Raw genomic sequence first — 57,671 nt, forward strand, 5'->3', positions numbered from 1 at the left:
GCCGGCCAGCAGCAGCGCCATGCGGGCCACGTCGCGGTTGTCCTCACCGGCCTGGTTCGCGCAGCCGAGCACGACGTCGTCGACGGCCTCCAGGTCCACGCCGGGGTTGCGCCCCGCCAGTTCGCGCAGCACGTGCGCGGCCAGGTCGTCGGGGCGCACGCTCGCCAGCGCCCCGCCGTAGCGGCCGATGGGGGTGCGGACGCCGTCCACCAGGTAGGCGGTGCCGGTCATGGGTCCTCCTTCTGCGGGGCGGCTCTGCGAGGGGCGGCGGGTCGCCCGGGCGGGGCGTCGGTGGGGCGGGACTTCAGCGCAGGGGATCGGCCGGGCGCAGCGGCACGGCCCTGCTGCGGCCGCGGAACTCCGCCACGACGCGGTCGCCGCACTCGACGCGGACGTCGTACAGGCCGCTGCGCCCGCGCAGCACGCGCTCCTCGGCGGTGGCGACCAGGGTGTCACCGGCCCGGGTGGGCTCGAGGAAGGCGATGTCGGCGCCGGCGGCGACGGTGGCGGTGCCTCGGCTGTTGCAGGCGTAGGCGAAGGCGGTGTCGGCCAGGAGGAAGAGGTACCCGCCGTGGGTGTTGCCGTACCCGTTGGTCATGCTCGCCCGCACGGTCAGGCCGACCTTCGCGGTGCCCTCGCCGACGCTGAGCAGCTCCAGCCCCAGGTCGGCCAGCACGGCGTCGGCGGCCTGCATGCCGGCGACGCCCGCCGCCGTGGGCGGCGTCGGCCCGGGTGGGACCTGCGCGGTCATGGCCGTCTCCTCGTCCTCGAGCACGTTGTCGACCGAACGTTCGGTTTACGGGGTCCGCCCGGAGCCTGTCAAGCGATCGGCTGCACCGGGGTCGTGTCGCGGGTGCACGGCGTCGTGGCGGTGCCGCGGTCCCGTCGGCGCGTGCGCGCAGCGTGCCATGCTCGCGTCCATGGCCGCTCCGCAGTCCGCCCGCCGGGTCCAGCGCTACGACACCGCCTCGCTGCTCCAGGTGGCCGTGCGCGTCTTCACCGAGCGCGGTTACGACGGCACCAGCATGGAGGACCTGGCGCGCGCCGCCGGGGTGACGAAGTCGTCGATCTACCACCACGTGGACGGCAAGGAGCACCTGCTGCGCCTGGCGCTCGAACGCGCCCTGAACCCCCTCTTCGCCGTCCTGGAGGAACCCGGCGCCACCAAGGGGACGGCGCTGGACCGCCTGGAGCACGTGCTGCGCCGCGAGGTGGAGGTCCTCGTGGCCGAACTGCCGCACGTCACGCTGCTGCTGCGCGTGCGGGGGAACACCGACACCGAGCGCTGGGCGCTGCAGCGCCGCCGGGAGTTCGACGCGCTCGTCGCGGCGCTCGCCGGGGAGGCCGTCCGCGAGGGGGCGCTGCGCGACGACCTGGATCCCGCGCTGATCACCCGGCTGGTCTTCGGGATGATCAACTCGGTCGTCGAGTGGTACCGCCCCGACGGTGCCCGCGACGGCGAGGACCGTCCCGACGGCGTGCGCCCCCCGGCCGCCCGGCTGGCCGACGCCGTCCTGGCGCTCTCGCTCGACGGGCTGCGCGCGCGCTGATCCCGCCGGGACCGCCCGCCCGTCGGTGCCCGGCCCGCCCGCCGGGGCGTTCCCCTTGACGCCGGCGGCGCGCTGCGCGAAGCTCAAACCGAACGTTCGGTCGGTTGCGAGGAGGATCCCGTGTCAGTGCAGACCGCGCGCCCCCCGTCCCAGCAGGGAGCGGTGGTGGCCGACGAGGCGATCGACGAGGCGGAGCTGCAGCGCCGCTTCGAGGCGACCATCGCCGCCGACGAGCGCGTCGAACCGCGCGACTGGATGCCCGAGGCCTACCGCAGGACGCTCGTGCGCCAGATCGCCCAGCACGCCCACTCGGAGATCATCGGCATGCAGCCGGAGGGCAACTGGATCACCCGCGCGCCCAGCCTGCGCCGCAAGATGATCCTGCTGGCCAAGGTCCAGGACGAGGCCGGTCACGGGCTGTACCTGTACAGCGCCGCGGAGACCCTGGGCGTGGACCGCGCCGAACTGCTCGACCTGCTGCACGCCGGCAAGCAGAAGTACTCCTCGATCTTCAACTACCCCACGCTGACCTGGGCCGACATGGGAGCCATCGGCTGGCTCGTCGACGGCGCCGCGATCGTCAACCAGGTGCCGATCACCCGCTGCTCCTACGGGCCCTACGCGCGGGCGATGGTGCGCATCTGCAAGGAGGAGTCCTTCCACCAGCGGCAGGGCTTCGAGATCCTCAACCACCTGTCCCACGGCACCCCCGAGCAGCACGCCATGGCCCAGGACGCCGTCGACCGGTGGTGGTGGCCCTCCATCATGATGTTCGGCCCGCCGGACGACGCCTCGCCCAACAGCGAGCGCTCCATGGCGTGGAAGATCAAGCGCTTCTCCAACGACGAGCTGCGCCAGCGCTTCATCGACATGGCCGTGCCGCAGGCCGAGGCCCTCGGGCTCACCCTGCCCGACCCCGAGCTGCGCCTGGACCCCGAGACGGGGCACTACCGCCACGGCCCGATCGACTGGGACGAGTTCAACGAGGTGATCCGCGGCAACGGGCCCTGCAACGCCCAGCGCCTGGAGCTGCGCGTGCAGGCCCACGAGCGCGGCGCCTGGGTCCGCGAGGCGGCCGACGCCTACGCCGCCAAGGTCGCGCAGCGCGAGGCGGAGGCGGTGGCGGCGTGAACGTGCCCGAGGAGCAGGACGCGTCGAACGCCCCGGCGGACGCCGTGACGGACCCCGCGGGCGCGGCACGCGCCGAGGGCGGGCACGGCGCGGTACCGGTCGCGGGCGTCCCCGCGGGATCGCCGGTGCCGACCCCGGCCTCGCGGCGGGACTGGCCGCTGTGGGAGGTGTTCGTCCGGGGCCGTCGCGGCCTCTCGCACACCCACGTCGGCAGCCTGCACGCCCCCGACGCCACCATGGCGCTGCGCAACGCCCGCGACCTGTACACCCGCCGGCAGGAGGGCGTCTCGCTGTGGGTCGTGCCCGCTGCGGCGATCACGGCCTCCAGCCCCGACGAGCGCGACCCGTTCTTCGCGCCGGCCGCGGACAAGGCGTACCGGCACCCGACCTTCTACGACGTGCCCGAGGGGGTGCAGCACCTGTGAGCACCCCGACCCCGGTCGCGAGCTCGGCCCCCGCCGCCCCGGCAGCAGGTGGCGAGTCGGCGGCCGACGCCGCCGTGGCGACCTACCTGCTGCGCCTGGCGGACGACGCCCTCGTCCTCGGCCAGCGCCTGGGGGCGCAGCTGACCCGCGCCCCGCAGCTCGAGGAGGACGTGGCGCTGGCCAACATCGCCCTGGACCTGCTGGGGCAGGCGCAGCCGCTGCTGGCGCGGGCCGGGCAGCTGGAGGGTCGCGGCCGCGACGAGGACGCCCTGGCGTTCACCCGCGACGAGCGCGAGTTCCTCAACTGCCAGCTCGTCGAGCAGCCCGACGGCGACTTCGCCGAGACCGTCGTGCGCCAGCTGTTCTTCTCCACCTACCAGCTGCTGCTGCTGCAGCGCCTGGTCGACAGCGCGGACGAGGTCCTCGCCGGGGTGGCGGCCAAGGGCGTCAAGGAGGTGGCCTACCACCGCGACCACGCCGTGCAGTGGGTCCTGCGCCTGGGCGACGGCACCGAGGAGAGCCACCGCCGCGTGCAGGCCGCCCTGCAGCGGTTGTGGCCGTTCGTGGGGGAGCTCTTCGAGACCGACGACCTCGTGCGCGACCTCGTCGAGCGCGGCGTGGCCACCGACCCGGCGCAGCTGCGCGCGGCGTGGGACGCCGACATCGACGCGGTGCTGACCGAGGCGACGCTGCAACGGCCGACGGCCCGGCGCACCGCGACGGGAGGTCGCCGCGGCGAGCACACCGAGTGCTTCGGGTACCTGCTGGCGGAGATGCAGCACCTGCACCGCTCGCACCCCGGGGCGACGTGGTGAACGGGCTGGTCGAGCACGCCCGGCAGCCTGAGCGCCCGGTTCCCCCCGTCGACGTCGAGCGGGCCCGAGCCGTCGCCTCGCAGGTGCCGGACCCGGAGGTGCCGGTCCTGACCGTCGCCGACCTGGGGATCCTGCGCGACGTGGCGGTGGACGGCGGCCGGGTGCGCGTGACCATCACCCCCACCTACTCCGGGTGCCCGGCGGTCGGGACGATCCGCGAGGACATCACCACCCGCCTCGCCGAGGCCGGCTACCGCGACGTCGAGGTCGTCACCACCCTCAGCCCGGCGTGGACGACGGACTGGATGAGCGAGGACGGCCGGCGCAAGCTCGCCGAGTACGGCATCGCCCCGCCGCAGCGGCGTCCCGGTGGCCCGGTGGCCCTGACGCTGTCGCTGCGCTGCCCGCACTGCGGGTCCCCGCGCACCCGCGAGCTGAACAGGTTCGGCTCCACCGCCTGCAAGTCCCTGTGGGTGTGCGGCGACTGCGCCGAGCCGTTCGACCACTTCAAGGACCACTGACACCGGGCCGTCGGGCCCCGAGCACGCACGAGGAGCGAGTCGATGACGACCGTGCAGGAGAACGCCGCGCAGACCGCGGCGCCGGGTCGCGCGAGGCGCCAGCAGTTGTCCTTCCACCCCCTGCGCGTCAGCGACGTGGAACGTCTGACCGACGAGGCCGTCGCGATCTCCTTCGAGGTCCCCGAGGACCTGCGCGCTCTCTACGAGTTCACCCCGGGTCAGCACCTGACCCTGCGCCGCACCATCGACGGCGAGGAGGCCCGGCGCAGCTACTCCATCTGCGCGCCCGCCGGCACCGGCCGCCTGCGGGTGGCCGTCAAGCGCATCGACGGCGGCGTCTTCAGCGAGTGGGCCACCTCGGAGCTGCGCGCCGGCGACGAGATCGACGTCATGGCCCCCGCCGGCCGCTTCGGCATCTCCTTCGAGCCCGGTCGCGCGCGGCACTACACCGCCATCGCCGCCGGCAGCGGCATCACCCCGGTCATCTCCCTGGTGGAGACGGCGCTGGCGGTGGAGGAGGGCAGCCGCTTCACCCTCGTCTACGGCAACCGCACCAGCGCCAGCGTGATGTTCCTGGAGGAGCTGGCGGACCTGAAGAACCGCTACCCGCAGCGCCTGCAGGTGGTCCACGTCCTCTCCCGCGAGGCGCAGGACGCACCGCTGCTGTCCGGGCGCATCGACGCCGAGAAGCTCACGCTGCTGCTGACGAGCGTCCTGGAGCCGGAGGACGTCGAGGAGTGGTTCCTCTGCGGGCCCGCGGAGATGGTCCAGGAGTGCCGCCGGGCCCTGGCCGAGGCCGGGGTTCCCGCGGCGGCCGTGCACCACGAGCTCTTCCACGTCGCCGGTGCGGGGCCCGCGCCGCGCCGGCGCAGCAGCAGCGACGACACCGGGCCGCGCAGCAGCGTCACCGTCCTGCTCGACGGGCGCAGCACCGCCATCGAGCTCGGCGCCGAGGACGAACCGGTCCTCGACGCCGTCCTGCGGGTGCGCGCCGACGCGCCCTTCGCGTGCAAGGGCGGGGTGTGCGGCACCTGCCGGGCCAAGGTCGTGGAGGGCAGCGTGCGCATGGACCACGACTACGCCCTGGAGGAGGCCGAGAAGGCCGCCGGGTACGTGCTGACCTGCCAGGCCCACCCCACCAGCGAGCGCGTGCTCGTGGACTTCGACGCGTGAGCGCCGTGCAGGAGGGGCGCGCGGGGACCTCGACCGCCCTGCTCGTGGACGAGCGCGAGGACCGGGTGGTCGCGCGCATCGACGGCCCGGCCACCCGCAACGCCATCGACGCCGCCCTCGTCGAGCAGCTGCACGAGTTGTGCGCCCGGCTGGAGGAGGAACCCAAGGTCCTCGTCCTCGCCGGTGGTGACGGGGTGTTCGCCTCCGGGGCGGACATCCGCCAGCTGCGCGAGCGCCGCCGCGAGGACGCCCTGCGCGGCATCAACTCCGGCGTCTTCGACCGCATCGCCAAACTGCCGCTGCCGAGCATCGCCGCCGTCGACGGGCACGCCCTGGGGGGAGGGGCGGAACTCGCCTACGCCTGCGACTTCCGCATCGCCACCGGGCGCACCCGCTTCGGCAACCCCGAGGCCGGGCTGGGCATCATGGCCGCCGCCGGGGCGACGTGGCGGTTGCGCGAGCTCGTCGGCGAACCGCTGGCCAAGGAGGTGCTGCTGGCCGGGCGCGTCCTGGACGCCGGCGAGTGCCTGGCCGCGCACCTGGTCACCGAGGTGGTCGAGGTGGACGACCTGCTGCCCGCCGCGCACCGCCTGGCCGACCGCGTCCTGCGCAACGGCGAACTCGCCCTGCGCCTGACCAAGCTGGCCCTGCGCGTGCCCGCCGGCGCGCACCCCGCCTTCGACGACGTCGCCCAGGCGGTCCTGTTCGAGACCGAGGAGAAGGAGCGGCGCATGACCGCCTTCCTGGAGCGCAAGCGCGCCCACCGCACGCCGGACGCCGGCGGTGCGAGCACGACCGGCACGGACGAGGGGGGCCGGCGGTGAGCGCGAGCACCGACACCGCGCCGCGGTCGCCCGCGCAGTCGTCCCTGCCCGAGGACGCCGGTGTCCTCGGCGGCGGGCGGATGGGATCCGGCATCGCCCACGCCCTGCTGCTGGCGGGCTGCCGCGTGCGCGTGGCCGAGTCCGGCGCCGAGCGCGTCGCGGCGGCCCGCGCGAACGTCGAGAAGGCCGTGCGGGCCAGCGCCGAGCGCGGCACCCTCGACCCCGCGGCGCTCGACGGCGTCCTGGCGCGCCTGGAGGTGGGGGAGGGCCCGCAGTTCCTGGCCCCCGCCGGCCTCGTGGTCGAGGCCGTGCCCGAGGACCCCGCCCTGAAGGCGCGAGTGCTGAGCGCGCTGGACGCCGTGCTCGCCCCGGACGCGGTGCTCGCCTCCAACACCTCCTCGATCAGCATCGCCGAACTGGGTGCGGCACTGCCGGAGCACCGGTCGCTGATCGGGTTGCACTTCTTCAACCCGGTGCCCGCCAGCACCCTGGTCGAGGTGGTCCTGCGCCCGGGAACTCCCGACGAGCTGGTGGACCGTGCCCGCGGCTGGGTGCAGCAGATGGGCAAGACCGCCGTCGTGGTGCGGGACTCGCCGGGTTTCGCCAGCAGCCGCCTGGGTGTCGCGCTCGGCCTGGAGGCGGTGCGCATGCTCGAGGAGGGCGTGGCCAGCGCCGAGGACATCGACGCGGCGATGGCGCTGGGCTACAAGCACCCCGTCGGCCCGCTGCGCCTGACGGACCTGGTGGGCCTGGACGTCCGCCTCGGCATCGCCGAGCACCTCGAACGCACCCTGGGCCCGCGCTTCGCGCCGCCGCAACTGCTGCGCGACAAGGTCGCGCGGGGGGAGCTGGGCCGCAAGAGCGGTCAGGGGTTCTACACCTGGTGAGGGGTGGCGCCGCGGTGCCCCGGTCTTGACGGTCCCCGGCGCACCTGCAAGAGTTCCCAACCGAACGTCCGGTCGGTTACGGCCGCAGCAACCCGTGGAAGGTCATCGATGACTGTCACTGCCATGCGCGACGTCGCCACCGTGGAGAGCTTCATCGCCGGTCGCTGGAGCGGGCCCACCGGCGAGACGACCACCCTGCTGGACGCCGCGACCTCCGAGCCCGTCGCCCGCATCGGCACCGGCGCACCGGACGCGGCGAGCGCGGCCGAGCACGCCCGCCGCGTGGGCGGGCCCGCGCTGCGGGCCATGACGTTCCACGAGCGGGCGCTGGTCCTCAAGCAGCTCGCCCAGCACCTGAACGGGTGCAGGGACGCCTTCTACGACCTCTCGGCCCGCACGGGTGCGACCCGGCGCGACTCGCTCGTCGACGTCGACGGTGGTATCGGCGTCCTGTTCACGTACGGCTCCAAGGGCCGCCGGGAACTGCCCGGCGGATCGGTGTACCTCGACGGCCCGACCGAGGCGCTCGGGCGTGGTGGGCAGTTCGTCGGCCAGCACGTCTACACCTCCCGCCACGGCGTCGCCGTGCAGATCAACGCCTTCAACTTCCCCGTCTGGGGCATGCTCGAGAAGTTCGCCCCCGCCTTCCTCGCCGGTGTGCCCACGATCGCCAAGCCGGCCAGCCAGACCGCCTACCTCACCGAGTTCGTCGTGCGCGAGGCGCTCGACAGCGGCCTGCTGCCCGAGGGCAGCCTGCAGCTCCTGGCGGGCAGCGCGCGCGGGGTGCTGGACGTCCTGGGCGACCAGGACCTCGTCGCGTTCACCGGATCCGCCTCCACCGCGAACTCGCTGCGCTCGCACCGCGCGGTGCTCGAGGGCGGGGTCCGGTTCACCTCCGAGGCGGACTCGCTGAACTTCTCGCTCCTCGGGCCCGACGCCGTGCCGGGGACGGCGGAGTTCGACCTGTTCGTGCGCCAGCTCGTCACTGAGATGACCGCCAAGGCGGGGCAGAAGTGCACCGCCATCCGCCGTGCCCTCGTCCCCGACGCGCTGCTCGGGGACGTCGCCGAGGCGGTGCGCGAGCGCATCGCGCAGAAGGTGACGGTGGGCCACCCGCAGGCCGAGGGCGTCACCATGGGCGCGCTCGTCAGCCTCGCCCAGCGCGAGGAGGTCCGCGCCCGCGTCGCCGAGCTGCAGCGCGGTGCGCGGATCGTCGCCGGTGACCCCGGGCACGTCGAGACGGTCGGTGCCGACGCCGAACGGGGCGCGTTCCTGTCCCCGCTGCTGCTGCTGGCCGAGGACGCCGGCCGCGCCGAGGTCCACGAGGTCGAGGCGTTCGGCCCCGTCAGCACCCTCATCGGCTACGGCAGCACCGCGCAGGCGGTGGAGCTGGCCGCGCGCGGGCGCGGCAGCCTCGTCGGCTCGGTCGTCTCCAACGACCCGGACGTGGTCCGCGACGTCGTGCTCGGGGTGGCTCCCTGGCACGGTCGCGTGCTCGTCCTCGACCGCGACTCCGCGAAGGAGTCCACCGGGCACGGTTCGCCCCTGCCGCACCTGACCCACGGCGGACCCGGCCGCGCCGGCGACGGCGAGGAGCTCGGCGGCATCCGCGGCGTGCTGCACTTCATGCAGCGCACCGCCCTGCAGGGCTCCCCGCGCGCGCTGTCCGCCGTCACCGGCACCTGGGTGCCCGGGGCGCCGCGCACCACGCCGGACACGCACCCGTTCCAGCGGTCGCTGGCGGAGCTGCGCGTCGGTGACAGCGTCGAGGCCGGGCCCCGAACGATCACGCTGGAGGACATCGACCACTTCGCCGAGTTCTCCGGCGACCGGTTCTACGCCCACACCGACGAGGAGGCCGCGGCCGCGAACCCGTTCTTCGAGGGCCGCGTCGCCCACGGCTACTTCCTGGTCTCCCTGGCCGCCGGTCTCTTCGTGCAGCCGGACCCGGGCCCGGTGCTGGCGAACTACGGCCTGGAGAACCTGCGCTTCACCGCCCCCGTGTACCCGGGCGACGAGGTCCGGGTGCAGCTGACGGCGAAGTCCATCGCCCCGCGCGTGGACGCCGACTACGGCGAGGTCCGCTGGGACGCGCGGCTGCTCAACCAGCGCGACGAGACGGTCGCCACCTACGACGTGCTGACGCTGGTCGCCAAGACGCGCTGACGCCGACCGTCCGCACCGCCGCTGACGCCTCCGGACCGTTCGGGGGCGTCAGCGGCGCTCGTCGCTCAGGTAGCACGTCATGCGCGCCGAGCACACCGCCCGGCCGGCGTCGTCGACGACGGCGACCTGGTAGGTCGCCATCGTGCGGCCGCGGTGCAGCGGTGTCGCGGTGGCGGTGATCGTGCCCTCCCGGGCGCTGCGGTGGTGGGTGACGTTCAGCTCGACGCCCACGGCCGTGCGTCCCGGGCCGGCGTGGATCACGGCCGCCCACGAACCGACCGCCTCCGCGAGCGCGGCCGAGGCCCCGCCGTGCAGCAGGCCGAACGACTGGGTGTTCGTCGCCACCGGCATCGTGGCGACCAGTTCGTCGGCCGATGCCTGCAGGACGCGGATCCCGAGCTTCTCGTCGAGTTCGCCCGGTCGCAGGTCCGCTCGCGCGTCGGTCAGCGGGTTCTCGCTCACCGGCGCAGCCTACCGCTGCGGCACGGACGGGGGACCGGAGCGCAGGGACGGCGCGGGGCCTCCGGGCACGAGTTCCGGAGTCGTGGAGCCCCGGAGTTCCGGGGGCAGCCGGTCGCGGGTGCGCTCGGGCGACCGCCGCGGTCCCGCGCCGCGGGCACCCCCGGCGCCGAGCCGGAACCGCTGGCAGGCCCACGGGCCGGTCGACTCCGCGTCCAGCTGCTGCGCACCCCGGTCGTCCCCGGGCACTGCACCTATCCTCGAGCCGCGGCCGCACGGGCCGCACCGACGGGGCGGAGGAACGTGCGGGGACCGGCGTGGGGCTTGATGACGGTGCGCCCGCACGACGCGGCCCACTGGGGTGCGCTGCGCGCGGCGGTGGGCCTGGCGGTGCCGGCGCTGCTGCTGCTGGCGACCGGGAACCTCGAGCACGCGCTGCCCGTGACGTTCGGCGCCTTCGCCGGCGTCTACGGCCGCCACGCCCCCTACCGCGCCCGGCTGCGCGTGCAGGCCGGAGCGGGCGCGCTGCTGGTGGCCTGCGTCGTCGCGGGGACATCCGCCGCCGCCCTGGGGGTTCCCGCGCTGGCCGTGCTCGTCCCGGCGCTGGCCAGCGGTGCCGGGTTCCTCGCCGCGCGCCGCGAGGGCTGGCTGCCGCCGGGTTCGCTGTTCGCCACCTTCGCCGCGGGTGCGTGCGCGGCGCACCCGCGGCCGTGGGCGGACGTCGGTACCGCGCTCGCGCTGAGCGCGGCGGCCGCGGCCTTCGCGGTGCTGCTGGGGCAGGCGGGGGCGCTGCTGCCCGCCGGGCGGCGGCGGCCGAAGCGGCAGGTGGCCGCCGGGCCGTCGGTGGGGGAGCAGGTGCGCGACCCCGTGGCGCGCGGCGACCTGCTCGCGCACGTCCTGGCGCCGCTGCTGGCAGGGACCCTGGCGACGGCCGCCGGGGGCGGGCACCCGTACTGGGCGATGGTCTCGGCCGTCGCGCCGCTGTCCGCGGCCGGTGCCCGCGACCGCCTCGCCCGCTCGGTGCACCGCGTCCTGGGCACGCTGGCCGGGGTGGTGCTGGCCCTCGCGCTGCTCTCCCTGGAGCCGTCCCCGCTGGCCACGATCGCCCTCGCCACGCTGTTCCAGGTGTGGGCGGAACTGCTCGTGACCCGGCACTACGCCCTGGCCGTCGTGGGCATCACCCCGCTGGCGCTGCTCATGGTCCACCTCGCCGTCCCCGTCGACCCCGTCAGCGTGGCGGCCGACCGGGCCGTGCAGACCGTCCTCGGTTCCGCGGTGGCGGTGGCGCTGGTCCTGCTCGCCTCCCGCCGAGCCGCGAGCGGCGAGCGCTGAGGTCCGGTCGCCGGGAGCGGGCCCGGTTCCGCCGGCGCCGAGGGCTCAAGGCGGACGGGGAGGACGTCGAAACCCCGGTGGAGCTGTCGTGCCGAACGCGGGGGAGGCTGGGGTGACGCCGGTCCTCGCGCTGGCGTTCGCCTGCTCCGCGCTGGTGTGCGTGCTGACCGCCGCCCTCGCCTGGCGGCGGCGGGCGAACACCCCCGCGGCGGGGAGCCTGGCGGCGGCGATGGCGGGCTTCGCCGTGTGGTCGGCCGCGGACGTCCCCCTGCACCTGCCCGTGGGCCTCCTCGTGCAGCGGGTCGGCGGCATGGTCGGCTTCGCGGGCATCCACCTGGCCGTCCTCGGCCTGTGGTGCCTGAGCCGGGCCGTGGTCGATCGCCACTGGCGGCTGCGGCGCGGCGTCGCGCTGCGCCTGGCGACGGCGTCCACCCTCCTGGTGGCGGCCGTGGTCACCAACCCCTGGCACCACCTGGTCTTCGCCAGCGTCGGTGCCACCGGACCGGACCAGCGCCTGGACGTCAGCCTGGGGCCGCTGTTCTGGGTGCACACGGGCTACTGCTACCTCCTGCTGGGCTGGGGCGTGCTGCGCCTGACCACCGCGTGGTGGCGCGCCAGGTCGGTCTTCCGCCGCCAGCTGTCCCACCTGCTCGCCGCGGCGTGCGTCCCGCTGATCGGCAACGCCGCGGTGCTGGTAGCGGCACGCGGTGAGCACCCGGTGGACTACACCCCCCTCTTCTTCGCGGTGACCGGGCTGATCGACGCGCGGGCGATCCTCCGGCACGACCTGCTGCACCTGGTGCCGGTGGCGCGCGCCCGCGTCGTCGACAGCATCGACGACGCCGTGGTGGTCGTCGACCACCGGGCGCGGGTCATCGACCTCAACCCGGCGGCGTCGGTGCTGCTGGCGCGGAACGCACCCGCCGGGCACAGCGACCTCGTCGGCCGCCCGGCGGCGCAGGTGCTGCCGCCGCAGCTGGGCGACCTCCTGCGGGGCACGGCGGTGCGCGAGCACGCCGAACTGGCGGCCGGTGTGCACGTCGATGCCCGCGCCAGCGTCCTGACCGACCCCCGCGGGCACCTGCTCGGGTGGGTGGTGGTCCTCCGCGACGTCAGCGAGCTGGTCGAGCAGCGCGAACTGGCGCAGCGCGCCAGCGCCCGTCTGCGCGAACAGCTCGCCGTCACCCGGGCGCTGCAGGAACGTCTCGCCGAGGAGGCCGTCCGCGACTCCCTGACGGGCCTGCACAACCGCCGCCACCTCGTGCAGGTGCTCGAGCGGGCGCTGGCGGGTGCGCGGGAGAGCGGGGAGCCGCTGAGCGTCGTGCTCGTCGACATCGACCGCTTCAAGGCGGTCAACGACACCCACGGACACCGCACCGGTGACGCGGTCCTGCGCGCGGTGGCCGAGGGCCTGCGGGCGGGGTGCCGCGCCGGCGACACCGTCGCCCGCTACGGCGGTGAGGAGTTCGTGCTCGTGCTGCCCTCGACCTCCCGCGAGGAGGCCTTCCAACGCACCGAGGAGCTGCGCCGCCGCTGCGCCGCGGCCACCGTCCGCCTGCCGGGTCCGGTGCCGCACCCGCGTGAGGCCGCCTGGATCGCGGTGACGTTCTCCGCCGGGATCGCGACCTGCGCCGAGCACGGCACCGACGCGGACGGCCTGCTCGCCGCCGCCGACCGGGCCCTCTACGCCGCCAAGGCCGCCGGGCGCGACCGGGTCGTCGCCGCGCCGTGACGCCGTCACCCGCCGGCGCGCGCCATCCGGCCGGCGAGGACGGAGCACACGGTGATCTGCAGCGGGTGGTAGAGGACGATCGGGAGGGCGACGAGCCCCACGACGTGCGGGTCGAACAGCACCGTCGCCATGGGCAGCCCCGTGGCCAGCGACTTGTTCGACCCGCAGAACAGCACCGTGACCCGGTCGGGGCGGGTGGCTCCCCACAGCCGCGGCGCCCACCACGCCGCGGCGAGCACCACCGCGAGCAGCACCGCAGCGCAGGCGAGCACGACGGCGACCTCGGCCGGGTGCACCTGCTGCCACACGCCCTGGCGCACGCCGCGGCTGAACGCCGCGTACACCACGGCGACGATCACGCACCGGTCCAGGAACGACAACGGCCGCCGGTGCCGGCGGACCCACCCGCCGACGAACCCGCCCGCGGCGAGGCCGGCGAGGAACGGCACGAGCAGGAGCAGGACGATCCTGCCGCCCCCGGCGGCGTCGGGTCCGGCGCCGGAGGACCCCATCAGCAGCGCGGCCAGCAGGGGGGTCAGGACGATCCCGGCGAGGTTGGAGACCGTGGCGCTGACGACCGCGCCGGGCACGTTCCCCCCGGCCACGGCGGTGAACACCACGCACGACTGCACGGTGGAGGGCAGCACCGCCAGGAACAGCACCCCGGCGACGAGCCCGTCGTCGAGGAACCACCCGGTCGCCAGCGCCAGCAGAACCCCCAGCAGGGGGAAGAGCACGTAGGTGGCGCCGGCGACCGCTCCCTGCAACCGCCAGTCGCGCAGGCCCCGCAGCGCCTCGGCCGGCTGCATGCGGGCGCCGTAGACGAAGAAGAGCAGCGCCACGCCGGCGTTCGTGCCCCACGACAGCCCGGTCGCGACGGCGCCGCCCGCCGGGAGCAGCGCGGCCGAGGCGATGGCGGCGAGGACGGCGAGGACGAAGGGCTCGATCGGCCACCGGGCCGGGAACGGGAACCGGCGCGGCACCTCCGGAGGCTAACAGCCCGCTCCGGAGGGCCGGTGCAGCTGCCCGGTGGCCCGTGACCACGTCGAGGACGCGTCGGGATCAACCCCGGCGGCGGGGGCGGGCGCGGCGGCTGGCACCGTGGGGCGGTGACGAGCACGACCTCCCGCGCCGGGAGCGCCGACGGCGCCGGTCGGCCCCGCCGTCCCCGGCGGCCCGCCCGAGCGTGGCGCACCCGCTTCAGCCCCCACCCGGCGCAGCTGACCGTCGCCGGCTTCGCCGTCGGCGTCCTGGCCGGCACCGTCCTGCTGCTGCTGCCGTTCTCGCACCGCGAGGGCCTGCGCACCACCGTCGTGGAAGCGCTGTTCACCGCCACCTCGGCGCTGTGCGTGACGGGCCTGGCGGTCGTGGACACCCCCACGCACTGGTCCACCGCCGGACAGGTCGTCATCCTGGTGCTCATCCAGGTCGGCGGCTTCGGCATCATGGCGCTGGCCTCCCTGCTGGGGGTGCTCATCACCCACCGCCTGGGCCTGCGCGGCCGGCTGGCCGCCGCCGCGGAGGCCAGGACCGTGCAGGCCGGGGACGTGCGCACCCTGCTCATCGGCATCGCCCGCCTCACCCTCGTCGTCGAGGCCGTCACCGCCGCCGTGCTGGCCGCCCGCTTCGCCCTCGGCTACGGCGAACCGCTGCCGCGCGCGCTGTGGCTGGGCGTCTTCCACTCCGTCTCCGCCTTCAACAACGCCGGCTTCGCCCTCTACAGCGACAGCCTGGTCCGCTTCGCCACCGACCCGTGGATCTGCGTGCCGATCGCCGCCGCCGTCGTGCTCGGCGGCATCGGCTTCCCCGTGCTCTTCGAGCTGCGCCGGCACCTGCGCACCCCCGCCCGCTGGAGCCTGCACACCAAGGCCACCCTGCTCGGCACCGCCGTGCTGCTGCCGGCCGCCGCGGCCTTCTTCACGCTCGCCGAGTGGGGAAACCCCGGCACCCTGGGCCCGATGAGCGTGCCGGGCAAGCTGCTGGCGGGTGCCTTCCAGGGCGTCATGCCCCGCACGGCGGGGTTCAACAGCGTCGACGTCGCCCAGATGAACACCGGCACCTGGCTGGGCACCGACGTGCTGATGTTCATCGGCGGCGGCAGCGCCGGCACCGCCGGCGGCATCAAGATCACCACGTTCGCGGTGCTGCTGTTCGTCATCGTCTCCGAGGCGCGCGGCGACGACGACGTCCTCGCCTTCGGCCGCCGGCTGCCGCGCGGCGTGCAGCGCCAGGCCCTCAGCGTGGCGCTGCTGGGCGTGGCCGCCGTCGTCGTGCCCGCCGTCGCCTTCGCCCTGACGACGCCGTTCACCCTCGACCGCATCCTCTACGAGGTCGTCTCCGCCTTCGCCACCGTGGGGCTGTCCACCGGCATCACCGCCCAGCTGCCCGTGCCGCACCAGCTGGTCCTGGTGCTGCTGATGTTCCTGGGCCGCACCGGCACCATCACCCTGGCCACCGCCCTGGCCCTGCGGACCCGGCCCCGGCTGTACCGGCTGCCGCCCGAGCGCCCCATCGTCGGCTGACGCGCGCGGGGCTCGCCGGGAGGTCGGGGCGCCGCCTCACGGGCGCGAGCGCGCCACCGGCTGGTCGATGGAGACGTGCTCGTCCACCCCGCACACGTGCACCACCCCCGGCACGGTGCGCAGCAGCACCGCCGCGATGCGCCGCTGCCCCGGATCGTGCACCCCGTCCAGCGTCACCACCCCGTCCTCCACCTGCACCCGCCACGGCTGCCCCGGCAGGTCCTCCGCCAGCCGCGCCAGCGCCGCGGCCCGCACGTCCTCGTCCGGGTGCGCGATCGTGCGCAGCACGTCCCGGCGCGCCAGGATCCCCACCAGGCGGCGCCCGTCGCACACCGGCGCGGCGTGGATTCCGTGGTCCAGCAGCAGCGCCGCCGCCGTGGCCAGGTCCGTGCGCGGCTCCACCGTCAGCGGCCGCGTCGTCATCACCTCCGCGACCGTGCGCGGCGGCGCCGCGCCGTCACCGCTGTCCCCGTCGCGGTCCAGCTCGCGGCTGCGCGGGTCGGCGCCCAGGCGCTCGCGCAGCAGGTCGCTCTCGCTGAGCATCCCCACCAGGTGCCCGTCGGCGTCCAGCACCGGCACCGAGGAGACGCGGTGGTGCAGCAGCGTGCGCGCCGCGTGCGCCACCTCGTCGTCGTCCAGCACCGTCACCACCGGGACCGTCATCGCCTCGCGGACCAGCACCCCGACCACCTCCCGGCGCACCGCGACCCTCGCGGTGCTCCCGCCCTCGATGGTGGCCCCTGCGCGCGCCGACCGCCAGGGCCGTGAGGTCCCGGTGCTGCCCGGGCGGCGGCGGCAGCGGCTAGCCTCGGGCCCCACCCGCGCGTCCCACGACGCACCACAGCCCCCGGGAGCGAGCGCACCGTGCACGAGCAGTCCATCGCGCTCTACTACGACGACTTCGCCCCCCACTACGTGCCGGGGTGGCGCTCCCTGGAGCACTACGGCCCCCTCGTCGCCGACTTCCTGCTGCGCGCCGTGACCCCCGAGTGCCGGGTGCTCGACGTCGGGTGCGGGCCGGGGCAGCTGACCCGGGACCTCGCCCCGGACGTCGACGTCACCGGGATCGACCTGTCACCGCGGATGCTCGCGGTCGCTGGCGCCGCCCGGCCCGCGGGCCGGTACGAGCGGCACGACTTCCACGACCCGCTGCCGCGCGAGTGGGGCCGCTTCGACGTCGTCGTCGCCGTCGGCTGCCTGGAGTTCTGCCGCGACCTCACCGCCACGCTGCGCCACCTCGCCGACGCCTGCGCCCCCGGGGCGCGACTGCTGGTGGGGGTCGTCGAGGACCGCACCGCGCGCCGGCCCGGCGCCTCCCGGCGCCCGTTCTCCGAGGACGGCCTGCCGGGGGTCGACATGCACGCCTACGACGCCACCGCGCAGCTGGCGGCGGTCACGGCCGCGGGGCTGTCCCCCTGGTCGTACCGGTACGTGCCCGCCTGGCGGCACGAGGAGTACTCCTACGTCGTGCGGTACGGGCTGTGGGAGCTGCGCGAGGACGCACCGGGCGCGTGAGCGCCGGGCGCCCGGCCGCTCCCCACCCCGTCAGCCCGCCGCGGGGGAGGCGCCGCCGGCCCCGTGCGGGGTGCTGGGCGGGGTGCGCGGCGGGTCCGTGCGCATCACCAGCGCCAGCGCCGCCGCCGCGCGGGAGGTGTCCGGGCGCTCGCCGGCGATGAGGTCGGCGTACGTGAAAGACTCCGCCACCCGCACCAGCAGGTACGCCAGGTCGTGCGCCGGCAGCGGGAGCGCCAGCCGCCCGGCCGCCTCCTCCTGCACCAGCAGCGACTCCACCGTCGCGGTGAAGCGCCGCTGCGCCTCGCTCGCGGCCGTCGTCAGCAGCTTCAGCGCCCGCACCGGTTCGCGGTGCAGGAACGCGCGGAAGTACGCGGCGCTGATCAGCGCGTCGGTGAAGCGCGTGAGCACCTGCACCACGCGCTCGGCGCCGCCCGCGCCCACCCGCTCGTCGATGCGGTCCAGCGTCGGCTCGGCCAGCGACCACAGCAGCTCCGACAGCAGCGCGTCGCGGTTGCCCACCCACCGGAACAGCGAAGTGCGGTCCACGCCCAGCTGAGCGGCCAGCGCACCGACGTCCAGGCGCTCGCCGGCGATGAAGGTCCGGCGCGCCAGGCGGAAGGCGTGCACGGTGTCGCCGCGCCCGGTCCCGGCGGCCAGGCGCCGCGACAGCTCCGTCGGCACCAGCACCGCACCGCGCCGGCCCAGCGGCAACGACAGGACGTCGCGGTCGTCCACCCCCGGTGCGTGCAACACCTTCAGGAGTGTTGCAGACTGCGGGGGGAGTGGCGCACCGGCGCGCCACCGGTACCGCGACGGAGAGCCCCGTGACCGACCTGCTCACCAGCGACTTCTACGCCTTCCAGGCCGACGCCCTCACGCCCCGCGAGCAGCGGTCCGTGCTCGCCCTGCGCGACTACCTCGAGCGCGAGGTGCGCCCGATCGCTGACGAGCACTGGGTGCGCGCCGAGTTCCCCACCCGGGTCGTCGCCCCGCTGGCCGAGCTCGGCTGCTACGGCGCCGCCTGGCCGGAGACGCGCCGCTTCGCCAACTCCGCCGTGCACCGCGGCTGGATCGCCCTGGAGCTGGCGCGCGTGGACGCCTCCATCGCCACCTTCGTCGGCGTCACCAACGGCCTGGCCATGGGCTCGATCGCGCAGACCGGCTCGCCCGAGCAGCGCGAGCGCTGGCTGCCGCCCATGGCCCGCGGCGAGCTCGTCGGCGCCTTCGCCCTGACCGAACCCGGCTCCGGCTCCGACGTCGCCGGGGGACTGACCACCACCGCCCGCCGAGAGGGCGACGAGTGGGTCCTGGACGGGGCCAAGCGCTGGATCGGCAACGCCACCTTCGCCGACGTCGTCGTCGTGTGGGCCCGCGACGTCGCCGACGGGCAGGTCAAGGGCTTCCTCGTCGCGAAGGGCACCCCCGGGTTCACCGCCACGAAGATCGAGGACAAGATCGCGCTGCGCACCGTGCAGAACGCCGACGTCGTGCTCGAGGGCGTGCGCGTGCCCGAGGAGGGCCGCCTGGCGGGCGCGAACTCCTTCAAGGACACCGCCGCCGTGCTGCGCCTGACGCGCGCCGAGGTCGCCTGGCAGGCCGTCGGCGTGGCCATGGGCGCCTACGAGGCCGCGCTGGCGTACGCGCAGCGGCGCGAGCAGTTCGGTCGGCCCCTGGCCGCCCACCAGCTCGTGCAGGACCTGCTCGTGCGCAGCCTGGGCGACATCACCGCCTCCCTGGCCCTGTGCGTGCAGGTCTCCCGGCTGCTCGACGCAGGCCGCCAGCACGACGCGCACTCCGCGCTCGCCAAGGCGTACACCACCACCCGGATGCGCGAGACCGTCGCCCGCTGCCGCGAGGTCCTCGGCGGCAACGGCATCGTGCCCGAGCACGGGGTGGCGCGGTACTTCGCCGACGCCGAGGCGATCTACTCCTACGAGGGCACCCGCGAGGTCAACACCCTCATCGTCGGGCGCGCGATCACCGGGCACGCCGCGTTCGCCTGAGCGCGCGGCCGGGCGCGGCCCGGGCGGTGCGGGTGCGTCCACCCCGGCGTTGCCGCTGGTGGAGGGGTGTCGCTAGGTTGCCGCGCACGCCCTGACCAGCTGCGCCGACCCGCCTGCTGACCAGCGGGCCAGCCCCAGCCGGACGACCCGAGGTGACACCGTGGCCCTGCCGCCCCTGACCGCCGAACAGCGCGCCGCCGCACTGGAGAAGGCGGCCGCCGCCCGTCGCGAGCGCGCGGAGGTGAAGAACCGGCTGAAGTACGCCGGCGGCTCCCTGGAGGAGGTCGTCAAGGAGGGCCAGGAGAACGAGGTCCTGGGCAAGATGAAGGTCTCCGCCCTGCTGGAGTCCCTGCCCAACGTCGGCAAGGTCCGCGCCCGGCAGATCATGGCCGAGATCGGCATCTCGGAGTCGCGGCGGGTGCGCGGGCTGGGCGCGCACCAGATCGCCGCCCTCGTGGAGCGCTTCGGGCAGCCGGCCGCACCGGCCGGCGGCGACGGCACCGCGGCGCCCGGCGCGGAGGCGGACGCCCGCGCCGCCGCGAACGGGAGCGCGGCACGACCGTGAACGACCCGCAGCACCGCCCCGCGCACCGCCTCCCGGTCGAGCACCACCCGCACGCCCCCGGCCCGTCGCGCCTGACCGTGCTGGCCGGTCCCACCGCCGTCGGCAAGGGCACCGTCTCCGCCGACCTGCGCGCCCGCTACCCGCAGGTGTGGATCTCGGTGTCGGCCACCACGCGCCCCCAGCGCCCCGGCGAGGTCGACGGGGTGCACTACCGCTTCGTGTCCGAGGAGACCTTCGACGGCTACGTCGAGCGCGGCGAGCTGCTGGAGTGGGCCCGCGTGCACGGCCGGCACCGCTACGGCACCCCCCGCGGCCCGGTGGAGCAGGTGCTGGCCTCCGGCCGCCCGGCGCTGCTGGAGATCGACCTGGCCGGCGCCCGGCAGGTGCGCGAGGCCATGCCCGAGGCCCGGTTCGTCTTCCTCGCCCCGCCGAGCTGGGAGGAGCTGGTGCGCCGCCTGGTCGGGCGCGGCACCGAGGACGCCGAGGAGCGCGAGCGGCGCCTGGCCACCGCGCGCGTGGAGCTGGCCGCCGAGCCGGAGTTCGACGTGACCATCTACAACGACGACGTGCGCCGCGCCACCGACGAGCTGGTCACCTGGATGGGCGTGCCCACCGCGTAGGCCGTGCCGCCCGCCGCCCGCCGCCACCGCCCGGCGTGGGCGCCGCCCTCGCAGGACCTCGTAGGATGGGTCCCGTCTGCCCGCCGCCCGGCGGGGACGTCCCGATCCGGAGGAGACCCACCGTGGCTGGAACCGTCGCGTCGCCCGAGGGCATCACCAACCCGCCCATCGACGACCTGCTGACGGCCGCCGACTCCAAGTACGCGCTGGTCATCTACGCGGCCAAGCGCGCCCGGCAGATCAACGCCTACTACTCCCAGCTGGGCGAGGGTCTGCTGGAGTACGTCGGCCCGCTGGTGGAGACCCACGTGCAGGAGAAGGCCCTGTCCGTGGCGATGCGCGAGATCAACGAGGGCATGCTGACCTCGGAGCCCGTCGAGCAGTGAGCCCCACCGCGCCCCCGGGCGGCCCGCGCCGGGTCGTCCTGGGGGTCGCCGGCGGCATCGCCGCCTACAAGGCGGCGCTGCTGCTGCGCGAGCTGACCGAGTCCGGGCACGAGGTCACCGTCGTGCCCACCGCGGCCGCCGAGCGCTTCGTCGGCCGCGCCACCTTCGAGGCCCTCTCCGGCCGCCGGGTCGCCTCCGACGTGTGGACCGGCGCCGAGGACGTCCCGCACGTGCGGCTGGGCCGGCACGCCGACCTCGTCGTCGTCGCCCCCGCCACCGCCGACCTGCTCGCGCGCGCCGCGCACGGCCTGGCCGACGACCTGCTGACCAACGTGCTGCTGACGGCCACCTGCCCGGTGCTGCTGGCGCCGGCCATGCACACCGAGATGTGGCTGAACCCCGCCGTTCAGGCCAACGTCGCCCTGCTGCGCTCGCGGGGGACGACGGTGCTGGAACCCGCCTCCGGGCGCCTGACCGGCGCCGACACCGGGCCGGGCCGGCTGCCCGAACCGGCCGAGATCGCCGCCGCCTGCCGCCGCCTGCTCGGCTCCGGCTCTCGCGGCCACGACCTGGCCGGCCGGCGCGTCGTCGTCTCCGCCGGCGGCACCCGCGAGCCCCTGGACCCGGTGCGCTACCTGGGCAACCGCTCCTCCGGGCGGCAGGGCGTGGCGCTGGCCGCGGCCGCGGCCGCCCGCGGCGCGCGCGTGACGCTGGTGGCCGCGCACCTGCAGGTGCCCGCGCCCTCGGCCGTGGAGGTGGTCCCCGTGGGCACCGCCCTGGAGCTGCGCGAGGCGGTCACGGCCGCCGCCGGCGGCGCCGACGCGGTCGTCATGGCCGCCGCCGTCGCCGACTTCCGGCCCGCCACCCGCGCCAGCACCAAGATCAAGAAGTCCGACGACCCCGCCCGCGACCCCGTGGTGGTCCTCGAGCGCAACCCCGACGTGCTGGCCGGGCTCGTCGCCGCCCGCGAGGCCGCCCGCGCCGGTGCGCGGGGAGGCGCCCGCGGCCCCGTCATCGCCGGCTTCGCCGCCGAGACCGGCGACGAGACGGGCAGCGTCCTGGAGCACGGGCGCGCCAAGCTGGCCCGCAAGGGCTGCGACCTGCTGGTGCTCAACGAGGTGGGCGAGGAGCGCGGCTTCGGCACCGCCACCAACGCCGTCGTGCTCCTGGGCGCCGACGGCACCGAGCGCACCGTGCCCGAGGCCAGCAAGGACGTCGTCGCCGACGCGGTGTGGGACGCGCTGGTGCCTATGCTGACCGCGATCACCCCCGCCACCGCACCTGCCACCGCGCCCGCCGCCCGGGCCACCGCCGAGAACCCCGAGACTGGAGCCCCGTGACCTCCCTGCGCCTGTTCACCTCCGAGTCGGTCACCGAGGGGCACCCGGACAAGATCTGCGACCAGATCTCCGACGGCGTCCTGGACGCCCTGCTGGCCCAGGACCCCCGCAGCCGCGTGGCCGTGGAGACCATGGTCACCACCGGTCTGGTGCACGTGGCCGGGGAGGTCACCACCTCCGCGTACGCCGACATCCCCACGATCGTGCGCCAGACGCTGCTGGGCATCGGCTACGACTCCTCCGCCAAGGGCTTCGACGGGCGCACCTGCGGGGTGGAGGTCTCCATCGGCTCGCAGTCCCCGGACATCGCCCAGGGCGTGGACGAGGCGTGGGAGAACCGCCAGGAGGGCTACGGCTCCGAGGCGGGGGTGGACCCGCTGGACCTGCAGGGCGCCGGCGACCAGGGCCTGATGTTCGGCTACGCCTGCGACGACACCCCCGAGCTGATGCCGCTGCCGATCCACCTGGCGCACCGCCTCTCGCAGCGCCTGAGCGAGGTGCGCAAGAAGGGCGAGGTGCCCTACCTGCGACCGGACGGCAAGACGCAGGTGACCATCGGCTACGACGGCGAGCGCCCCGTCACCCTGGACACCGTGGTGCTGTCCACCCAGCACGAGCCGGACGTGGACCTGGTGAAGACCCTCACCCCGGACGTGCGCCGGCACGTCATCGAGCCGGTGCTGGAGGGCCTGGAGCTGGACACCTCCGACATCCGGCTGCTGGTCAACCCCACCGGCCGCTTCGAGATCGGCGGCCCCATGGGCGACGCCGGCCTGACCGGCCGAAAGATCATCGTCGACACCTACGGCGGCATGGCCCGCCACGGCGGCGGCGCCTTCAGCGGCAAGGACCCCTCCAAGGTGGACCGCTCCGCCGCCTACGCGATGCGCTGGGTCGCCAAGAACGTCGTCGCCGCCGGCCTGGCCCGCCGCTGCGAGGTGCAGGTGGCGTACGCCATCGGCAAGGCGCACCCGGTGGGCCTGTACGTGGAGACCTTCGGCACCGAGCAGGTGGCGCTGGGCCGCATCCAGGCTGCCATCCGCGACGTCTTCGACCTGCGCCCGGCCGCCATCGTGCGCGACCTGGACCTGCTCAAGCCCGTCTACGCGCCGACCGCGGCGTACGGCCACTTCGGCCGGGAGCTGCCCGGGTTCACCTGGGAGCGCACCGACCGCGTCGAGGCCCTGCGCGCCGCAGCGGGCAGCTGAGCGGGCCGGCGGCCGGCCCGGCCCCCGGCACCGCCACCGGCCCCGACCCGGGGACCGTGCGGGAGGCCGTGGGGGAGACCGGGGGTGCGCCGCCGGCACCGTCCGCGCCCGCGGGCAGCGCCCGCCCCGCGAAGCGCGCGGCGGCCAAGCGCCGCGGCAAGGCGCTGGAGGGCGTGGCCGCCACCGACCCGGTGGCCAGCGTCCTGGTCCAGGTGCCGCTGCCGCACCTGGACCGCCCCTTCGACTACCTCGTGCCCGCCTCGATGGAGCACACCGCCGAACCCGGCCGCCTCGTGCGGGTGCCGTTCGCCGGCAGCGACGTCGAGGGCTGGGTCCTGGCCCGCCGCGACGCCAGCGAGCACCCCGGCAAGCTGGCGCGGCTGCGGCGCGTCGTCTCCGGCCTGCCGGTGCTCAGCCCACCCGTCCTCGACCTCGCCGAGCGCGTCGCCGCCCACTACGGCGGCACCCTGGCCGACGTGGTGCGCCTGGCCGTGCCCGGCCGCCACGCCGGCGCCGAGGACACCGTCCTGCGCGCCGAGCCGGTCCACCACGAGCCCGTCCCCGACCCCGTCGCCGGCGGCGAGGACCTGGCCGGCTGGGACCGGCACACCGCCGGGCGCGCGTTCCTGACCCACCTGGCCGGCGGCGGCGACCCCCGCGCCGTGGCCACCCTCGCCCCCGGCACCGACCCGCACGAGGCGCTGGCCGTGGCCGCGCGCGCCACCCTCGCCTCCGGGCGCACCGCCCTGCTCGTGGTCCCCGACCACCGCGACCTGGTGCGCCTGGACGCCGCCCTGACCCGCCGCCTGCCCGCCGGCGCGCACGTGCTGCTGGAGGCCGACGCCGGCCCCGCCGCCCGCTACGGCGCCTTCCTGCAGGCCCTGACCGGCCGCGCCCGCGTCGTCGCCGGCACCCGCGCCGCCGTCTTCGCGCCCCTGCCGAACCTCGGCCTGATCGCCGTCCTCGACGACGGCGACGACTCCCACGCCGAGCAGCGCGCCCCCTACCCGCACGCCCGCGACGTCGCCGTCCTGCGCGCCGGCGCCACCGGGTGCGCCGCCCTGTTCGCCGGACGCACCCGCACCGCCGAGACGCAGGTCCTGCTCGCCGGCGGCTGGGCGCGCGCGGTCACCGCCCCCCGCGAGCTCGTGCGCGCCACCGCCCCGCGCACCGTCGTGGCCGGCACCACCGGCCCCGACGCGCAGGACCCCCTGGCCGCCGCCGCCCGCCTGCCCAGCGACGGCTGGCGCGTCCTGCGCGACGCCGTGCGCCGCGGCCCCGTCCTGGTGCAGGTGCCCCGCACCGGCTACGTGCCCACCCTGGCCTGCCGCACCTGCCGTGAACCGGCCCGCTGCACCGCCTGCCACGGCCCGCTGGCCCTGACCGCCCCCGACGCCCCGGCGGCCTGCCGCTGGTGCGCCCGCCCCGCCGCCGACTGGACCTGCCCCACCTGCGGCGACACGCGCCTGCGCGCGGTCGTCACCGGCGCGCGCCGCACCGCCGAGGAGCTCGGCCGCGCCTTCCCCGGCGTGGAGGTGCGCACCTCCGGCGGCTCCCGAGTCCTGGACGACGTGCCCGCCGAGCCGTCCCTGGTCATCGCCACCCCCGGCGCCGAACCGCGCACGCCCGGCGGGTACGCCGCCGCCCTGCTCCTGGACGGCTGGGCCCTGCTGAACCGCCCGGACCTGCGCGCCCAGGAGGAGGCGCTGCGCCGCTGGTGCGAGGCCGCCGCCCTGGTGCGCCCCGTCACCGACGGCGGCGCCGTCGTCGTCGTCGCCGACCCGCAGGCCGCCGCCGTGCAGGCCCTGGTGCGCTGGGACCCCGCCGGCTTCGCCGAGCGCGAGCTCGCCCAGCGCGCCGAGCTGGACCTGCCGCCCGCCGCCCGCTTCGCCGGCCTCATCGGCGCCGCCGCCGACGTCGCCGAGACCGTCGGCGCCGTGCTGGCCGCCCTGCCGCCCGGCCCGGCCGCCGCCGCCCGCGTCCTCGGTCCCGTCCCGCTGCCCGAGCGCCCCGGCACCGCCCCGGCCGTGCGCACCGTCGTGCGCGTGCCGCGCACCGCCTCCGCCGAGCTGGCGCAGGCCGTCAAGACCGTCACCGCCGGGCGCAGCGTGCGCAAGCAGCCCGTGGTGCGGGTGCGGGTGGACCCGCCCGAGATCGGGTGAGCTGGCGGCCCTGTGTCGTTCTTCATCGTGGTCAGCGCTCGGGGTCGCGGTGAACACGAGAACAGCGCCCCAGCGGCACGTTGCGGCTTCCGCATCACCAGCCGTTCAAACGGCGCTAGTCTCCCTCCATGGCGACGTCTGATGAGGACTTCTCTCAGACCCCTTGGGTTCCCAAGATCGGCCTCGTCGTCCTCGCGGCCACTTCGAACGCTCTCCTCATGGGGTTGCTCGGAGTGGACGCCAAAGTGATCGCTGCCACGAGCGCTGTCGGAGGCATCGCCGCCGCCATCATCGCGATGCCGGACAAGGGGGCAGTGCTCAGAGGAAGGTCGAAGAGGTTCTACGTCGGCCTAGCGGCTGTTCTCGTGCTGCCTGCGCTGCTGGGGTGGATCGTCCACAGGGCGACAGCCGACACCCCTCTCGATGTTGCAGTCAAGTCCTTCTCGCCTTGCAGGGATGACGGGCGTCACTGCGAACTGGTCGGCAAGGTGGATGTCGGGAGCGGGACGGGGATAGTTTCGGTCTACGGCGTCAATCGGAGGATGGATGGGTCGGAGGCCTCGGACGGATCTGCGCTCCTGTTCCTGGACGCCGACGGCAAGATTCTGTGGAAGTCGGAGTTCCTGGCCGGGTACGGTCTGACGAGCCTCGAGACAGATGCTCTGCAGCACGTCTTCGCAACCTTCGCGGTCACCAATCACTCCGGGGTCCTGTGGGTCCTGGCGATCTCCCCGGAGGGTGTGCAGAACTTCGGGACCATTGGCGGGAACCTGAAGGTCGAGTCCAGCGACGGGGGCCTCGGAACAGGTGTTCGCGAGTTGTACGCCTACCGCGAAGGGTGGCCTGCAAACACCCAGAATACTCTGACGAGTCGGGATCTGTTCCGTTGGGATGGGGACAGCTACGTGTTCGTGGGCTGTGAGGTCGTGCGGAACCTAGCCCTCGACCCCAAGATGATCAGGTTCTTCGCAGAACGAGGCGAACTGGCCGCCCCTCACGTCAGGCACGAGGTGGTCAACTTCAGGGAAGCCGGTGCTGACGGGTGTGTTGCGCCTGCAGGTGACTACTCCTTCAAGCTGGATGGAGATCGGCAGGAGGGCCAGCCCCCGCCCTGACCCACGAGGGCGCTGAGGCCCTTCCCGTGCTCATGAGCAGCCGTACTGCCACCCGACTGCTGCCCCGGTGCGGTGTGCTCGTCACCGGCGGCGGCCCCCTGACCACCACGGGTGCGTGCTCCTGAGGCGATCAACAGGACGACCTGCGGATGTGCTGCGGCGGTGAACGACGGGGTGCGCGCCGTTCTTTGTGAACGTCCACGGAGCTCCAGCGTCCGTTCGCGCCCAGGGCGCACCCGTGCCACGATCCCGTCCGGCGGGAGGTACCCGCCGGAGCAGGGGGTTCGTCGTGCGCGTGGTGGTCATCGGGGCGACCGGGCACGTCGGAACCCACTTGGTGCCCCGCCTCGTGCACGCCGGCCACGACGTCGTCGCGATCAGCCGCGGCACCCGCGAGCCCTACCACCCCCACCCCGCCTGGGACCGCGTCCAGCGCGTGAGAGCCGACCGCGACGCCGAGGAGGCCGCCGGCACCTTCGGCGCCCGCGTCGCCGACCTGCGCCCCGACGCCGTGATCGACATGGTCTGCTTCACCCCCGCCTCCGCCGCCCAGCTCGTCGAGGCGCTGCGCGGGCGCTGCGGGCACCTGCTGCACGCCGGCACCATCTGGGTCCACGGCCCCGCCACCGCCTCACCCCTCACCGAGGACGACCCGCGCGAACCGTTCGGCGACTACGGCACGCAGAAGGCGGAGGTCGAGCGGCTCCTGCACGCCGAGACCCGCGCCGGCGGCCTCGCCTGCACCGTGCTGCACCCCGGTCACATCAGCGGCGCCGGCTGGCCCGTCATCACCCCGCTGGGCAACCTCGACCCCGCCGTCTGGCACGCCCTGGCCACCGGCACCGAACTGCCCGTGCCGGGCCTCGGCCTGGAGACCCTGCACCACGTGCACGCCGACGACGTCGCCCAGGCCTTCGAGCTAGCCCTCACCCGGCGCTCGCGGGCGGTGGGGGAGAGCTTCCACGTCGTCTCCGAGCGGGCGCTGACGGTGCGCGGCTTCGCCGCGGCCGCGGCCGGCTGGTTCGGGCGCGAGCCGGTGCTGCGCCACGTGGACTGGGAGGAGTTCCGCGAGCTGGCCGGTGAGCACGCGCAGGCCTCCTGGGAGCACCTGTCTCGCAGCCACAGCGCCTCGATCGCCAAGGCCCGCGCCCTGCTCGGCTACGCGCCGCGCTTCACCTCGCAGGCCGCGGCGGCGGACTCGGTGCGCTGGGCCGTCGCGCACGGCGAGCTGGACCTGGCCGGGCAGCAGGTGCCCGTCACCGCCTGAGCCGGCGACACGGCGCCGGCTCCTCACCGCCCGGGACGGGCGAGGCGTGGAACTCCGTGACGTTCTGGAACTGCGCGGGGTTCTGGAACGGTGCGCGGGTGAGCTCCCCGGCCTCGCGCGGGCTCCTCGGGCCTCGCTCGGGCAGGACGACGACCTCGCCCGGGATGCGGCCGGCCGCGGCTTCCGCGTGCAGGGCGGGCGACTGCGGCTGCGCATGTCGCCCACCACCGCGTCGGAGACGATCGCCGGGGTGTCCGGGAGACGTTCCAGCAGGCGCGTCGCGCCCGGGCCGATCTCGGTGGGCACCTGCTCCTCGGCGGCTGCGGCCCTGCTGCAGCCGGCGGACGCAGTCCGCGGACGCCCGGAAGAGCTGTGCCGCTGCGGGAGAGGGCTGGGGGAGGTGCCGGCCCTGTGTCCCGCTCCCGCGAGGCGGTGCCCGGCCGGCATCAGCTGGGTGGGCGCAGGTGGATGCCGAGGTCGGTGCGCCCCGGCAGCAGGTCCGCGCGCAGGGCGCGGGTCCCGCGGTAGTCCCCGTCGCGCAGCCGGCGGAACGGGAGAGCCGGTTCGGTGTCGACGGTGCGCAGCCTCTCCCGCAGCCGCTGGACCTCGTGCTCGACACCCTCCGCCCCCAGCGCGTCGGCGTCGTGGACCACGTGCAGGTCGAGGGTCTCGATGCCGACGTACCAGAGCACGCCGTGGGTGAGGGGGAACAGCAGGGACTCCAGGTCCCCGCTGATGCCGCGCGGGCCGATGGAGCGCGCGTCCTCGCCCGCGGTCACCACCACCAGCGCCCTGCGCCCGGCCAGGCCCCCGTCGCCGTAGCGCCGAGGTGCGCCCGAGGCGGGGTCGAGGTCCCCGTGGGCGAACCCGGCGGTGAGGACCCGGTCGAACCAGCCCTTGAGGATCGCCGGTGGCCCGTACCACCACAGGGGGAACTGCAGGACGAGCAGTTCCGCCGCGGCGAGCTTCGCCTGTTCCCGGACCACGTCCGCGGGCAGCCGGCCCCGGGCGTACGCCTCGCCGAGGAGTCCGGCGATGTTCCCGGGCTCGCCGGCGCCGTCCTGGACGGCGCCGTCCGCGCGGTCGTGGGCGGCGAAGTCGCGGGGGCCGAGGACGGGGTCGAAACCCTGGGCGTACAGGTCGGAGGTCGTCACGTCCCGGTGCTCGGACAGGGCCCGCACCCCCTCCCGGAAGAGGCGGCCGTTGAGGGACGAGCCGCGCAGGTGCGCGTGCACCCACAGGGCGGTGCCCGGGATCGGCGGGTGGGCGATGGTCACGGACGGGCTCCTCCCGTGCTGGTGGTGGACGCGGAGCCCGGTCCCGTCCCGCCGCCGGGGGCGAGGGCGTTGCTCACGGCCTCGATCCCACACCGTCGACGTGGACGGATCCATGGGCTGGACGCCGGAGGACCTGCGTGAGCGTCTACGGTGGCCGGTGTGGACGCGCTCAGCGACCTGATGCGTGGCGTGCGGGCGCACGGCTCGCTGTTCGGCAGCACGACCCTGACCCCGCCCTGGTCGCTGCACTTCGTCGACGGGGCGCCGCTGAGCCTGTGCACCGTCGTGCGCGGAGCCGGCTGGATCGTGCCCGAGGACGAACCGCCGGTGCGGCTGGGCGCCTACGACACCCTGCTCGTGCGCGGGCCGGGGACCTTCACCTTCGTCGACGAGGTCGGCACGACGGCGGTGCCGGTCGAGTGCGGGGTGGAGTGCGCGACGCCGGAGCAGGGCGGCACCCGGCACCGGCTGGGCTGGCACGACCCCGGCCCGCCGGGTGGGCACGGGACGCGCGGGGACGGGAGCGGTGCCACGACCCTCGTCGTCGGCGCCTACCCGGTGCACGGTGAGATCAGCCGCCGCCTGCTGCAGGCGCTGCCCGTCGTGCTGCGCACGCCGGCCGGTGGTTCGGTCGACCCCGTGCTGGACCACCTCGCCGCCGAGGTCGCCGTCGACGCACCCGGTCAGCAGGTCGTCCTGGACCGCCTGCTGGACTGGGTGCTGGTGTGCACCCTGCGCGAGTTCTTCGACCGCCCCGGTGGCCGGCCCCCGACGTGGTGGGCGGCGCAGCGCGATCCGGTGGCCGGCACGGCGCTGCAGCTGCTGCACACCGAGCCCGCGGCGCCGTGGACGGTCGCCGCGCTGGCCGAGCGCTGCGGGGTGTCGCGCGCGACGCTGGCCAAGCGGTTCAACGACCTGGTCGGTGAGCCGCCGCTGACCTACCTGACCCGCTGGCGCATGACGCTGGCCGCGGACCTGTTGCTGGAGCGCCCGACGGCGACCGTCGCCGAGGTCGCCCGCGCCGTGGGGTACGCCGACCCCTTCGGCTTCAGCGCTGCGTTCAAGAGGGTCCGGGGACTCAGCCCCAGCGGTTTCCGGCGCACCGCGGCCTCCGCCTCACCCGCAGCCGACCTGCACGCCGCCGGGACCGGTTCGACCGGCCGCGCGAGGTGAGGGCGGGCTCCTCGCGGGGGCCCCGAACTCCCCGGGCGTCGGCTGGCGCACGTCGTCCGCGGGGCTCCTGCGCGTCGCGCCCGGGCAAGCGCTTGCCAAGGCGCTGCGTGGCCTCGTACGGTCGATCGCAGCGGGAGGGCCGTACGCCGCTGAATCGTTTCGCGACATCGGCGTCGCGTGGACCGGGCCCACCCACGGACGAAGGACGGGCGATGAGGCTTCTCCCACGTGCGACCCCCGGGCGCGCGCTCCTGTGCGGCGGTGTCGGTGCCGCGCTGCTGGTGGGTTCGGCCACCGGCACCGCCGGCGCGAACCCACCACCCGACCGGACCGGTACCGCCACCGGTGTGCAGCTCGAGTGGCTCGACCGCGGACTGGTCGCGGCCGCCACCGAGCGCGGCGTGTTCCTGTCGTGGCGGCTGCTGGGCCACGAGGTCACCGGCGCCACCGCGACGGGCGAGAGCGGCCCGGGGTTCCGGGTCTACCGCGACGGCGCGCTCGTGACGACCGTCACCGGCAGCACGAACTGGCTGGACACCGCCGGCGGCGCGGGCTCGCGCTACCGCGTCGTGCCCGTCGTCGACGGCCGCGAGGCCGGTCCGGTGGGGGAGGCGACCCCGTGGGGCGGAGCGTCCCTGGACGTGGCGCTGCAGAAACCGGCCGGGGGCACCACCCCGGCGGGTGAGGAGTACACCTACTCCGCCAACGACGTCAGCGCCGCGGACGTCGACGGCGACGGGCAGCTGGAACTCGTCGTGAAGTGGGACCCCTCGAACTCCAAGGACGTCTCCCAGGTCGGCTACACCGGCAACGCCTACCTCGACACGTACGAGCTGGACGGCACCCTCCTGGCCCGTGTCGACCTCGGTGTGAACATCCGCGCCGGCGCCCACTACACCCAGTTCCTCGTGCAGGACTTCGACGGCGACGGCTGCGCCGAGCTGATGGTCAAGACCGCCCCGGGAACCTCCAGCACCCGCTACGTCGACGGCGAAGCGGCCGGCACCCGGCCGATCACCCTGCTGCCCGAGGACGTGGCGGCGGGAGTGACCCACGCCGACGACTACCGGCTCAGCGCCGCGGGTTACCGCGAGCACCTCATCGGGGTGCTGCGCGGCTGGCACGCGCACCCGGAGGTCCTCGCCGGGAACTGGCCGGCCACGGTCGAGGAGGCCCTGGACCTCGAACCGAGGTACTCCTACCCCCTGTCCCAGGCCGACGCCGCCGCGCTGGCCGACCACTTCATCGACGTGTACGCACCCGCCCGCTCCTCCCGCAACGCGCTGCGGAAGTTCGAGGGTTTCGTCCTGACCGGACCGGAGTACCTCACCGTCTTCGACGCCGGCACCGGCGAGGAGCTGCAGACCGTCGCGTACGAACCCGGCCGCACCGACGACGGCCTCATGTGGGGCGACTACGCCATGTCCCGCATCGAACCGGGCAACCGCGTCGACCGCTTCCTCGCCGGTGTCGCCCACCTCGACGGCGAGCACCCCTCGGCGGTCTTCGCCCGCGGCTACTACACGCGCACCGCCCTGGTCGCCTACGACTGGGACGGGGAGCACCTGACGCGGCGCTGGTCCGTCGACAGCGGTTTCACCCCCATGACCAACCCCTTCGACGACAGCCCCCACGGGCGCGACGGCACCGACCCGGTGTACGGAACCCTCACCACGCAGGGTTTCCACTCCCTCAGCGCCGCCGACGTCGACGGCGACGGCCGGCACGAGATCGTCTACGGCTCCGCCACCATCGACGACGACGGCTCCCTGCTGTACTCCTCGTTCGACACCCTGCCCGAGGGCTCGGCCGACCCCGGCGCGAACGCCCGGCTCGGCCACGGCGACGCCATGCACGTCACCGACATCGACCCCGACCGCCCCGGCCTGGAGATCTTCACCGTCCACGAGGGCGGCGCCTGGGCCCCGTACGGCAACGCGCTGCGCGACGCCGCCACCGGCGAGACGATCTTCGGCACCTACTCCGGCCGCGACACCGGCCGCGGCATGATCGGCGACGTCGACCCCGCCACCCGTGGCATCGAGGTGTGGGCGTCGATGCCCGGCGGCACGGACGGCTCCGGCCTGCTCAGCGCCCGGGGCGAGCGACTGGCCCCCACCACGCCGGGGACGAACCAGTCGATCCGCTGGGCAGCCGACGGCACCACGCAGATCGTGGAGGGTTCCGGCGAGGACACCCCCGTGGTGCGCGACCGGCAGCGCGGGATCGTGCTCACCGCGACCGGGACCCGCACGAACAACGGAACCAAGGGCAATCCCGCCCTGGTCGCCGATCTCCTCGGCGACTGGCGCGAGGAACTGGTGCTGCGCACCACCGACAGCACCGCGCTGCGCATCTTCCTCAGCACCGAGGTGACCGACCGCGCGGTGCGCACCCTGCTGCACGACGCGCAGTACCGCGACGAGGTCGCCCGGCAGCAGACCGGCTACAACCAGCCCTCCCACCCCGGCTTCTACCTCGCCTCCGACACCGACTTCACGCAGGTGCCCGCACCGCAGGTGCTGGCCCCGACCCCCGCGGTGCTCGGGAACCGCCTGGCGCAGCTGTCCGACGCCGGTCAGGTGAGCGGGCCGGTGGCGAAGACCCTGCGCGCGCACGCCCGCAACGCGCAGCGCCACCTCGAGCGCGGCCGCGCGGAGCAGGCCGGGCGCGAGCTGCAGCGCTTCCTCGACCAGCTCGAGCGGCCCCGGGGCAGCAGCCGCATCGGCGAGCGCGCCGAGCGGGTGCTGCGGTACACCGCCACCTCCGCGCTCTCCGCGCTGGGCTGAGCACCCGCACCCCGCCCGGTGTCCCTGCGGCACCGGGCGGGGTGCGCTTCACCCCCGATCCGGCAGGTGGACCACGACCGTGTCGCCGGTGCGCCGCACCTGCACACCCGGCAGGGCCGCGACCTCCTCCAGCCACGCCAGCTTCCCCGCGCGCGAGACGCCCGTGGAGGCGCGGGAGGTGTCCAGCACCACCACGCCCGGCAACCGCTCCAGCGGCGTGTCCGCCGACCAGCCCACCACGTCGTGCCCACCACCGGCGTCGCCCAGCAGGTACGGGCCGGAGGTGTTGTCCGCCGCCAGGCGCGAGCCGGCCGGCAGGTCCGCCGTCGCCGCCCGCACCTGCTGCACGTGCGGGCCCGGCCGCCACGCGGCCGCCTGCCACGGCAGCGTCAGCGACGCCACCGGCAGCACCCACGCCGTCGTGGCCGCGCTCGCCACCGCCGCCAGCACCGCCAGCGGCGCCACCGCCCGCGGCCGGCGGGCGCGCACCCGGCGCAGCACGTCCACCAGCGCCACGGCCGCCACCGGCACCAGCACCGCCCCGTAGTGCAGCCCCGGCGACCAGTACGACGGCGTGACCGAGACCAGCCGCCACGCCAGCGTCGGCACCGCCAGCAGCGCCACCGGCGAGAGCACCCACAGCAGCCCACCACCGGCCACGGTCGCCAGCACCAGCACCGCCCGCAGCCGCAGCGCCTCACCGGCCGGCACCGGCTCCGGCGCCGCCGCGGTGCGCGCGCTGCCGCCGAAGGCCGCCAGCCGGCTCAGGTCGTGCGCGGGGTCGACCAGCAGCATCGTCGCGAACGCCAGCACCACCCCGGCCACGGCCGCCGCCGCCAGCGCCAGCGCGGCCCGGCGCCGCCCGCGCAGCCACAGCAGCGCCGCCACCACCGCCACGGTGGCGCCCATGTCCTCCTTGACCAGCAGCAGCGGCAGCGACCACAGCGCGGCCGCCCGGTGCCGGTGCTCGAGCAGGGCGGTGGCGCACAGCGCCAGCAGCGGCACCGCCAGGCACACCTCGTGCACGTCGAAGCGCGCCGCCGCCAGCGACCCGTGCGCCACCGCCGCGCCCGCCGCCACCGCGGCCGCCCCCGGCAGCGGCAGGTGCCGCACCGCGCACCGGGCCACCAGCGCCGTGCCCAGCCCCAGCAGCAGCGCCTGCGCCAGCACCAGCGCGCGCGGGTCCGGCCAGGCCGCCCACACCGGGCCGAAGACGGCCGTGGCGGGGGAGAAGTGGTCCCCCAGCAGCGGCGTGCCGCCCAGCACCCCGGAGGTGGGGAGCCGCAGCTGCGCCCACGAGGCCGCCGACTGGCTGAAGATGCCCAGGTCGTAGTTCGTCGCCTCCCCGCGGTGGAAGTGGCCCAGCCCGATCGAGGCGCACAGCAGCGCCGAGAGCACCCCGGCCAGCACCACCAGCGCGCGGCCGGCGGACGTCGACGCCCGGGGTGCGGGTGGGCGGGGGGCCGGGGTGGGGCTGCGCAGCGCGGTCATCGCCGACGATGATGCCGCCCGCCCCGCCCCCACCGTGCCCGGTGGCCGGTCGGGGGGCGTCGGCGCGCGCACCTAGACTCGAGGGCCGTGCCCGTCCCGCCGCGCTCGCGCCCCGGGACGACGGCACGCCGGACCCCGGCACGACCGATCCCGGCACGGCCGCACCGGCACGGCCGACGTCCAGCACCACCCGATCCCCGACGAGGAGCCCCGTGGCAGTCCAGCCGATCCGCCTGTTCGGCGACCCGGTCCTGCGCCAGCGCGCGCAGGAGGTGACGACCTTCGACAAGGAGCTGCGCAAGCTCGTCAAGGACCTCGAGGACACCATGCTGGCCGCCCCCGGCGCCGGGCTGGCCGCCCCCCAGCTGGGCGTGGGCCTGCGGGTGTTCACCTACCACGCCGACGGCGAGCTGGGGCACCTGGTCAACCCGGTGCTGGACCTCTCCGAGGAGTGCCAGGACGGCGACGAGGGCTGCCTGTCCTTCCCCGGCATCGTCGCCGACACCCGCCGCGCCCTGCACGTGGTCGCCAAGGGCTACGACATGCACGGCGAACCGGTCACGATCACCGGCTCGGAGTTCAAGGCGCGCGCCATCCAGCACGAGACCGACCACCTCGACGGGGTGCTGTTCATCGACCGCCTCGACAAGGCGCAGCGCAAGCTGGCGCTGAAGGCGGTGCGCGAGGCGGAGTGGATGGGCCAGAGCGCCCCGCAGGTGAAGGTCTCCCCGCACGCCACGTTCGGCCAGGCCCGCTAGTGCGGCTCGTCTTCGCCGGCACCCCCGACGTCGCGCTCACCTCCCTGGACGCGCTGCTGGCCTCCTCCCACGAGGTCGCCGCCGTGCTCACCCGCCCCGACGCCCGCGCCGGGCGCGGCCGCCGCTCGGCCGCCTCACCCGTGGCGCAGCGCGCCCGCGAGGCGGGCCTGCCGCTGCTGCAGCCGGCCACCCCGCGCGAACCCGCCTTCCTGGAGGAACTGGCCGCCCTGGCCCCCGACGCCTGCCCCGTGGTCGCCTACGGCGCCCTGGTGCCGCGCGCGGCCCTGGACGTGCCGCGGCTGGGCTGGGTGAACCTGCACTTCTCGCTGCTGCCGGCCTGGCGCGGCGCCGCACCCGTGCAGCGCGCGATCGCCGCCGGCGACGACATCACCGGCGCCAGCGTCTTCCGGCTCGAGGAGGGCCTGGACACCGGCCCGGTGTTCGGCACCCTCACCGAGCCGGTCGGCGAGCGCGACACCGCTGGGGACCTGCTGAGCCGCCTCGCGGTGCACGGGGCGCACCTGCTGGTGCGCGTGCTGGACGCGCTGGAGGCCGGCACCGCGCACGCGGTACCGCAACCGGCCGACGGCGTCAGCCTCGCTCCGAAGATCAGCGTGGAGGAGGCCCGGGTGGACTGGTCCGCCCCCGCCTCCGTCGTCGACCGCCGGGTGCGCGGCTGCACGCCCGAGCCGGGCGCGTGGACGACGTTCCGCGGCGAGCGGCTGAAGCTGGCCCCCGTGCTGCCGGTCGCCGGGGAGAACCCCGGCCCCGGCCGGGTGGTCGTGCAGAAGCAGCGGGTGCTGGTGGGCACCGGTGACGGACCGGTCCAGCTGGGAGCGGTGCAGGCGGCGGGCAAGCGGGCGATGCCCGCGGTGGACTGGGCGCGCGGAGTGCGCCCCGGCGAGGACGAGGAGCTGCGGTGACACCGGCGCACGACGGGCACGGAGACGGACGCGGAGACGGACGCGGAGACGGACGCGGAGACGGGCGTGGACAGCGGGACGGGCGCGCCGGCCCGGGCGGCTCGCGGGGCCCGCGCGGCGGAGAGCGCGGGGGGCAGCGCGGCGGCGAGCGCGGGGGAGAGCGCCCGGGCTCGCGCGGCCCGGCGCGCGAGAGCCCCGGTGGGCCTTCGCCGCGCCGCGGGGTCAAGCAGGACCGCTACACCCGCGTCGACGACGCCCGCCGGGTGGCGTTCGCCGTCCTGCGCGCGGTCGACGAGGAGGACGCCTACGCCAACCTCGTGCTGCCGCAGCTGCTGCGCCACCGGCGCCTGAGCGGGCGCGACGCCGCCTTCGCCACCGAGCTGGCCTACGGCGTCCTGCGCGGGCGCGGCACCTACGACGCGCTGCTGGCCACCGTCGTGGACCGGCCCTTCGGCGAGCTGGACCCGGGCGTGCTGGACGCGCTGCGCCTGGGGATGCACCAGCTGCTGGCGATGCGGGTGCCCGACCACGCCGCGGTGGCCACCACGGTGGCCCTCGCGCGCGGGGAGCTGGGCGCCGGCCCGGCCGGGCTGGTCAACGCGGTGCTGCGCAGCGCGGTCGGCCGCGAACTGGGCCCCTGGCTGGAGGAGGCCGCCCCGCCGGCGGGCACCGACGACGGCTGGGCGGTGCGCACCTCGCACCCGCAGTGGGTGGTGCGCGCGCTGCGCGAGGCGCTGCGCGCCCACGGCCACGACGCCGACGAGCTCGGCGAGCTGCTGGCCGCCGACAACGCCCCGGCCGCGGTGGCGCTCGCCGCGCTGCCCGGCCTGGCCGACCCGGCGGACCTGCTCAGCGACGACCGCGCCCTGACCGTGCGCCCGGGCCGCTTCTCGCCCACCGCGGCGCTGCTCGAGCGCGGCGACCCCGGCCAGGTGCCGGCCGTGCGCGAGGCCCGCGCCCGCGTGCAGGACGAGGGCAGCCAGCTGGTCGCGCACCTGCTGGCCGCCGCCGACGTCGACGGGCGCGACGAGCGCTGGCTGGACCTGTGCGCCGGCCCCGGCGGCAAGGCCGCGCTGCTGGCCGCCACCGCCGTGCAGCGCGGTGCGCACCTGACGGCCGTGGAGGTCGCCCCGCACCGCGCGGAGCTGGTGCGCTCGGCGCTGGCCGCGGTGCCGGCCGGACCGCTGGGCCCGGTCGAGGTGCGCGTGGGCGACGGCCGCGAGGTCGGCGCCGACGAGCCCGGCGGCTACGACCGCGTCCTGGTCGACGCCCCCTGCACCGGCCTGGGCGCGCTGCGCCGGCGCCCCGAGGCGCGCTGGCGGCGCACCCCGGCGGACCTGGGGACGCTGGGCCCGCTGCAGCGCGCGCTGCTGGGCTCGGCGGTCGACGCGCTGCGCCCCGGCGGCGTGGTCGCGTACGCCACCTGCTCGCCGGTGCTGGCCGAGACCCGCCTCGTCGTCGACGACGCCGTCAAGGCCGCCGCCAGGCGCGGGGTGGTCCTGGAGCGCCTGGACACCCCCGCGGTGCTGGCGCGCGTGGCCCCGCAGGTCGAGCACGCCGCCGCCGGCGCCGCCGTGCAGCTGTGGCCGCACACCCACGGCACCGACGCCATGCACGTGGCCCTGCTGCGCCGCACGTCCTGACGCGCCGCACGTCCCGGCGCGGGCGCGCCTGCCGCTCCGGTGCCGGGACCGGCGGCAGGATGAGCGCCGTGACCTGGGTCGAGGACCTCCACCGCCGCGCCGACGAGCAGCTGCCCGACTACGTGGCGGAGTACTTCGCCACCGCCGCCGGCCACGGGCAGTGCCGGCGCGAGGGCACCGCGGCGTGGGAGGCGCTGCGGCTGCGCCCGTCCGTGCTGCGCGACACCAGCCGCGTCAGCACCGCCACCACCGTGCTGGGCACCCCGGTGTCCTTCCCCGTGCTGGTGGCGCCCATGGCGCAGCAGGTCGCCGCCCGCCCCGAGGGGGAGGTGCTCACCGGCCGCGCCGTCGCCGGGGCCGGCACCGTCCTGGGGGTCTCCACCAACACCGGGGTGACCTTCGCCGACGTCGCCGCCACCGGCGCGCCGTGGTGGTACCAGGTCTACGTCATGCAGGACCGCTCCCTGACGCGCCTGCTCGTCGAGCGCGCCGCCGCCGCCGGCGCCTGCGCCCTGGTGCTGACGGTGGACACCACCGCCCTGGCGCCCGCCCTGCCCGGTGTGGAACCCACCGAGTGGCCCGACACGTACCGCAGGGCCCGCGTGGTCAACCTCACCGAGGCCGAGCGCGCCGCCGCCGGCCCGCACGCGCTGCGCTCGGCGGAGGACCTGACCCCCGACGCCATCGGCTGGCTGCGCGAGCTGACCGGCCTGCCGGTGGCCGTCAAGGGGGTGCTGACCGCCCGCGACGCGCGCCGCTGCGTGGACGCCGGCGCCGACGCGGTCATCGTCTCCACCCACGGCGGGCGACGGCTGGGCACCTCGATCACCAGCGCCCGCGCCCTGCCCGAGGTCGTCGCCGAGGTCGGCGGCGAGGTGGAGGTGCACGTGGACTCCGGCGTGCGCGAGGGCTCGCACGTGGTGGCGGCGCTGGCGATGGGGGCGCGCGCGGTGCACGTGGGCCGGCCGGTGATGTGGGGACTGGCCGCCGACGGGCAGGCGGGCGTGGCCGCCGTGCTGGAGCGGCTGCGCGCGGACCTGGTCACCACCCTGCGCCAGGCCGGGGTGCCCGACGTGGCGCAGCTGCGTCCGGCGGACGTGGCCCACCCCGAGCCCGCGCACCCCACCGGGTACCCGTTCGCGCCCTCGCACCCCTGAGAGCCCGCCCGGCCGGTCCCGGTGGGCGCGCGCCGCGGTTCGAGGTGCGCGAAGCGCCCGGCGTGGGCAGCGTGGGACACCGACCGCACCAGCAGGAGGAGACCCGTGCCGCCCGAGACCGACACCCAGACCGCCCACGCCCCGGCCGCCGACGGCCGGGCGGGCGAGAGCACCGGTCAGCCCACCGGTCAGCACGCCGGTCAGCCGGACGGTGAGCACGACGGCGCCGAAGCCGCCGAGATCACCTACGACGAGCAGCGCTACCCCGCCCGCCCGCGGCGGCTGCGCCCACGCGCCCAGCTGCGGCAGGCGGGCGGGCGCCGCGTCAGCGACCCGCGCGCCGCCGACGGCTCCAACCCCGCCTACGTGCAGTGGCTGGTGGGGCAGTCCATGCTCGCCGACGCCGACGTGCTCTCCCGGCAGCTGTCGGGCCAGCCGGCGATGTGGCGCAACCCGTACGCGCGCCCGGACGCCCGCCGCGCCCTGGCCACCGCCTCGGTGTGGTTCACCGCCTACCCCATCTCCCTGATCACCGCCCCGGGGGAGTCGTTCCTGGGCTCGCTGGGCAGCGACGAGCTGTGGCAGGCGTTCCAGCGCATCGGCATCGACGCGGTGCACACCGGCCCCGTCAAGCGCGCCGGCGGCCTGACGGGGTGGAGCGAGACCCCCAGCGTCGACGGGCACTTCGACCGCATCAGCACCCACATCGACCCCCTGTTCGGCACCGAGGACGAGTTCCGGGAGGTGTGCGAGGTCGCCGACCGCCACGGCGGCAGCGTCATCGACGACATCGTGCCCGGGCACACCGGCAAGGGCGCCGACTTCCGCCTGGCCGAGATGGCGTACCGCGAGTACCCCGGCATCTACCACATGGTGGAGATCCCCGAGGAGGACTGGCACCTGCTCCCCGAGGTGCCCGAGGGCCGCGACGCGGTCAACCTCGACGCCGCCGCCGAGGCGCAGCTGGCCGAGCACGGCTACATCATCGGCGCCCTGCAGCGGGTGATCTTCTACGCGCCGGGCGTGAAGGAGACCAACTGGTCGGCCACCGCCCCCGTCACCGGGGTGGACGGCAAGGTGCGCCGCTGGGTGTACCTGCACTACTTCAAGCAGGGCCAGCCCTCCATCAACTGGCTGGACCCCACCTTCGCCGGGATGCGCCTGGTCATCGGCGACGCCCTGCACTCCCTGGGCGACCTGGGCACCGGCGCGCTGCGCCTGGACGCCAACGGCTTCCTGGGCGTGGAGAAGTCCGCCGAGGGCCTGCCCGCCTGGTCCGAGGGGCACCCCCTCTCGCACGCGGCCAACCACGTCATCGCCGGGATGGTCCGCAAGGTCGGCGGGTTCACCTTCCAGGAGCTGAACCTGACGATGGAGGACATCCGCGACACCGGCCGCGTCGGCGCGGACCTGTCGTACGACTTCGTCAACCGCCCCGCCTACCACCACGCCCTGGCCACCGGCGACACCGAGTTCCTGCGCCTGACGCTGCGCACCTCCCTGGCCACCGGCGTGGAACCCGTCAGCCTCGTGCACGCCCTGCAGAACCACGACGAGCTCACCTACGAGCTGGTGCACTGGGCCACCCTGCACGCCGCCGACACCTACCCGTTCCGCGGGCGCGAGACCACCGGCGCGGAGCTGGCCGAGACGATCCGCGCGGACCTGCTGGCGCACCTGACCGGCGAGGCCGCCGACTACAACCACGTCTTCACCACCAACGGCATCGCCTGCACCACCGCCTCGGTCATCGCCGCCACCCAGGAGCTGCGCACCCTGGACGAGATCGACGAGGCCCACGTGGAGGGCATCCGCCGCGCCCACCTGCTGCTGGCGATGTTCAACGCCTGGCAGCCGGGCGTGTTCGCCCTGTCCGGCTGGGACCTCACCGGCACCCTGCCGGTGCCGGCCGAGCAGGTGCGCGACCTCATCGAGGGCGGCGACACCCGCTGGGTGCACCGCGGCGCCCACGACCTCATGGACGTCGCCCCGGACGCCACCGCCTCCGCCTCCGGCATGCCGCGCGGGCGCGCCCTGTACGGCTCCCTGCCCGCGCAGCTGGAGAACGAGACGTCCTTCGTCGCCGGCCTGCGCGACGTGCTGGCCACCCGCGCCAAGCACGGCATCGCCGCCGCCACCCAGATCGACGTGCCCCCCGTGGCGCACCCCGGCATGCTCGTCATGGTCCACCGCCTCGACGACGGCGACCCGGCCCGCACCGACGCCCCCGTGCAGGTGACGGTGCTGAACTTCACCGGCGAGACCATCGAGGGCACCGTGCGCTCGGAGGCGTTCGAACCGCGCCACGCCGTCGTCGACGCCTCCACCGGCGGCGAGATCGGCTGGGTGGACGACCTGCGCAGTTTCGGCGTCTGGCTGGGCCCGTACGCCGGGCTGTTCCTGGTGCTGACCGCCCCCGGCGAGCGCGACGCCGCCGTGCAGGGCGAGACCCTGGGCAAGCCCGAGACCGCGTGAGCCGCAGCGCTGCGGGGCGCCGCTAGGGTCGCGCCGTGACGATCCAGGTCAACCCCAGCATCCTGTCCGCCGACTTCGCCAACCTCGCCGCCGAGCTGCAGCGCATCTCCGGCGCCGACGCCGCGCACGTCGACGTCATGGACGGGCACTTCGTGCCCAACCTGACGCTGGGGCTGCCGGTGGTCGAGGCGCTGCGGAAGGTCTCGCCCGTCCCGCTGGACTGCCACCTGATGATCGAGGCGCCCGACCGGTGGGCGCCGGCCTACGCCGAGGCCGGCGCCCAGGGCGTCACCTTCCACGCCGAGGCCGCCACCGCCCCGGTGCGCCTGGCCCGCGAGCTGCGCGCCGCCGGGGCCCGCGCGGGCCTGGCGCTGCGCCCGGCCACCCCGCTGGAGCCGTTCGTGGACCTGCTCGGCGAGTTCGACATGCTCCTGGTCATGACCGTCGAACCCGGCTTCGGCGGGCAGTCCTTCCTCGACGTGACCCTGCCGAAGATCCGCCGCGCCCGCGCCGCCATCGGCGCCTCCGGCCTGGACGTGCGCCTGCAGGTCGACGGCGGCGTCTCCACCTCCACGATCGAGCGCGCCGCGGAGGCCGGCGCCGACGTGTTCGTCGCCGGCTCGGCCGTCTACGGCGCCGAGGACGCCGCCGGCGCCGTGGAGGAGCTGCGGCGCCTGGCCGGCGCCGCCTGCGCGCACTGACGCCCCACCACCGCCCGCGTGGCACACTGACGCGACCGGGCGGCCCCCCGCGGGGGCCGCCCGGACCAGCAGCACAGCAGAGAAGTTGGACCGAACGACACGCGTGCTCCGGGGTCGGTGGAAATCCGAACCGGCGGTGACAGTCCGCGAGCCCCCACCTCGGTGACGGGCCGACCCGGTGGAACTCCGGGACCGACGGTGAGAGTCCGGACGGGAGGCAGCACGCGGGTCGTGCGCTCGCGCCCGCGCGACCGGCGGCACTGCGCCGCCCGCCGCGCCGGCACGTCCGCGCGACCCGTCACGGCGGTGCGCGCCCGCGCGCTCGCCGCGCCGCCCCTCGCCCGGACCGCCCGACGGCGCGAGAGCGAGGAACGCGGTGCCCCACCCAGACCGGCACGAGGCCGAGGCCTCGGCGATGCGCCGCGCCCTGCAGCTGGCCGCCCTCGGCCCGGCCACCGGGCCCAACCCGCGCGTCGGCTGCGTCCTGCTCGGCCCCGACGGCCGCGTCCTCGCCGAGGGCCACCACCGCGGCGCCGGCACCGCGCACGCCGAGGCCGCCGCCCTGGCCGACCTCGCCGCCCGCGGCGGCGACGCCACCGGCTGCACCGCCGTCGTCACCCTCGAACCGTGCACCCACACCGGGCGCACCGGCCCGTGCGCCCAGGCCCTGCTCGCCGCCGGCGTCACCCGCGTCGTCGTCGCCGAGCTCGACCCCAACCCCACCGCCGCCGGGGGAGCGCACCTGCTGCGCACCGCCGGCGTCGACGTCGAGGTCGGCCTGCTCGCCGACGCCGCCCGCGCCCTCAACGAGCGCTGGGCCACCGCCGTGGCCCGCGACCGCCCCTGGGTGACGTGGAAGTTCGCCGCCACCCTCGACGGGCGCTCCGCCGCCGCCGACGGCACCAGCCGCTGGATCACCTCCGCCCCCGCCCGCGCCGACGTGCACCGCCTGCGCGTCGGGCACGACGCCGTCCTCGTCGGCACCGGCACCGCCCTGGCCGACGACCCCTCCCTGACCGTGCGCGCACCCGACGGCACGGGGGAGGGGAGCAACCCGCAACCGCTGCGCGTGGTCGCCGGCCTGCGCGAGCTGCCCGCCGGTGCCCGCCTGCGCGACGGGCGCGCCGAGCTGCTGCACGTGCGCACCCGCGACCCGCACGAGGTCCTCACCGCGCTGGCCGCCCGCGAGGTGCGCACCGTCCTGCTCGAGGGCGGCCCGGCGCTCGCGGCCGCCTTCGCCCGCGCCGGCCTGGTCGACGAGGTCGTCGCCTACCTGGCCCCGGCGCTGCTGGGCGCCGGCCCGGCGGCCGTGGCCGACCTGGGCGTCACCGGCATCGCCGACGCCCTGCGCCTGGACCTGGCGCCGGGCCCGGACGCCGTGCTGCGCGTGGGCGGGGACGTGCGCGTCACCGCCCGCCCGCGCACCCCGACCGCGCCACCCCGTCCCAGCACCACCGAGCCCAGCACCACCGAGCCCAGCACCACCGAGCCCAGCACCACCGAGCCCACCACCAGCACGCCCCACGTCGAGGAGGTCGCCCGTGTTCACCGGGATCGTTGAGGAGGTCGGCGAGGTCGTCGCCGTCGAGCGCGGTGAGGACTCCGCCCGCCTGAGCGTGCGCGGCCCGCTCGTCACCTCCGACGCCGTGCACGGCGCCTCCATCGCCGTGGACGGGGTGTGCCTGACGGTCGTCGACCAGCCCGAGCCGGGCGTGTTCACCGTCGACGTCATGGCCGAGACCCTCACGCGCAGCTCCCTGCGCGACGTCGCCCCCGGCCGGCGCGTCAACCTCGAGCGCGCCATGGCGGCCTCCTCCCGCTTCGGCGGGCACGTCGTGCAGGGCCACGTCGACGGCACCGGCACCGTGCTGACCCGCACCCCCGGCGAGGCGTGGGAGGTGGTGCGCATCGGCGTCGAGCCCGCCCTGGCCCGCTACGTGGTCGAGAAGGGCTCCATCACCGTCGACGGCACCTCCCTGACCGTCTCCGCCGTCAGCGCCGTGGACGACGCCGAGCCCTGGTTCGAGGTCTCCCTGATCCCCACCACCCTGGAGCTGACCACCCTGGGCGCGCGCGCGCAGGGCGAGCCGGTCAACCTCGAGGTCGACGTGCTCGCCAAGTACGTCGAGCGCCTCACCGCCGGCCTGCTCGCGCGCGCCGGCGCCGCGGGGCGGCAGCGGTGAGCGCCGTGGGCTCCGGGACCACCGCGAGCGCCGCGCGCGCCGTGGCCGACGCGCTCGACGCGCTGCGCGCCGGCCGCCCCGTCCTCGTCACCGACGACGCCGACCGCGAGAACGAGGGCGACGCGATCCTCGCCGCCGCGCTGGCCACCGACGAGTGGATCGGCTGGACCGTGCGGCACACCTCCGGGATGCTCTGCGCGCCCATGCCCGCCGAGCGCGCCGACGCCCTGGCCCTGCCCCGCATGGTCGAGCGCAACGAGGACTCCCTGCGCACCGACTACACCGTCAGCTGCGACGCCGCCGCCGGGATCACCACCGGCATCTCCGCCGCCGACCGCGCCCGCACCGCCCGCGTGCTGGCCGACCCCGCCGCCACCCCGGCCGACCTGGTGCGCCCCGGGCACGTCTTCCCCCTGCGCGCCCGCCCCGGCGGCGTCCTGGAGCGCCCCGGGCACACCGAGGCCGCCGTCGACCTGTGCCGCCTGGCGGGCCTGCCGCCCGTGGCCGTCATCGCCGAGCTCGTCGAGGACGACGGCTCGATGTCGCGGTGGGAGCAGATCACCGAGCTGGGCCGGCGGCACGAGCTGCCGGTCCTGACCATCGCCGACCTGCGCGCGCACCTGCGCGCGGGCGCCCCGCAGGAACGACCCACCGGAGGAGCAGCGTGAGCGGAGACGGCAGCCCCGAGATCGAGGTGGACGGCAGCGGCCTGAGGGTCGCCGTGGTCGCCGCCCGCTGGCACGCCGAGGTGATGGACGGGTTGCTGGCCGGCGCGCGCCGCGCCCTGGCCGACTCGCACGTCACCGACGTCACCGAGGTGCGCGTGCCCGGCGCCTTCGAGCTGCCGGTGGCCGCCGCGCGCCTGGCCCGCGCCGGCCACGACGCGGTCGTCGCCCTCGGCGTCGTCATCCGCGGCGGCACCCCCCACTTCGAGTACGTGTGCGACGCCGCCACCGCCGGGCTGACGCAGGTGGCCGTCAGCACCGGCGTGCCCGTCGGGTTCGGCGTGCTCACCGTCGACAACGAGTCGCAGGCCCTGCACCGCGCCGGCCTGCGCGGCTCGCGCGAGGACAAGGGCCGCGAGGCCGTCCTCGCCGCGCTGGAGACCGTCGTGGCGCTGCGCGAGGTCGCCCCGCCCGCCTGAGCCCCCACCCGCCCCGGCCCGGCACCGGGCCGGGGCGGGCACCGCCTAGACTCACCGCACGTGAAGACCTTCGACGGCCTGTTCGCCGAGCTGACGGACAAGGCCCGCACCCGCCCGGCGGGCTCGGGCACCGTGCTCGAACTGGACGCGGGAGTGCACGCCATCGGCAAGAAGGTCGTCGAGGAGGCGGCCGAGGTGTGGATGGCCGCGGAGCACGAGTCCGCCGAGCGCACCGCCGAGGAGGTCTCCCAGCTGCTGTACCACCTGCAGGTGCTGATGATCGCGCGCGGCCTCACGCTCGACGACGTCTACGCCCACCTGTGAGCGGACCGGTGGCCGCCCAGGAGGAGAGGAAGCCCGTGCTGCGCATCGCCGTCCCCAACAAGGGCTCGCTGTCCGAGGCCGCCAGCGCCATGCTGCGCGAGGCCGGGTACAACCAGCGCCGCGAGGCCAAGGAACTGCTGCTGGACGACCCCGAGAACAACGCCCAGTTCGTCTTCCTGCGCCCGCGCGACATCGCCCTGTACGTCGGCTCCGGCACCCTGGACGTCGGCATCACCGGCCGCGACCTGCTGCTGGACTCGCGCGCCCCGGCCGACGAGGTCCTGCGACTGGGCTTCGCCCGCAGCACCTTCCGCTTCGCCGGCCGCCCCGGCGTCGCCTCCTCCGTGGCGGACCTGCACGGCCGGCGCATCGCCACCAGCTACTCCGGCCTGGTCGGCGAGCACCTGGCCGAGCACGGCGTGAACGCCGACGTGGTGCACCTGGACGGTGCGGTGGAGACCGCCGTGGCGCTGGGCATCGCCGACGTCATCGCCGACGTCGTGGAAACCGGCACCACCCTGCGCGCCGCCGGCCTGGAGGTCTTCGGCGAACCCGTCATGCGCTCGGAGGCGGTCCTCGTGCGCCGCGCCGGCGCGGCCGCCGACCCGGCCGTGGACGTCCTCGTGCGCCGCCTGCAGGGCGTGCTCGTGGCCCGCCAGTACGTGATGGTCGACTACGACTGCCCCGCCGACCTCGTCGAGCGCGCCACCGCCGTCACCCCCGGCCTGGAGTCGCCCACGGTCTCGCCGCTGGCGCGCCCGGGCTGGGTGGCGGTGCGCGCCATGGTGCAGCGCGCGGCCACCAACCGCGTCATGGACGAGCTGTACGAGCTGGGTGCTCGCGCCATCCTCGTCACCAGCATCCACGCGTGCCGGTTGTGAACGCCCCCGTGGACGAACGCGCAGCGCGCACCCCCGCCGTGGACGACGCCCCCTTCCGGGCCCGCCGCGCCCGCACCGTGGGTCTGGTCGTGGCCGGTGCGCTGGCCGCGGTCCTGGTGGCGCTGGCCGTGGGCCTGTCCCTGGAACCGGGCACCGGCTGGAGCGTGCTCGACACCGCCTCCACCGCGGTCCTGGGGGTGCTGCTGTGCGGGGGGCTGGTGCGCCTGGTCTCCGTGCGGGCGGTGCCCACCGAGGACGCGCTCGTCGTGCGCAACGTCCTCCTCACCCGCCGGGTGCGCTGGGACGAGGTGCTCGAGGTGCGCTTCGGCCGCGACGACCCGTGGCTGGTGCTGGGCACCGACGACGGCGAGGACGTGGCCGTCATGGCCGTGCAGCGCTCCGACGGCGAGCACGCCCAGGCCGAGGCGCGCCGCCTGGCGCGCCTGGTCGCCGCGCGCGCCCCGCGCCCGCACCGGGGCTGACACCCGCCCGCGGCTGACCGCCCCCCCCGCCGGGCGGTCAGCCCTCCAGCACCCGCCAGCGCACTCCGCCGGCGGCCGGGCTCCCCGCGTCCGCCGACGGGTCGCTGCCCAGCACCACGTCCGCGGCCGCGCGCACGTCGTGCGCCGCGAACAGCGCCTCCTCCTGCGCCGCCCACCGCCGCCAGTGCGGCGCGAACACCGCCCCGTCGCGGTCCAGGGCGCGCCGCCGGCGCACCGGCTCCGCCGCCTCCACCCACACCAGCACGTCCGCGCGCACCGCGGTGCACCCCGCCCCCACGCCCTCGACGACCAGCACCGCCGCCTCCGGCGCCGGCAGCGACACCGGCTCGCCCCACCGCTCCCGCGGCCAGTCCCAGCGACGCGGCGCGCTCGCGCGCCCGGCGCGCACCGGCACCAGCACCTCCCGCTCCAGCACCCCCACCCCCTCGGCCAGCCCGTCCCAGCCGGGGTACAGCTCGTCCAGGTGCAGCACCGGTGCCCCCAGGTGCGCCGCCAGCGCACCCGCCAGGTGGGTCTTGCCGCTGCCGGAGCGCCCGTCCACGGCCACCAGCCGCGGCCCGGCCGGCGGGCGCGGCGCCGCCGCCACGCGCGAGGCCAGCAGCCGCACCACCTGCCCGGTGCCCACGGCGCCCGCGCCACCGCCCGCCCCGGCGTCGCCGGCCGGCACCCCCGAGGGGCCTACGACCACGAGGCGCCTAGAACCACGTGGGGCACCACGGCGCCCGGGGCGTCGCCAGCAGCGACTGCAGCTGCTGCACCGCCGACGGCGAGCCCACCACCCGCCCGGCCGCCGCCAGCGCCACCGCCGAGGTCCCGCCCAGCAGCAGCGCCCCCAGCTCCGCCGCGCCCAGCACCACGTCCGGCTCCTGCGACGTCGCGGTCACCTCCGCGCACGTCCACCCGTCGTCCCCGCAGCGCTGCGGGTCCACGTGCACGCGCACCGTCGCCGCCGCCGGGCCGCCCTCGTCCAGCACCCGCAGCACCAGCGAACCGCACCCCAGGTACCTGCGCGCCGCCAGCGCCCCGGCCGCGTCCAGGGGCCGCACCCACAGGAAGTCGTCCACCGCGGTGCGCTGCACCGCCCGCGGGTCCTCCAGCAGCAGCGGCAGCGGCTCGTCCACCGGCCGGTCCGCGGCGTGCAGCGTGCGCACCCAGTCCAGCGAGGCCAGGAACCCCCACAGGTCCCGGTAGGCGCCGGGGGAGGCCGCGTGCAGGTCCAGCACGCGCGCCGAGCACCGCGAGACCCGCCCGGCCCACTCCTCGCTCACCTCGTAGGCGGCGTACCCGTCCGCGCGCCCGTCACCGTCGCGGTGCAGCACCACGTGCGCCCGCGGCCCCAGCGCTCCCCGCGCACCCGGCCGGGTCCACTGCCGCCACCACACGTCCTCGCGCAGCAGCCCGCCCGGCCGCGCCCGGCGGGACGCGTCGTGCACCGCGGCCAGCTCCCGCCACACCGCCGACGGCTCCACCAGCTCCAGGCCCCCGGCCCCGCCGCGACCACCGGGTGCGTCCGCGCGGAAGCGCAGCGAACCGGCGTCCACCACCAGGTTCGCCGACGCCGTCGCCGCCCCGAACCCGAAGCGCCCGTAGATGGGCGCCTCCGCCGCGATGAGCACCGCCAGCGCGTGCCCCGCCTCCCGCGCCCGGCGCAGGTCCTCACCGATCATCCGCCGCAGCAGCCCGCGCCGGCGGTGCGTGGGCAGCACCGTCACCGTCGAGACCGCGTTCACCGACACCGGTCCCGTCCCCGGCAGCGTCAGCTCCGAGTCGAACGAGCGGTACGTGGCCACCCAGCGACCGGCGTCCACCACCCCCGACAGGCGGTGACCGGCCATCCGCTCCACCGACTCCAGCGCCGCGCGGTCGGCGTCCTCCGGCACCGGCCGCATGAACACCACCTGCGGCACCCGCGACCACGCCGCCACCGCCTCCGCGTCGGCGGGGTCGACCGTCCGCAGGGGCAGCGCCCCGCTGTCCGCGCTCGTCACCCGCCCGACGCTACCGGCAGCGCACGGGGCGGCGCCGCTGCCGCCCGGCGCCCACTACCCTCCTGCCGTGAGCGTCGCCGTCCGTGTCATCCCCTGCCTCGACGTCGACGCCGGCCGCGTCGTCAAGGGCGTCAACTTCGCCGACCTGCGCGACGCCGGGGACCCCGTCGAGCTCGCCCGCCGCTACGACGCCGAGGGCGCCGACGAGCTCACCTTCCTCGACGTCACCGCCTCCTCCGGCTCGCGCGAGACCACCTACGAGGTCGTCTCGCGCACCGCCGAGCAGGTCTTCATCCCCCTGACCGTCGGCGGCGGCGTGCGCTCGGTCACCGACGTCGAGCGCCTCCTGCGCGCCGGCGCCGACAAGGTCGGCGTCAACACCGCCGCCATCGCCCGCCCCGAGCTCATCACCGAGATCGCCGAGCGCTTCGGCTCCCAGGTCCTCGTCCTGTCCGTCGACGCCCGCCGCACCCTCCCCGGGCAGCCCACCACGCCCTCCGGCTTCGAGGTCACCACCCACGGCGGCCGCCGCGGCACCGGCCTGGACGCCGTGCGGTGGGCCGAGCGCGCCGCCGAGCTCGGCGCCGGCGAGATCCTGCTGAACTCCATGGACGCCGACGGCACCGGCGCCGGCTTCGACCTGCAGATGCTCACCGCCGTGCGCGCCCGCGTCAGCGTCCCCCTCGTCGCCAGCGGCGGCGCCGGCGCCGTGGAGCACTTCCCCCCGGCCGTCGCCGCCGGCGCCGACGCCGTCCTGGCCGCCAGCGTCTTCCACTTCCAGCAGCTGAGCATCGGCCAGGTCAAGGACGCCCTGCGCGCCGGCGGCGCCCCCGTGCGCTGACCGGACCCGGCACCCGGCGACCCTGCGACCTGGGCGCGCTAGGCGCCGGGCGGGAACGCCTCGGTGAACGCCCGCACCGCGTCCGGCGCACCGTCCACCTCCACCAGCGCGTGCGAGCGCCGCCCGAACGCGTGCAGCAGCAGCTCCTGCGGCTCACCGCGCACGGCGACCGACACCGCACCGTCGCGCACCACCGCGCGCGGCCCCAGCTCGCTGACCAGCACCACCCCCACCGGCGAACGCCGGTACGCCGCGCGCGCCAGCAGCCGCACCGCCCGCCACAGCCCCGCCGACTCCTCGCGCGTCAGCTCCCGCGGCTGCCAGCCGCCCTGCGCCCGCCGCACGTCCTCGCGGTGCACGAAGAACTCCACGCCGTTGACCACCTGCGCCACCGGCCGCCAGCGCGCCGGGCTGCGCGACGGCGGACCCGAGCGCACCCGCTGCACCAGCGCCTCGAACGGCTCCTGCAGCCACTGCGAGCGCACCCGCTGCGCGTGCGCCCCCAGCGAGGGCACCGCCCGCCCCAGCGCCTCCCCGGCCAGCACGTCCACCCGACCGTCGCGCACCGCCAGGTGCACCAGCAGGTCCCGCACCGCCCACCCCTCGCACAGCGTGGGCGCTCGCGGTCCGGCGCGCAGCGCGTCGTCGCACAGTCCGTCGCGTTCTCGGGCGGCATCGGGTCCGGGCACGGCGCGATGCTCGCACAGGCCGGTGCGACCATGAGGCACGTGCCCGCCGATCCCACCGCCGCGTCCACCGCCGACCCCGCCGCCGACCCCGCCGCCGCGCCCGCGCCCCTCGCGCTGGACCCGCGGGTGGCCGCCCTCCTCAAGCGCGACCCCGCCGGCCTGGTCTGCGCCGTGGTGCAGCAGCACGACACCCGCGAGGTGCTCATGGTCGCCTGGATGGACGACACCGCCCTGGCGCACACGCTGAGCACCGGCCGGGCCACCTACTACTCGCGCAGCCGCCGCGGCCTGTGGCGCAAGGGCGACACCTCCGGGCACGTGCAGTGGGTCAAGCGCGTCTCCCTGGACTGCGACGGCGACGCGCTCCTGGTGGAGGTCGACCAGGTCGGCGCCGCCTGCCACACCGGCGAGCGCACCTGCTTCGACGCGGTGCAGCTGCCCGCCGCCACCGGCGCCCGCCCGTGAGCACGGCGCCGGCTCCCCCCGGCGGCGCAGGCGCCCCCGGCGCCGGGCGGGACCGCACCGGCCGGGGGGGGCGGGCCGCCGCGCTGCTGGCCGGTGCCGCCGGCGCCGTCCTGGCCCTGGTGGCCGGCGCCCCCACCTGGGTGCAGGGCGCGGTGAGCACCGCCGCCGGGGCGCGCGAGGTGGCCGCCGCCGGCCGCGAGGCCGCGCCCGTGGCGACCGCGCTGGCGCTGGTGTCCCTGGCGGCCGTGGTGGCCTGCTCGCTGGGCCGGCGCGCCGCCCGGTCGGCGGCGGCCCTGGTGCTGCTCCTGGCCGGTGCGGGCACCGCCGCCGCGGCGCTGGCGGTGCTCGCCTCCCCGCAGCAGGCGCTGACCGCGCCGGCGCGCGCGGTCAGCGGCCTGAGCGAGCCGCCCGTGCAGCGCGTGGAGGCCTCAGCGTGGCCGCTGGTGTGCGCCGGGGGCGGGGTGCTGGCCGCCGCCGGGGGCGCCGCCGCGCTGGTGCGCGGGCGCTCCTGGGCCTCCTCCAGCCGCCACGAGCGCGACGCGGCCGGCGCTCGCCCCGGGGCGGCCGGACCCGCCGCCGCCTCGGCCGACCCGGCGGCCGCCTGGGACTCCCTGACCCGCGGGGACGACCCCACCCGCTGACGCGCGCCCCGCCCCGCGGCCTGCGCCCTCGCGCCCTCCCCGGCACCGCGCCCTCCCCGGCGGCCGCGGTGCCGGGCCGGTACCGTGGGAGCACCACCCCCCGCCACGCCCGAGGAGCACCACGGTGACCAGCCAGCAGCCCGAGACCACGCACGCCGCCCCCGCCGACGAGCACGGCCACGGCCACAGCGTCGCGGGGTGGGCCGGTGTCGGCACCGCCCTGGTCGGGTTCCTGATCCTGTCCCTGGCCGTGGTGTTCACCAGCCTGCTGTGGGGGATCATCGGCGGGGTCGTCATCCTCGCCTCGCTCGTGGTCGCCTACGTGCTCTCCAAGACCGGCCGCGGCGTCACGACCGACTCCGGGGACCCCGTGGTCGCCAGCCGCCCGGGGCGCTGAGACCGCCCCGTCCGGCCCCGCGGTCCCACCGGGCCGTCCGCCGGGTCGTGCGGCGCCGGGCCGGTGCGGGACCGGCGTCGGCGCGGGCGCGGCGGGGACTACCCTTCAGGACGTGACCGTCCTCGACGACATCCTCGCCGGAGTGCGCGAAGACCTGGCCGAGCGGCAGGCCCGCACCTCGCTGGCCGAGCTGAAGGAGCGCGCGCACCGGCAGGTGCCCGCCAAGGACGCCGCGGCGCTGCTGCGCCCGCGCGACAGCGAGCAGCGCGGCGTGAAGGTCATCGCCGAGGTCAAGCGCGCCAGCCCCTCCAAGGGAGCGCTCGCCCAGATCCCCGACCCGGCCGAGCTGGCCCGCCAGTACGAGGCCGGTGGCGCCACCGTCATCAGCGTCCTGACCGAGCAGCGCCGCTTCGGCGGCAGCCTGGCCGACCTGCGCGCGGTGCGCTGCGCGGTGGACGTGCCGGTGCTGCGCAAGGACTTCGTCGTCGGCTCCTACCAGCTGTGGGAGGCGCGCGCCTTCGGCGCCGACGTCGTCCTGCTGATCGTCGCGGCCCTCGAGCAGGAGGCCCTGGTCTCCCTCGTCGAGCGCACGCACTCCCTGGGCATGACGGCGCTGGTGGAGGTGCACACCGCCGAGGAGGTCGAGCGCGCGGTGGCCGCCGACGCCCGCGTCGTCGGGGTGAACAACCGGGACCTGAAGACGCTGCGGGTGAACAACTCCACGTTCGCCGAGCTGGCGCCCCTGATCCCCGCCGGTGTCGTCAAGATCGCCGAGTCCGGCGTCCAGGGCCCGCACGACGTGGTCGAGTTCGCCCGCGCCGGCGCCGACGCGGTGCTGGTGGGGGAGACCCTGGTGCGCGGGGACGACCCGCGCCGCGCCGTGGCGGACCTGGTCGCCGCCGGCGCCCACCCGGCGGTGCAGGCGGTGCGCCCGTGAGCGCCCCCGTCGCCCGCGCGCAGGAGCAGCCCGTCCCCGCCACCGGCCTGGCCGCCGAGCGCGGCCCCTACTTCGGCGCCTTCGGCGGGCGCTTCGTGCCCGAGGCGCTGGTGGCCGCCCTCGACGAGATCGAGGCCGCCCACACCGCCGCCATGGCCGACGAGTCCTTCCTCGCCGAGCTCGCCGAGCTGCACCGCACCTACTCGGGCCGGCCCAGCATCCTCACGCCCGTGCCGCGCTTCGCCGAGCACGCCGGCGGCGCCACCGTGCTGCTCAAGCGCGAGGACCTCAACCACACCGGCTCGCACAAGATCAACAACGTGCTCGGCCAGGCCCTGCTGACGAAGCGGATGGGCAAGACGCGCGTCATCGCCGAGACCGGCGCAGGCCAGCACGGCGTGGCCACCGCCACCGCCGCGGCCCTGATGGGCCTGGAGTGCACGGTCTACATGGGCGAGGAGGACACCCGCCGCCAGGCGCTGAACGTGGCGCGCATGCGCCTGCTGGGCGCCACCGTGGTGCCCGTCACCGCCGGCAGCCGCACCCTGAAGGACGCCGTCAACGAGGCCTTCCGCGACTGGGTCGCCTCGGTGGAGACCACCCACTACGCCTTCGGCACCGTCGCCGGTCCGCACCCCTTCCCCGTCCTGGTGCGCGACTACCAGCGCGTCATCGGCCTGGAGGCGCGCGCGCAGGTGCTGGAGCTGACCGGCCGCCTGCCGGACGCCGTGTGCGCGTGCGTGGGCGGCGGCTCGAACGCCATCGGCATCTTCCACGCCTTCCTCGACGACCCGCAGGTCGCCCTGCACGGGTACGAGGCCGGCGGCGACGGTCTCGAGACCGGCCGCCACGCCGCCCCCATCACCGCCGGCGTCACGGGCGTCTTCCAGGGCGCGCGCCAGTTCGTCATGCAGGACGAGGACGGGCAGACGATCGAGTCGCACTCGATCTCCGCGGGCCTGGACTACCCGGGCGTCGGCCCCGAGCACGCCTGGCTGGCGGCCGGTGGTCGCGCCGCCTACCACCCGGTCACCGACGCGCAGGCGATGGACGCCTTCCGGCTGCTGTGCCGCACCGAGGGCATCATCCCGGCCATCGAGAGCTCCCACGCCCTGGCCGGCGCGCTGCAGCTGGGCCGCGAGCTCGGCCCGGACGCCGTGCTGCTGGTGAACCTCTCCGGCCGCGGCGACAAGGACGTGGACACCGCCGCCCGCTGGTTCGACCTGGTCAGCGACGCCGACCTGGTGGCGTCCGAGGCCGAGCGCGTCGCCGACGCGCCGCAGCGCACCGAGGGAGCGGGCTGGTGAGCACCACGAGCGAGCGGACGAGCACGGACGGCACGAGCACGGACGGCACGGTGGCGGGCGGCGCGGCCGCGCCCCGAGCGGGCACCGCCGCCGCCGCGGTGGACCGCGCGAGGGCCGAGGGCCGCGCGGCCCTGGTGGCCTACCTGCCGGTCGGCTTCCCCGACCTCGACGCGAGCGTCGCGGCCGCGAAGGCGGCCGTCGCCGGGGGAGCGGACGTGGTGGAGCTGGGCCTGCCCTACTCCGACCCCACGATGGACGGGCCGACCATCCAGCGGGCCGTGGAGGCGGCGCTGCGAGCGCGCACCCGCCCCGCCGACGTGCTGCGCGCGGTGGAGCAGGTGGCCGCCACCGGCGCGGCCGTGCTGGTCATGACGTACTGGCCACCGGTGGACCGCTACGGCGTGGACCGCTTCGCCGCCGACCTGGCCTCCGCCGGCGCCGCCGGGCTCATCACCCCCGACCTGATCCCCGACGAGGCCGCCGGGTGGATCGCCGCCAGCGACGAGCACGACCTCGAGCGCGTCTTCCTCGTCGCCCCCAGCTCCACCGACGCCCGCCTGGCCTCCACGGCCGCCGCCTGCCGCGGTTTCGTCTACGCCGCCTCCACCATGGGCGTCACCGGTGCGCGCACCGCGGTGGGCGCCGGCGCGGCCCGGCTGGTCGAGCGCACCCGCGCCGCCGGTGCCGAACGCGTCTGCGTCGGGCTGGGCGTGTCCACGCCGGAGCAGGCCGCGCAGGTCGCCGGGTACGCCGACGGCGTCATCGTCGGCTCGGCGTTCGTGGCGCGACTGCTGGAGGCCGGCTCGGCCGCCGAGGGCGCCCGCGCGGTGGGGGAGCTGGCCGAGGACCTGGCCCGCGGCGTGCGCAGCGCCTGAGCGCCGGCCCCGGGCGCGAGAACCGGGAGCACGAGGAACGGGCCGACGACCGCCCGCGCGGTGCGCGGGCGCCTGCGAGGGGACGAGCGTTGAGCAAGAAGCGACCAGGCGGCCACCCCGCCCGCGCCGGCCGGCCGGAGGACGCCGCCCAGGCGCGCCGCGCCAGGGCCGCCGCGCTGCGGCAGCAGGAACTGGCGCGCGAGCGCCGTCGCCGGGTGCTGCTGGTCAGCGCCGCCGTCGTGGTGCTCCTCGCGCTCGTGGCGGTCGTCGCCGTGGTGGTGGCGCGCCAGGGCGACGACGCCACCGCCGAGGGCGCCACCCCGCCCTCGGCCACCGCCCCCGACGGCGGCTACCTGCTGGCCGGTGACGCCGCGCCCGGCGCACCCACGCTGGACGTCTGGCTGGACTACCAGTGCCCGTTCTGCGCCGACTTCGAGGCCGCCGCCGGCGACGACCTGCAGGAGCTGGCCGCCTCCGGGCAGGCCCGCGTGGTCGTGCACACCCTCAGCTTCCTCGACCAGAACCTCGGCAACGACTCCTCCACCCGCGCCGCGGAGGGCGCGGCCGCCGCCGACGCCCAGGGCCGCTTCGCCGAGTACAGCGAGGAGGTCTTCGCCCGCCAGCCCGAGCGCGAGGGCACCGGGTACACCGACGAGGAGCTGCGCGCCGCGGCCGAGGCCGCCGGGGTGACGGACCTCCAGGCGTGGTCGCAGGCCGTGGAGGAGGACACCTACCTCGGCTACGTGCGCCGCGTGCAGGAGTCGATGGCCGAGGCGGGCGTCGAAGGCACCCCCACCGTGCAGCTCACCCCCGACGGCGGCGAGACCCGCACGCTGGAGACCGGGCAGCTGCTGGACCCGGACGCCGGCGACTACCTGCGCGAGCAGGTCGCCCAGGCCACCGGGACCTCCACCGCGACCTCCACCGGGACGGACTCGCCGTGATCACCGCCCTGCCCGCGACCCTTCCCGCCGCGCTGCCCAGCCCCACCCAGAGCGTGTGGTACCTGGGGCCGGTGCCGGTGCGCGCGTACGCGCTGTGCATCCTCGCCGGCATCGTCGCCGGCCTGTGGATCACCTCCCGGCGCTGGCGCGCCAAGGGCGGCAACCCCGACTTCCCCCTGGACGTGGCGGTGTGGGCGGTGCCCCTGGGCGTCGTCGGCGCCCGCCTGTACCACGTGATCACCTCCCCGGAGGCGTACTTCGGTCCCGACGGGGACCCCGTGCGCGCCCTCTACGTCTGGGAGGGCGGCCTGGGCATCTGGGGCGCGGTGGCCGCCGGGGCGCTGGGCGCCTGGATCGCCTGCCGGCGCGCCGGCTACCGCCTGGCCCCCTTCGCCGACGCGGTCGCCCCCGGCCTGCTCGTCGCCCAGGCCCTGGGCCGCTGGGGCAACTGGTTCAACAACGAGCTGTACGGCCGCGCCACCGACGTGCCGTGGGCGCTGACCGTCCACGACTGGGACGAGGCCGCCGGCCGCGCGATCACCGGGGCCGACGGCCAGCCGGTGGTGCTGGGCACCTTCCACCCCACGTTCCTGTACGAGTCCCTGTGGTGCCTGCTGGCGGCCGCGATCATCGTGCTGGCCGACCGCCGCCTGCACCTTCGTCACGGGCAGGCGTTCTTCCTGTACGTGGCGCTGTACACCGCCGGCCGCTCGGTCACCGAGGCGCTGCGCATCGACCCGGCCAACGAGATCGGCGAGCTGCGCGTGAACCAGTGGGTCGCGGCGGTCGTCTTCCTCGCCGCGGTGGTCGCCCTGGTCCTCTCGCGCCGCCGGCACCGCGGTGCCGGTGGTCGGGACGAGCCCCTCGAGCGGGGTACCCTCGCCGCAGTCCCCGGCGGCCACTCCCCCCACCGGTGACGCTGAGCAGCGGGCCGGCGAACCGATCGTGACCGAGTCCTCGCTGCTGTCCTCACGGGAACGCGACCACCCGACGTCGTGGTGATCCGGTGACGCTCTCGTGCGAATGAGCACGGGTTCCTGGGCGTTACAGTGAGGCGAACGCGGGCCAGCGCCGTCCCCGTTCGGGTGCGCACCCACCAGGAGCACACCCGTGCCCCCGAGGAGACCGATCCGGCTCCGAGGGGACCCACGCTCGAAGAGACCCGTCGAGAGACCCCCTGTCCATCGAGGTCCTCCCGGACCTCTCTCCGAGGACGGTGCACCGCATGTCGCAACCCCTCGCGCAGACCACCGCGCAGACCACCGGGACCACCACGGCGCAGCCGGTCAGGCCGCTGCCCTTCTCGGCGCTGCCGCCGAGCTCCGGGCTGTACGACCGCCGTGAAGAGCACGACGCCTGCGGGGTCGCCTTCGTCGCCACCATGCGCGGCGAAGCCGGCCACGACATCGTCGAGCACGCCCTGACGGCGCTGCGCAACCTCGACCAC

Annotated in this window: 57 protein-coding genes, 1 pseudogene and 1 riboswitch (2 of these 59 cut by a window edge); of the genes and pseudogenes, 47 read left to right on the forward strand and 11 right to left on the reverse strand. The window is 76.3% G+C overall.

Going from position 1 to position 57,671, the window contains the following annotated elements:
* Window positions 1-231: the 5' portion of a 3-oxoadipyl-CoA thiolase gene (pcaF, locus tag V9U69_RS06295; RefSeq protein ID WP_337060519.1), read on the reverse strand. The gene continues 966 nt to the left of window position 1, outside the view; only the first 231 of its 1,197 coding nucleotides appear in the window; the start codon lies at window positions 229-231; its stop codon lies beyond the left edge, outside the window.
* Between the two features lie 73 nt (window positions 232-304).
* A complete protein-coding gene (gene paaI, locus V9U69_RS06300) occupies window positions 305-751 on the reverse strand; it encodes a hydroxyphenylacetyl-CoA thioesterase PaaI (RefSeq protein ID WP_337060520.1) in 447 nt (148 codons plus the stop codon).
* A 169-nt stretch (window positions 752-920) separates the two neighbouring features.
* On the opposite strand from paaI, the gene V9U69_RS06305 reads away from it, so the two are divergent.
* The 9 genes from V9U69_RS06305 to paaZ all read left to right on the forward strand — a co-directional run bounded on the left by V9U69_RS06305 (window position 921) and on the right by paaZ (window position 9,492).
* Window positions 921-1,550 (forward strand): TetR/AcrR family transcriptional regulator, encoded by a 630-nt coding sequence (locus V9U69_RS06305; RefSeq protein ID WP_337060522.1) that lies wholly within the window; start codon window positions 921-923, stop codon window positions 1,548-1,550.
* Between the two features lie 162 nt (window positions 1,551-1,712).
* Window positions 1,713-2,681, forward strand: a complete 969-nt coding sequence (paaA, locus tag V9U69_RS06310; protein ID WP_442907630.1) for a 1,2-phenylacetyl-CoA epoxidase subunit PaaA — start codon at window positions 1,713-1,715, stop codon at window positions 2,679-2,681.
* A 44-nt stretch (window positions 2,682-2,725) separates the two neighbouring features.
* Complete coding sequence (paaB, locus tag V9U69_RS06315; RefSeq protein WP_442907631.1) at window positions 2,726-3,106, forward strand: 1,2-phenylacetyl-CoA epoxidase subunit PaaB; 381 nt, start codon at window positions 2,726-2,728, stop codon at window positions 3,104-3,106.
* A complete protein-coding gene (gene paaC / locus V9U69_RS06320) occupies window positions 3,103-3,921 on the forward strand; it encodes a 1,2-phenylacetyl-CoA epoxidase subunit PaaC (RefSeq protein WP_337060525.1) in 819 nt (272 codons plus the stop codon). The genes paaB and paaC overlap by 4 nt, the downstream gene beginning before the upstream one ends.
* On the forward strand, window positions 3,918-4,442 hold the full coding sequence (paaD, locus tag V9U69_RS06325) for a 1,2-phenylacetyl-CoA epoxidase subunit PaaD (RefSeq protein ID WP_442907632.1): 525 nt from the start codon (window positions 3,918-3,920) through the stop codon (window positions 4,440-4,442). The genes paaC and paaD overlap by 4 nt, the downstream gene beginning before the upstream one ends.
* A 42-nt stretch (window positions 4,443-4,484) precedes the next feature.
* Window positions 4,485-5,615: a 1,2-phenylacetyl-CoA epoxidase subunit PaaE gene (paaE, locus tag V9U69_RS06330; RefSeq protein ID WP_337060528.1), complete on the forward strand. Its 1,131-nt coding sequence runs from the start codon at window positions 4,485-4,487 to the stop codon at window positions 5,613-5,615.
* The gene (locus tag V9U69_RS06335) at window positions 5,612-6,439 is read left to right on the forward strand and encodes an enoyl-CoA hydratase/isomerase family protein (RefSeq protein ID WP_337060529.1); all 828 of its coding nucleotides are present in this window, start codon (window positions 5,612-5,614) and stop codon (window positions 6,437-6,439) included. The genes paaE and V9U69_RS06335 overlap by 4 nt, the downstream gene beginning before the upstream one ends.
* On the forward strand, window positions 6,436-7,326 hold the full coding sequence (locus tag V9U69_RS06340; RefSeq protein ID WP_337060531.1) for a 3-hydroxyacyl-CoA dehydrogenase family protein: 891 nt from the start codon (window positions 6,436-6,438) through the stop codon (window positions 7,324-7,326). Before V9U69_RS06335 ends, V9U69_RS06340 begins: the two co-directional genes overlap by 4 nt.
* 108 nt (window positions 7,327-7,434) lie before the next feature.
* Window positions 7,435-9,492, forward strand: coding sequence for a phenylacetic acid degradation bifunctional protein PaaZ (gene paaZ / locus V9U69_RS06345; RefSeq protein ID WP_337060532.1), 2,058 nt, complete (start codon window positions 7,435-7,437; stop codon window positions 9,490-9,492).
* Between the two features lie 48 nt (window positions 9,493-9,540).
* On the opposite strand, the gene V9U69_RS06350 is transcribed toward paaZ, so the two are convergent.
* Window positions 9,541-9,954: a PaaI family thioesterase gene (locus V9U69_RS06350; protein ID WP_337060534.1), complete on the reverse strand. Its 414-nt coding sequence runs from the start codon at window positions 9,952-9,954 to the stop codon at window positions 9,541-9,543.
* Between the two features lie 324 nt (window positions 9,955-10,278).
* Here V9U69_RS06350 and V9U69_RS06355 point away from each other — a divergent pair, with 324 nt between their 5' ends.
* On the forward strand, window positions 10,279-11,283 hold the full coding sequence (locus V9U69_RS06355; RefSeq protein WP_337060536.1) for an FUSC family protein: 1,005 nt from the start codon (window positions 10,279-10,281) through the stop codon (window positions 11,281-11,283).
* A 112-nt stretch (window positions 11,284-11,395) separates the two neighbouring features.
* Entirely contained in the window at window positions 11,396-13,015 is a 1,620-nt protein-coding gene (locus tag V9U69_RS06360; RefSeq protein ID WP_337060537.1) for a histidine kinase N-terminal 7TM domain-containing diguanylate cyclase, read from the forward strand.
* A 5-nt stretch (window positions 13,016-13,020) separates the two neighbouring features.
* On the opposite strand, the gene V9U69_RS06365 is transcribed toward V9U69_RS06360, so the two are convergent.
* Window positions 13,021-13,998: a bile acid:sodium symporter family protein gene (locus V9U69_RS06365; RefSeq protein WP_337060538.1), complete on the reverse strand. Its 978-nt coding sequence runs from the start codon at window positions 13,996-13,998 to the stop codon at window positions 13,021-13,023.
* Between the two features lie 126 nt (window positions 13,999-14,124).
* Between V9U69_RS06365 and V9U69_RS06370 the strand changes: the two genes are divergently transcribed.
* Window positions 14,125-15,537, forward strand: a complete 1,413-nt coding sequence (locus V9U69_RS06370) for a TrkH family potassium uptake protein (protein ID WP_337060539.1) — start codon at window positions 14,125-14,127, stop codon at window positions 15,535-15,537.
* A gap of 36 nt (window positions 15,538-15,573) precedes the next feature.
* On the opposite strand, the gene V9U69_RS06375 is transcribed toward V9U69_RS06370, so the two are convergent.
* Window positions 15,574-16,239, reverse strand: coding sequence for a CBS domain-containing protein (locus tag V9U69_RS06375; protein ID WP_337060541.1), 666 nt, complete (start codon window positions 16,237-16,239; stop codon window positions 15,574-15,576).
* 162 nt (window positions 16,240-16,401) lie between these two features.
* On the opposite strand from V9U69_RS06375, the gene V9U69_RS06380 reads away from it, so the two are divergent.
* Window positions 16,402-17,052 (forward strand): class I SAM-dependent methyltransferase, encoded by a 651-nt coding sequence (locus tag V9U69_RS06380; RefSeq protein ID WP_337060542.1) that lies wholly within the window; start codon window positions 16,402-16,404, stop codon window positions 17,050-17,052.
* A gap of 30 nt (window positions 17,053-17,082) precedes the next feature.
* Here V9U69_RS06380 and V9U69_RS06385 read toward each other — a convergent pair whose 3' ends face one another.
* A complete protein-coding gene (locus V9U69_RS06385) occupies window positions 17,083-17,787 on the reverse strand; it encodes a QsdR family transcriptional regulator (RefSeq protein WP_337060543.1) in 705 nt (234 codons plus the stop codon).
* Between the two features lie 89 nt (window positions 17,788-17,876).
* On the opposite strand from V9U69_RS06385, the gene V9U69_RS06390 reads away from it, so the two are divergent.
* The 9 genes from V9U69_RS06390 (at window position 17,877) to V9U69_RS06430 (ending at window position 27,718) form a co-directional block, all read left to right on the forward strand.
* Window positions 17,877-19,055: an acyl-CoA dehydrogenase family protein gene (locus V9U69_RS06390; RefSeq protein ID WP_337060545.1), complete on the forward strand. Its 1,179-nt coding sequence runs from the start codon at window positions 17,877-17,879 to the stop codon at window positions 19,053-19,055.
* Between the two features lie 160 nt (window positions 19,056-19,215).
* Window positions 19,216-19,620: an integration host factor, actinobacterial type gene (mihF, locus tag V9U69_RS06395; RefSeq protein ID WP_337060547.1), complete on the forward strand. Its 405-nt coding sequence runs from the start codon at window positions 19,216-19,218 to the stop codon at window positions 19,618-19,620.
* A gap of 71 nt (window positions 19,621-19,691) precedes the next feature.
* Window positions 19,692-20,240, forward strand: a complete 549-nt coding sequence (gene gmk / locus V9U69_RS06400; protein ID WP_442907633.1) for a guanylate kinase — start codon at window positions 19,692-19,694, stop codon at window positions 20,238-20,240.
* Between the two features lie 122 nt (window positions 20,241-20,362).
* Complete coding sequence (rpoZ, locus tag V9U69_RS06405; protein ID WP_308220271.1) at window positions 20,363-20,626, forward strand: DNA-directed RNA polymerase subunit omega; 264 nt, start codon at window positions 20,363-20,365, stop codon at window positions 20,624-20,626.
* Window positions 20,623-21,966, forward strand: a complete 1,344-nt coding sequence (coaBC, locus tag V9U69_RS06410) for a bifunctional phosphopantothenoylcysteine decarboxylase/phosphopantothenate--cysteine ligase CoaBC (RefSeq protein ID WP_337060552.1) — start codon at window positions 20,623-20,625, stop codon at window positions 21,964-21,966. Before rpoZ ends, coaBC begins: the two co-directional genes overlap by 4 nt.
* Window positions 21,963-23,174, forward strand: coding sequence for a methionine adenosyltransferase (metK, locus tag V9U69_RS06415; RefSeq protein ID WP_337060554.1), 1,212 nt, complete (start codon window positions 21,963-21,965; stop codon window positions 23,172-23,174). The genes coaBC and metK overlap by 4 nt, the downstream gene beginning before the upstream one ends.
* A gap of 68 nt (window positions 23,175-23,242) precedes the next feature.
* Window positions 23,243-25,336 carry a primosomal protein N' gene (locus tag V9U69_RS06420; protein ID WP_337060556.1) on the forward strand — a complete coding sequence of 698 codons (2,094 nt, stop codon included), beginning with the start codon at window positions 23,243-23,245 and terminating at the stop codon, window positions 25,334-25,336.
* A 128-nt stretch (window positions 25,337-25,464) separates the two neighbouring features.
* Window positions 25,465-26,451 (forward strand): hypothetical protein, encoded by a 987-nt coding sequence (locus V9U69_RS06425; RefSeq protein WP_337060557.1) that lies wholly within the window; start codon window positions 25,465-25,467, stop codon window positions 26,449-26,451.
* Window positions 26,452-26,740: 289 nt separating this feature from the next.
* A complete protein-coding gene (locus tag V9U69_RS06430) occupies window positions 26,741-27,718 on the forward strand; it encodes an NAD-dependent epimerase/dehydratase family protein (RefSeq protein ID WP_337060558.1) in 978 nt (325 codons plus the stop codon).
* A 446-nt stretch (window positions 27,719-28,164) separates the two neighbouring features.
* Here the strand turns inward: V9U69_RS06430 and V9U69_RS06435 are convergent, their stop codons facing one another.
* Window positions 28,165-28,995 (reverse strand): NAD(P)H-dependent oxidoreductase, encoded by an 831-nt coding sequence (locus V9U69_RS06435; RefSeq protein ID WP_337060559.1) that lies wholly within the window; start codon window positions 28,993-28,995, stop codon window positions 28,165-28,167.
* Window positions 28,996-29,154: 159 nt separating this feature from the next.
* On the opposite strand from V9U69_RS06435, the gene V9U69_RS06440 reads away from it, so the two are divergent.
* Both V9U69_RS06440 and V9U69_RS06445 read left to right on the forward strand, forming a co-directional pair.
* Entirely contained in the window at window positions 29,155-30,168 is a 1,014-nt protein-coding gene (locus V9U69_RS06440; RefSeq protein ID WP_337060560.1) for an AraC family transcriptional regulator, read from the forward strand.
* 212 nt (window positions 30,169-30,380) lie between these two features.
* Window positions 30,381-32,957: a rhamnogalacturonan lyase gene (locus V9U69_RS06445; protein ID WP_442907623.1), complete on the forward strand. Its 2,577-nt coding sequence runs from the start codon at window positions 30,381-30,383 to the stop codon at window positions 32,955-32,957.
* Between the two features lie 48 nt (window positions 32,958-33,005).
* On the opposite strand, the gene V9U69_RS06450 is transcribed toward V9U69_RS06445, so the two are convergent.
* A complete protein-coding gene (locus tag V9U69_RS06450; protein ID WP_337060563.1) occupies window positions 33,006-34,448 on the reverse strand; it encodes a DUF2079 domain-containing protein in 1,443 nt (480 codons plus the stop codon).
* A gap of 212 nt (window positions 34,449-34,660) precedes the next feature.
* On the opposite strand from V9U69_RS06450, the gene def reads away from it, so the two are divergent.
* The 13 genes and pseudogenes from def (at window position 34,661) to V9U69_RS06515 (ending at window position 47,119) form a co-directional block, all read left to right on the forward strand.
* Complete coding sequence (gene def, locus V9U69_RS06455; RefSeq protein ID WP_337060565.1) at window positions 34,661-35,206, forward strand: peptide deformylase; 546 nt, start codon at window positions 34,661-34,663, stop codon at window positions 35,204-35,206.
* Window positions 35,206-36,129 (forward strand): methionyl-tRNA formyltransferase, encoded by a 924-nt coding sequence (fmt, locus tag V9U69_RS06460; RefSeq protein ID WP_337060567.1) that lies wholly within the window; start codon window positions 35,206-35,208, stop codon window positions 36,127-36,129. Before def ends, fmt begins: the two co-directional genes overlap by 1 nt.
* 263 nt (window positions 36,130-36,392) lie before the next feature.
* Window positions 36,393-37,772, forward strand: a complete 1,380-nt coding sequence (locus V9U69_RS06465; RefSeq protein ID WP_337060568.1) for an RsmB/NOP family class I SAM-dependent RNA methyltransferase — start codon at window positions 36,393-36,395, stop codon at window positions 37,770-37,772.
* A gap of 68 nt (window positions 37,773-37,840) precedes the next feature.
* Window positions 37,841-38,929, forward strand: a complete 1,089-nt coding sequence (locus V9U69_RS06470; RefSeq protein ID WP_337060570.1) for an alpha-hydroxy acid oxidase — start codon at window positions 37,841-37,843, stop codon at window positions 38,927-38,929.
* A 240-nt stretch (window positions 38,930-39,169) separates the two neighbouring features.
* Entirely contained in the window at window positions 39,170-41,404 is a 2,235-nt protein-coding gene (gene treS, locus V9U69_RS06475; protein ID WP_442907634.1) for a maltose alpha-D-glucosyltransferase, read from the forward strand.
* A 35-nt stretch (window positions 41,405-41,439) separates the two neighbouring features.
* A complete protein-coding gene (rpe, locus tag V9U69_RS06480; protein WP_337060573.1) occupies window positions 41,440-42,105 on the forward strand; it encodes a ribulose-phosphate 3-epimerase in 666 nt (221 codons plus the stop codon).
* Window positions 42,106-42,204: 99 nt separating this feature from the next.
* Window positions 42,205-42,333, forward strand: a riboswitch (FMN riboswitch).
* A 187-nt stretch (window positions 42,334-42,520) separates the two neighbouring features.
* Entirely contained in the window at window positions 42,521-43,666 is a 1,146-nt protein-coding gene (ribD, locus tag V9U69_RS06485; protein WP_442907635.1) for a bifunctional diaminohydroxyphosphoribosylaminopyrimidine deaminase/5-amino-6-(5-phosphoribosylamino)uracil reductase RibD, read from the forward strand.
* On the forward strand, window positions 43,647-44,288 hold the full coding sequence (locus V9U69_RS06490; protein ID WP_337060577.1) for a riboflavin synthase: 642 nt from the start codon (window positions 43,647-43,649) through the stop codon (window positions 44,286-44,288). The genes ribD and V9U69_RS06490 overlap by 20 nt, the downstream gene beginning before the upstream one ends.
* 41 nt (window positions 44,289-44,329) lie before the next feature.
* Window positions 44,330-44,914 (forward strand): annotated as a pseudogene (ribB, locus tag V9U69_RS06495) (3,4-dihydroxy-2-butanone-4-phosphate synthase); the annotation flags it as partial.
* A gap of 38 nt (window positions 44,915-44,952) precedes the next feature.
* Window positions 44,953-45,432: a 6,7-dimethyl-8-ribityllumazine synthase gene (gene ribH, locus V9U69_RS06500; RefSeq protein ID WP_337060581.1), complete on the forward strand. Its 480-nt coding sequence runs from the start codon at window positions 44,953-44,955 to the stop codon at window positions 45,430-45,432.
* Between the two features lie 60 nt (window positions 45,433-45,492).
* On the forward strand, window positions 45,493-45,756 hold the full coding sequence (locus tag V9U69_RS06505) for a phosphoribosyl-ATP diphosphatase (RefSeq protein WP_166612831.1): 264 nt from the start codon (window positions 45,493-45,495) through the stop codon (window positions 45,754-45,756).
* A gap of 35 nt (window positions 45,757-45,791) precedes the next feature.
* A complete protein-coding gene (gene hisG / locus V9U69_RS06510; RefSeq protein WP_442907637.1) occupies window positions 45,792-46,637 on the forward strand; it encodes an ATP phosphoribosyltransferase in 846 nt (281 codons plus the stop codon).
* Window positions 46,625-47,119, forward strand: coding sequence for a PH domain-containing protein (locus V9U69_RS06515; protein ID WP_337060585.1), 495 nt, complete (start codon window positions 46,625-46,627; stop codon window positions 47,117-47,119). Before hisG ends, V9U69_RS06515 begins: the two co-directional genes overlap by 13 nt.
* A gap of 37 nt (window positions 47,120-47,156) precedes the next feature.
* Here the strand turns inward: V9U69_RS06515 and V9U69_RS06520 are convergent, their stop codons facing one another.
* Both V9U69_RS06520 and V9U69_RS06525 read right to left on the reverse strand, forming a co-directional pair.
* Complete coding sequence (locus tag V9U69_RS06520) at window positions 47,157-47,828, reverse strand: hypothetical protein (protein ID WP_337060587.1); 672 nt, start codon at window positions 47,826-47,828, stop codon at window positions 47,157-47,159.
* A 7-nt stretch (window positions 47,829-47,835) separates the two neighbouring features.
* On the reverse strand, window positions 47,836-49,128 hold the full coding sequence (locus V9U69_RS06525; RefSeq protein WP_337060589.1) for a GNAT family N-acetyltransferase: 1,293 nt from the start codon (window positions 49,126-49,128) through the stop codon (window positions 47,836-47,838).
* Window positions 49,129-49,195: 67 nt separating this feature from the next.
* Here V9U69_RS06525 and hisF point away from each other — a divergent pair, with 67 nt between their 5' ends.
* Entirely contained in the window at window positions 49,196-49,969 is a 774-nt protein-coding gene (gene hisF, locus V9U69_RS06530; protein WP_337060590.1) for an imidazole glycerol phosphate synthase subunit HisF, read from the forward strand.
* A 38-nt stretch (window positions 49,970-50,007) separates the two neighbouring features.
* Here hisF and V9U69_RS06535 read toward each other — a convergent pair whose 3' ends face one another.
* Window positions 50,008-50,658: a TIGR03085 family metal-binding protein gene (locus V9U69_RS06535; RefSeq protein WP_337060591.1), complete on the reverse strand. Its 651-nt coding sequence runs from the start codon at window positions 50,656-50,658 to the stop codon at window positions 50,008-50,010.
* Between the two features lie 39 nt (window positions 50,659-50,697).
* Between V9U69_RS06535 and hisI the strand changes: the two genes are divergently transcribed.
* The 9 genes from hisI to gltB form a co-directional block, all read left to right on the forward strand.
* Window positions 50,698-51,123 (forward strand): phosphoribosyl-AMP cyclohydrolase, encoded by a 426-nt coding sequence (gene hisI, locus V9U69_RS06540; RefSeq protein WP_337060593.1) that lies wholly within the window; start codon window positions 50,698-50,700, stop codon window positions 51,121-51,123.
* Complete coding sequence (locus tag V9U69_RS06545; RefSeq protein WP_337060594.1) at window positions 51,120-51,764, forward strand: Trp biosynthesis-associated membrane protein; 645 nt, start codon at window positions 51,120-51,122, stop codon at window positions 51,762-51,764. Before hisI ends, V9U69_RS06545 begins: the two co-directional genes overlap by 4 nt.
* Window positions 51,765-51,888: 124 nt before the next feature.
* Window positions 51,889-52,161: an HGxxPAAW family protein gene (locus tag V9U69_RS06550; RefSeq protein ID WP_337060595.1), complete on the forward strand. Its 273-nt coding sequence runs from the start codon at window positions 51,889-51,891 to the stop codon at window positions 52,159-52,161.
* Between the two features lie 112 nt (window positions 52,162-52,273).
* Entirely contained in the window at window positions 52,274-53,098 is an 825-nt protein-coding gene (gene trpC / locus V9U69_RS06555) for an indole-3-glycerol phosphate synthase TrpC (RefSeq protein WP_337060596.1), read from the forward strand.
* The gene (trpB, locus tag V9U69_RS06560) at window positions 53,095-54,405 is read left to right on the forward strand and encodes a tryptophan synthase subunit beta (protein ID WP_442907624.1); all 1,311 of its coding nucleotides are present in this window, start codon (window positions 53,095-53,097) and stop codon (window positions 54,403-54,405) included. The genes trpC and trpB overlap by 4 nt, the downstream gene beginning before the upstream one ends.
* A 50-nt stretch (window positions 54,406-54,455) precedes the next feature.
* Entirely contained in the window at window positions 54,456-55,280 is an 825-nt protein-coding gene (gene trpA / locus V9U69_RS06565; protein WP_442907638.1) for a tryptophan synthase subunit alpha, read from the forward strand.
* Window positions 55,281-55,369: 89 nt separating this feature from the next.
* Window positions 55,370-56,224: a DsbA family protein gene (locus tag V9U69_RS06570; RefSeq protein WP_337060599.1), complete on the forward strand. Its 855-nt coding sequence runs from the start codon at window positions 55,370-55,372 to the stop codon at window positions 56,222-56,224.
* Window positions 56,221-57,141 (forward strand): prolipoprotein diacylglyceryl transferase, encoded by a 921-nt coding sequence (lgt, locus tag V9U69_RS06575; RefSeq protein ID WP_337060601.1) that lies wholly within the window; start codon window positions 56,221-56,223, stop codon window positions 57,139-57,141. The genes V9U69_RS06570 and lgt overlap by 4 nt, the downstream gene beginning before the upstream one ends.
* Window positions 57,142-57,449: 308 nt before the next feature.
* A protein-coding gene (gene gltB / locus V9U69_RS06580; protein ID WP_337060603.1) for a glutamate synthase large subunit crosses the window boundary here: on the forward strand, window positions 57,450-57,671 show its start. 4,383 nt of this gene lie beyond the right edge of the window; 222 of the gene's 4,605 nt are visible here — the first part of the coding sequence; its start codon is at window positions 57,450-57,452; its stop codon lies off the right edge, out of view.

This window comes from Kineococcus sp. G2 (assembly GCF_037154035.1).
Lineage (GTDB): Bacteria > Actinomycetota > Actinomycetes > Actinomycetales > Kineococcaceae > Kineococcus.

Excerpts from the sequence above, each read along its gene's own strand:
- paaI (WP_337060520.1), bottom strand. The coding sequence starts at position 751 with ATGACCGCGCAGGTCCCACCCGGGCCGACGCCGCCCACGGCGGCGGGC.
- V9U69_RS06305 (WP_337060522.1), top strand. The coding sequence starts at position 921 with ATGGCCGCTCCGCAGTCCGCCCGCCGGGTCCAGCGCTACGACACCGCC.
- V9U69_RS06425 (WP_337060557.1), top strand. The coding sequence starts at position 25,465 with ATGGCGACGTCTGATGAGGACTTCTCTCAGACCCCTTGGGTTCCCAAG.
- paaZ (WP_337060532.1), top strand. The coding sequence starts at position 7,435 with ATGACTGTCACTGCCATGCGCGACGTCGCCACCGTGGAGAGCTTCATC.
- paaE (WP_337060528.1), top strand. The coding sequence starts at position 4,485 with ATGACGACCGTGCAGGAGAACGCCGCGCAGACCGCGGCGCCGGGTCGC.
- V9U69_RS06450 (WP_337060563.1), bottom strand. The coding sequence starts at position 34,448 with ATGACCGCGCTGCGCAGCCCCACCCCGGCCCCCCGCCCACCCGCACCC.
- V9U69_RS06355 (WP_337060536.1), top strand. The coding sequence starts at position 10,279 with ATGACGGTGCGCCCGCACGACGCGGCCCACTGGGGTGCGCTGCGCGCG.
- ribD (WP_442907635.1), top strand. The coding sequence starts at position 42,521 with ATGCGCCGCGCCCTGCAGCTGGCCGCCCTCGGCCCGGCCACCGGGCCC.
- V9U69_RS06445 (WP_442907623.1), top strand. The coding sequence starts at position 30,381 with ATGAGGCTTCTCCCACGTGCGACCCCCGGGCGCGCGCTCCTGTGCGGC.